Raw genomic sequence first — 54,187 nt, forward strand, 5'->3', positions numbered from 1 at the left:
CAGGATCAAACTCTCCATAAAAGGCTCGACCTTCGTCGAGCTGAACGTCCGAAAGGTATCAAGCTCGGCTGAGCCGATCCTTTCGGACGAACAAGTTCGTTTGACTTGCTCATAAGATGAATCTGACGAGATGTTATTCTCGATATTTCACTCACTCGATGTTCAGTTTTCAAAGAACCATCTTGTCTGCTTTGACTTATCAGTGCGTCGCAGCGACCTTTATAATATATCATACAGTTTATCATCTTGGCAAGTCTTTTTTTTGAAAAAGTTAATTTCAAAATTCCGATTTGCCTTGCGTCTCCATCCATACAAAAAGGAGCGCGAGATATAATTTATCACAGCGCCCCTTTGAAAGTCAACCCTATTTAAATAACTCATTTAGGTTAGTGCTTGAATTGCGATGATTTCCCGCCCCATGCATACTTGGACAGTTCCTTTTGAGGCGCAAATCGGGCGTACATCCGGAACACCGTCTTGTACCGGTTGGCTATCGCATGTCTAATATTCTGATCGAGCCGCTGATCGCTGAGATCCAGCAGCATTTCATCCAGCTCTTTGCGGAGCACATAATCGAGCTCCTTGCATTCTTTCTCGTTGAACAACATCCCCAGCATTGGTTTGACCTCCTTCATGTATAGAACGATTCAAGGCGAAGAGCTTCTGCCGTATGGGTCATGTATCGCTTACACTAGATTAACCGAAGTCGTTAATTTATAACCAAAATTATAAATTTTCCCTTTTGAAAACCGGTCCTCTATTACTTTATTACCCCGAAGGATTCTCTAGACGCCGCTCTTCCCTCAAATTGTCCGGATTTCTAGGAGAGGAGCGCAAAGGTCAGCGTGCTTTCGATAACTGCCGCAATCAGCAGAAGCAGAATAATCCATACCGAGGCTGTCAGTGTCTGCCGCATGAATACGGACCAACCTGCCGCTTCCCGGTTCTGCCGTCTTCCCAGGCTGTCAAACACTCTCCGTCCGAAATGGATTCCATAAGCGCAAGCAATCAGCAGCGCCGGGATCTCGATAACCCCGTGAGGAAGCAGTCCTTTTACTATCAGATCAAACAGATCCGCCCCCTGCAGGCTCGCGCGATGAACAAGATAGCCGATCACTCCGCCGTTAATGACCAGAAACAGAGCCGGAAGGATGCCAAACAACGCACCCAGGTAAAGAATGACCACGCTCTTAATGCTGTTGTTCAAGAAGATGAAAATAAAGAAGGACATTTGAGGCGAGGAAGATTCCCGCAAATTTTGGGCAGTCCTCCCCAGCCCCTCCATCTGGCTGTTCAGCAGCGACTCAAGCCCGCCCGTGCCGAACCATCCGGCTGCAATGCCGCCTGCAAAGAAGATGAGCGCTGTCCAAAGCGCCCCTTTTATTTGTCTCAAATCCCGAAGGAAGGTCAATGGCGATAACATCGTTCACCTCTCATGTTCGTATCGGTCCAAGTCATAACCCTCTCGTACGGGCATACATTTAGAACAAACAAGCCCGTTACTAGGAGAGGAGCCTGAACGAATGAATTCCTTTTATGTATTCAGCGGCCGAAAAATAAAGCGTTTCTTCTACGCCTTCGCCGCCGCGCTGCTGGCTGCCGGTATTGTGTATGTCGAGAGAGGCAATATCACGGTCTTCTCGGATTCCACCACTCCCTCCGCTATCTACAGTGTGCCCACAGAGAAGAAGCTTATTGCCCTCACCTTTGACATCAGTTGGGGAGAGAAGCGTCCGGGGCCGATCCTGCAGGTGCTGGAGGACAAAAAGGTCGATAAAGCCACCTTCTTCCTCTCTTCTCCCTGGAGCAAGACGCATCCCGACATTGTCGCTTCGATCAAGAACGCCGGCTATGAAATCGGCAGCCACGGGCATAAGCATGTCAATTACAGCACACTGAGCAATGAAGACATCCGCACGCAGATTCTAACCGCCCAGACCGTTCTTACGGATATGACCGGAAAGACGCCAAATCTGATCCGGATGCCCAACGGGGATTTCGACAAGCGGGTGCTTCAGGTGGCGACCGATCTCGGATATAAGGTCATTCAGTGGGATACGGATTCTCTCGACTGGAAAAACATCGGAGTGCAGAACATCGTTAACCGGGTAACGACCAAAGCTCATCCCGGCGATATTGTGCTGCTGCATGCCAGCGATTCCTGTAAACAAACCCATGAAGCCCTGCCGCTTATTATCGACGAGTTGCGCAGACAGGGCTATGAGTTCGTCACGGTATCTGAGCTGATCAATCAAGGAACTGCCGAAGGCAAAGAGGTCCGCGACTCCGCTTGGATGAACGACCGTCTGGAAGACGCAGCAGGCCTATAGGGCCCATCTTAAAGAACCGCTGCCTGGCCGTCAATGCCGGGGAGAAATCAGCTCGGAGATATCCGGTGTCGGCGAATTAAGCTTGGGATAGTGGAGATCAAAGCCTTCCAGCGTCTTCACTACGATGGATAAGGCGAGATAATTGCGGTACCAGCGCCGGTTCGCCGGAATCCAGTACCAAGGCGCCGTGTCCGTCGACGTTTCTCTGAAGACGTCCTCGTAAGCGTCCTGGTAATCATCCCAGAACTTGCGTTCCTCCAGATCGCTGACATCGAATTTCCAATGCTTGGTCGGGTCTTGAAGGCGCTCCTGGATCTTCTCCAGCTGCTTCTCCTTGGATATGTGAAGGAACAGCTTCAGGATCACGGTATTCTGATCGGTCAGCATCTCTTCAAAATGACGGATATGCTTGAACCGGCGCTTCAGCTCTTCCTTATCCAGACCGCCGTGCACGCGCGGCACCAGCACATCTTCGTAATGGGAGCGGTTAAACGCGGAAATGTAGCCTTTTGCCGGAGTCTTCATATGCACCCGCCATAGAAAATCATGAGCCGCCTCTTCCAGGGACGGCTTTTTGAAGCTGGTTACGGTAAATCCTTGAGGATTCACCCCCGAGAAAATGTGCTTCACGGTACCGTCCTTGCCGCTGGAATCCATGCCTTGAAGAACGACCAGCAGAGACTTCTCCTTCTGGGCGAACAAGATGTCCTGCAGCTCGGCCAGCCGCTCCTTCAAGGCTTCCATCTTCGCCTCGGCTTCTTCCTTATCGCGGAAAGAGCCGGTATCTTCCGGGTCCAGCTTGGACAAAATGCGGTCATTCGTATTGTTGATGAGATAGCGGTCTATATTCATCTTCCGTTTCGCCTCCTGCCTCTTTCTTTAATTTTTAACCGATGCTTGGCTGATCTAACCAGCCATCAGCGGCCGGCAACGAGTCAGCTACAGGAGAATTGCGGCAGCTCTGCCGGGAAAAATGCTGCGGCAATTCCTCATAAATGTCTTCCTCTCCGGCGCATACTAACCCCATTCAATCCGATAAGGGAGGCAGCGCGATGAAGCCGGGCACGACACGGAGGGCAGGAATGGGCGTCCTTCTTCTTCTGACGCTGACCGCCTGCGGCAGCGAGCAAAGCGGCTCCTCGTCCCAGCAGGTCAGCTACAAGGAAATGAAGACCATGGTCGTTGACATTCTCAAGAGCGAAGAAGGCAAAAAAGCAGTGGAGGAGGCCATGTCTTCTTCCAAAGCCGGGGGAAGCGGTTCGAGCGGCGGGCTTAGCATGCAGAGTCTGCCGCTTCAGAGCAACGAGCAAATCCGGCTGGCCGTGAAGGATACGATTACGGCTCCTGAGTACAAAAAGGAAATTGAAAAGATAATGACCGACCCGAAATTTGCCGGCGATTTTGCCAAGGCTATCAGTTCCCAGAGCAAGCAGCTTCATCTGCAGCTGATCAAGGACCCCACCTATCAAAAATCGGTGGAAGCCATCATGAAATCGCCGGAAGTGATGAAGATGTTCCTGGATCTGACGAAGACGTCGGATTACCGGAAGCAGACGATGACGATCATGCAGGAGACGATGCAGAATCCCCTGTTCCGCATGGAGGTGATGGATCTGCTGAAGACGGTCGTCAAGGAAGAACTGCAGCCCAAAGAGGAGAAGCAGGGCGGCGGTTCGGGCGGCGGCTCCGGCGGCGGACAGAAATCGGAAAGCGGCGGCGGGCAGGGATCGGGGCAGTAAAAAAATCCGGAGTCATCCCTAACGGGATGCTTCCGGATTTTTGCGCAGATTTCTTAGATTGTCATTGGCATTTCACTGCAATGCGATCCGCCATTTCTTCGAACAGCCGGGCTGTGTCGGTGCCTGCCTTGTAGACAGACGGAGAGAAGTCCGGTTCCGCGATATGATTGTCCGGCGCTCCGAGCGGAATCTGCGCCAGCAGATCGGTGTGAAGCGTCTCTGCCAGCTTGGCTCCGCCGCCGCGTCCGAAGACATACTCCCTCTTGCCGCAGCCGGGGCACACATAATAAGACATATTCTCGACGACCCCCAGGATTTCATGATCGGTCTGCTGGGCCATAGCCCCGGCTCTGGCCGCTACAAAAGCCGCTGTGGCATGAGGCGTAGTGACGATGATTTCTTTGCTGTGCGGAAGCATCTGGTGCACATCGAGAGCTACATCCCCCGTGCCCGGCGGCAAGTCAAGCAGCAGGTAATCCAAATCGCCCCAGGCTACGTCGGTGAAGAATTGGCGCAGCATTTTGCCGAGCATCGGTCCCCGCCAGATTACCGGGTTGTTCTCGCGGATGAAGAAGCCCATCGACATGACCTTGACGCCAAAGCGCTCCACCGGGTGGATGACTCCCTCTTCGACCTCCGGCCCTTCTTCAATCCCCATCATATCGGGAATGCTGAATCCGTAAATGTCGGCATCAATGAGCCCTACCCGGTAGCCTCTGCGGGCAAGCGCCGCCGCCAGGTTAACGGTCACGGTCGATTTGCCGACGCCGCCCTTGCCGCTCGCTACCGCAATGAAGTTAATGCCCGATTGCTCACTCAGCATCTGGTGGTCGTCCAGGCCGGCGGCATGTCCTTTCAAACGGTCTTCCTGCGGGTAGCCTGCGCCCTCTCCCGTCTTCTGGGCGATCTGGCCGCGCTCATGCTCGGTGGCATCGCGCAGCCGGATGTGGACGCTCTCGACGCCCGCTTCCTGGAGACGGTCCCTGACCGCCTGCTCCAGTTCCATCCGTCTGCCTTCATCGGAATCGAGACAGACCAGCGACAGTGAAATGCGGTCTTCCTTGACCATAATATCCCGTATGAGCTGCAGCTCGACCAGGCTGTGTCCGGTTGAGGAATCTTGAATCGGCAGCAGTATTTCCTGTATCTGTTCCCTGGAGAGCATGACAAGCACCTTCGCTTTCTATCGGTTGGATTTCAGTCTATTATATCATTACCCTTTTGGCGAAGAGTAGTCCCCCGCTTTCTCCCCCGCCTCATACCGAAGAATTCCCCGATAGATGGCAGTCGCCACTTTTCGCTGATACAAATCGTCCCCCAGCAGAACTGATTCCTGGGGATGAGACAGAAATCCCACCTCCACCAGCGCCGATGGCATCCGGAGCGCCCGCAGCAGATAGACCGTCTGGACGGTCTTGGCTACCCGGTCGGTATTCTCCAGCGTTCCGCGGATCTCCGACTGGATCAGGCGGGCCAGCTCGGCATTGTCCGGATGGTTCGGATAATAAAAGGTCTGGGCACCGCTCCACCGGGCCGACGGTATGCTGTTCATATGAATGCTGATGAACAGATCCGCCTTCTTCTCCTCAATCGTCCGCACTCTCTGCTTGAGATCTTCCGTCTTCCGCTTGGCATATCCGCGCGTACCTTCTCCTGCCAGGTCATTATCTCCCTCCCGGGTCATGACAACGATGGCGCCAGCCTGCTGGAGATAATCGCGCAGGTACAAAGAAACCGCAAGATTGACTTCTTTCTCGATCAGCCCTTGCCGGCTGACGGCTCCTCCGTCGGGACCGCCGTGACCGGCATCAATGGCAATGACCCGGCCCGACAGCGGCAGGCTCCAGTAATCCCATGTCCGGGCGGTGGGCATGTCATAAGCTACAATACCGATAAGCAGAGCCAGCAGCGCTGCGCCGGCGCAGCCTCTTTTGATGCGACTCCAAGAAATCCAGACCGAGACCTTACGCCGATGGCGGCCGGACATAACAAAGACCCCCTCGTCCCCATAGATTCTACTCATCTATATGGGACAAGAGGGCCATTTATGCCGGATCGTCAGGAACCGCTTGGGGCAGCCGACTCTTGCATGCCTTCAATCAGCACCTCGGCCACTTCCGGCCGGGTGAACTCGGGAGGCGGACATACCCCGTCCCGGAGCAGCGCGCGCACCTTGGTGCCGGACAACGTCATGTGCGATTCTTTGGGGTGCGGGCAGGTCTTGCTGGAAGCCATATTGCCGCACTTGGTGCAGAAGAAGCTGTGTTCGAAGAACAGCGGTGTAATGCCGAGTTCCTCCGCAGTAAAGTTCGAGAAGATCTCCTGCGCTTCATAAGTGCCGTAATAATCGCCGACGCCCGCATGGTCGCGGCCGACGATGAAGTGGGTGCAGCCGTAATTCTTGCGCACCATCGCATGGAAGATAGCCTCCCGGGGTCCCGCATAGCGCATAGCCGCCGGGAACACGCCCAGGAACGTACGATTCTCCGGGTAGTAATTCTTCAACAGCACCAGGTAGCTCTTCATCCGTACGTTGGCCGGCACATCATCCGATTTGGTCTCCCCTACAAGAGGATTGAGGAAGAGCGCGTCTACAATCTCCATAGCCGATTTCTGAATATATTCATGCGCCCGGTGGACCGGATTGCGGGTCTGGAAACCAACGACGGTTCTCCAACCCTTCTCTGCAAAAAGACGCCGCGTCTCGGCCGGGTCAAAATAGAACTCTCCGAATTTCTCGGGCTGCGGCCGATTCAGGACGGTTACTGTTCCTCCCACATAGGTAGAAGGTCGAGCCAGGAGCTTGGCTACGCCCGGATGCTCCGGATCAGTTGTCTTGAATACATGCTGGGCCTCTACGCTCTGGTCAACGGTGTAGACGCTCTCCACGTCAATCAGTCCATAAACGACGTCATCCTCTTGTCCTACCAGCGCCGCGCGCGTTCCCGCTGCCAGCTCGGAAGCCCGGGATTCGTCTACCGCCAAGGTCACCGGAATGCTCCAGACTGTTCCATTGGCCAGTCGCATGGTCTTAACGACGGACTCGTAGTCTTCTTTGTTCAAAAAGCCGGTCAGCGGCGAGAAAGCTCCCACTGCAATCAGATCCAGATCAGAGACTGTCCAAGTGCTAATCTCAATGCGCGGGAGTCCCGCCGCCTCTTCCAGCAGCTTCAGACGCTCTTCTCCCTCTGCCAGCCGGTTAATCAGCGTTCCCCCGTGAGGAAGTATCGACGTCATCGTTCATCTCTCTCCTTTTGTAAGGTTGACCGTTGCCTTGTTGCTTCGTCGTTTATTTGTGCAATCCGCACTCTGTCTTGTCCGACCCCGACCAGCGTCCGGCACGGGGGTCTTCGCCGGGCATGACGGCCCGGGTACAGTATTCACAGCCAATGCTCGGATAATTGCGGTCATGCAGCGGGTTATAGATCACGTTATTGGTCCGGATGTAATTCCAGACATCCTCTGTGGTCCAGTCGGCAATCGGGTTGAACTTGACGAGCCCAAATTTATAATCATATTCAATCTTCTTGGCATTGGCCCGGGTCGGAGCCTGGTCGCGGCGGATGCCGGTAATCCAAGCGTCGTACTGGGACAAAATGCGTGTCAGCGGCTCCACCTTACGGATATTGCAGCACTGATTGGCATCCACGCTCCATAGCGCCTCTCCATATTGCTGAGCTTGTTCTTCCGGTGTAAGCTGCGGAGCTACCCGCACAAATTCCAACCCGTATTTCGCTGCCATTTGATCGCGGGTCTCATAAGTCTCTTGGAAATGAAAGTCCGTATCCAGATAAAAAATATCCGTCACCGGGCTCACCTTCTGCATCATATCCACCAGCACCACATCTTCTGCACCGAAGCTGCAAGCGAATGTTATATTTGGAAAAGCATCGACTGCCCACCGAATAATCTCTTCCGGCGTTGCATGCTCCAATTCTTCCGCCTGAACACGAATCAGTTCTTCTTTCTCCAGCAAATTCATCTTCTCGGTTCCCCCATCCTAGAAATAAGGCCAATAAAACCAACTAAACTTATATGCAATAGTATAAATGATTTACATCCGTTGTCAATGAACGGAGCAAGAACTTTAGCTCCGGAAGACGCAAAAAACCCTTTCTGCGAGAGAAAGGGTTCGGTAATTGCAACGAATATTAACGCTTCGAGAACTGAGGAGCGCGACGAGCGGCCTTGAGGCCGTATTTCTTACGTTCCTTCATACGCGGATCGCGTGTCAGGAAGCCGGCTTTCTTCAGAGCGGAACGGTATTCCGGGTCTGCTTTCAGCAGAGCGCGGGAGATACCATGACGGATCGCACCGGCTTGACCGGAGATGCCGCCGCCATGAGCCAGTACGATTACATCGTAGCTGCCCAGGGTTTCAGTCAGAGTCAGAGGTTGCTTAACAATCAGCTTCAGTGTCTCCAGACCAAAATAATCGTTGATGTCGCGTTTGTTGATGACAATGCGTCCTTCACCCGGTACGAGGCGAACACGTGCTACCGAATGTTTACGACGACCTGTCCCATAGTATTGTACTTGTGCCATGAAACTGTCCTCCTTGAATTTTATCCGCGAAGTTCGTAAACTTCAGGTTTTTGTGCTGCGTGTGGATGCTCGGTGCCGGCATATACTTTCAGTCTCAGCTTCATTGCGTTGCCTTGGCGAGTCTTCGGAATCATGCCATGTACAGCGGATTCGATAACGCGCTCCGGCTTGCTGTTCAACATATCCTGTGCGGTCGTAACTTTCAGACCGCCCGGATGCATCGAGTGACGATAGTATTTCTTGTTCTGCAGTTTCTTGCCAGTCAGGTGAATCTTCTCGGCGTTGATTACGATAACGAAATCGCCAGTATCCACATGCGGGGTGAATTGTGGTTTATGCTTGCCGCGGATCAGGGCAGCGGCTTCGCTCGCCAAGCGACCGAGAGTTTTGCCTTCGGCATCAATGATATGCCAAGTGCGCTCAACTTCGTTCGGCTTCGCCATGTAAGTGGTACGCATCAATAGTTCCTCCTTGTTCTCGTACGAAAATCTCGTATATCTGAGTTCATTATTCGTTATTGTTGTAGGTTGGGTAATGCTGTTTAGCGGCATCTTCTTGATCGGGGCTGTGGGATAGCCATCAAGAAAACACAACTTTTATTTTACAGTATGTTCAAAGGCAAAGCAACACTTAATTCCCGTTCTGCTGAATTAAATTTTCGTTGGATTCCCTGCTCTCCGTCAGCATGCATGGATCATACTCTACGCTCCAGAGGGTAAGCCCATGAGCTACCGCCGTCGGTCCTGCCTTCATCCGATTGCAGGCCTCCAAGATTGCTCTCATGTCATCGGGCCGGCGCTTGCCCTCGCCTACTTCGATCAGCGTCCCCATAATGATCCGGACCATATATTGCAGAAATCCATTACCGGTTATATAGGTATACAGGATGCCCTGATCCTTGGACCCGGGTCTGCAGCTGCTCCGGTCAATCTCCAGCCTAGCCTCATAGATCGTGCGCACATGAGACTCCTTGGTCGATTTACGCGAAGCAAACGAGGTGAAGTCATGGGTTCCCACGACGTGGGCAAGGGCCTGCTGCATCCCCTCTGCATCCAGCGGTGTCGGGTGATGATATTGCAGACGGCGCTGAAAAGCGTCCGGGAAACGGTTGCCGTTAATCGCATAACGGTAAGTCTTCCGCTTGGCTGACCGGCGGGAATGGAAAGACAGCGGAACCTCTTTTGCCTCCGTAACGACTATGTCCAGCGGCAGCCGGGTATTCAGTGCCAGGCACCATCGTTCCAGCGGTATGCGGGATTCGGTAATGAAATTAAAAGGCTGCCCGTAGGCATGAACCCCGGCATCCGTCCTTCCCGAGCCGGTGATCTTCAGCTTCTCGCCGGTCAACTGACAGATGGCCTGTTCCAGATGATCCTGAACGGTCCGGCCGCTCGGCTGTGTCTGGAAGCCTTCGTAGTGGGTACCGTCATAGTCGACCTTCATCAGCAGGTTGCGCATGGTTGTTCTTCCTCTCCCCAATACAATGACGCCGACGCCACAAAAAAAGAAGCCCCACTCCGGAGCTCCTTCTATTGAACAAGCGGATTTCCGCGGTTTCCTGCACGACAGGCGGATACCTATGCAGATATCCGATAGATCAAGCCGCCCGAAGGAGCCGGAATGCCGCCGCCTCTCTCAGCTTGTGACGCCGTGCCCCGGCGGGGCCGTGAGCGGGCGTCATGCCTTGTAGGACAAGCCGAGCCGAGGATCGGGCACATTCCAATGAACCAATTCACAAGAAATCGTAAGCTTGCTTGATGCTTACGCGCGGTCTACCAGTTCCAGATACACCATAGGCGCAGAGTCGCCGCGGCGTGGTCCCAGCTTCAGGATACGTGTGTATCCGCCTGGACGCTCGCTGTAACGCGGAGCGATGTCTGCGAACAGCTTCTGGATTGCATCCTGCTCGCCATCCACCGTTTCGCGACGTACGAAAGCAGCTACCTGGCGGCGGGCATGCAGATCGCCCTTTTTCGCCTTCGTAATCAGTCTTTCAGCGATCGAACGAACTTCTTTCGCTTTGGCTTCCGTCGTTTGGATACGCTCGTATAAGAACAGGTCCGTTACCAGATCGCGGAACAATGCTTTACGCGCACTGGAATCACGGCCCAACTTTTGGTATGCCATGTTTGTCCCTCCTTCTTCGCAATCAATCGGTGACTGTTATTCTTCCGTACGGAGTCCCAGACCCAGCTCTTCCAGCTTCTCTTGAACTTCCTCCAAAGATTTGCGGCCCAGGTTGCGGACCTTCATCATATCTTCTTCGGTCTTCGTGGTCAGCTCTTGTACCGTGTTAATACCGGCACGCTTGAGGCAGTTGTAGGAACGTACGGAAAGATCCAGCTCTTCGATTGTCATTTCGAGAACTTTTTCTTTCTTGTCTTCTTCCTTTTCGACCATGATTTCGGCGTCCTTCGCTTCGTCCGTGAGACCCACGAACAGAAGGAGGTGCTCGTTCAAAATCTTGGCTCCAAGGCTAACAGCTTCTTCCGGCCGGATGCTGCCATCCGTCCAGATCTCCATCGTCAGTTTGTCGTAGTTGGTCACTTGACCTACACGAGTATTGTCGATGGAATAATTAACGCGGGAAATTGGCGTGTAGATGGAATCCACCGGGATCACACCAATCGGCTGGTCTTCGCGCTTGTTACGGTCCGCTTGGACGTAACCGCGGCCCCGGCCGGCAAAGATACGCATGTGCAATCTCGCGCCAGGTCCCAGCGTTGCAATATGAAGGTCCGGGTTCAGGATCTCAACGTCGCTGTCCGCGCGGATATCTCCGGCGGTAACCACGCCTTCCCCTTCCGCATCAATCTCGAACACTTTCTCTTCATCCGAATGGATCTTCAGTGAGAGAGCTTTCAGGTTCAGGATGATCTCGGTCACGTCTTCCATAACGCCGGGAACGGTGGAGAACTCATGCAGAACGCCGTCAATTTGGACCGAGGTCACTGCGGCTCCCGGGAGGGAGGACAGCAGAATCCGGCGAAGCGAGTTCCCCAGAGTCGTGCCGTATCCACGTTCCAGCGGTTCTACTACGAATTTTCCATAGGTTCCTTCTTCATTGGCTTCCACGGTCTCAATCTTCGGCTTTTCGATTTCTATCACGAGTGTACCCTCCTTCAACGTCGCTCCTAAATGAAACTTTCACCCCATCAGGTGGATCATGTAGTATGCCTAAACAACCATTATTAGCAGATGGCGCCAGTTTTATACCACATCCCCAACGCTGATGCACTATACGCGGCGACGTTTCGGCGGACGGCATCCGTTGTGCGGAACCGGAGTGACGTCTTTGATGAGGTTGACTTCGAGGCCTGCAGCCTGAAGGGAACGGATGGCTGCTTCGCGGCCCGCGCCCGGTCCTTTAACCATAACTTCTACGGATTTCATGCCGTGTTCCATTGCAGCTCTTGCAGCAACTTCTGCTGCCATCTGAGCGGCGAACGGAGTGGACTTACGGGAACCTCTGAATCCCTGACCGCCGGAGCTGGCCCAGGAAATCGCGTTGCCGTGAGGATCCGTAATCGTAACGATGGTGTTATTGAACGTGGAACGGATATGTGCCACGCCGGATTCGATATTCTTGCGATCGCGACGCTTTGTGCGCACGACTTTTTTCGGTTTAGCCATTGTCTCTTATCCCCCCTTGTTATTTCTTCTTGTTTGCTACCGTACGACGCGGGCCTTTCCGGGTACGGGCATTCGTCTTAGTACGCTGACCGCGAACCGGCAGACCACGACGGTGACGAACACCGCGATAGCATCCGATTTCGGTGAGACGCTTAATATTCAAGGAAATTTCACGACGCAGGTCGCCTTCTACCTTGACCGATTTGTCGATCGTTTCACGCAGTTTGCTGACTTCATCTTCCGTCAAATCACGGACACGTGTGTTAACGTCAATGCCTGTTTCCTTCAGAATTTTCTGAGAAGTTGTTCTACCGATTCCGAAAATGTAAGTCAAGGCGATCTCAACGCGTTTGTCACGTGGCAAATCCACACCAGCTATACGAGCCATTACGCTACACCCCCTTCTATTAACCTTGTTTTTGTTTGTGCTTCGGATTTTCGCAAATTACCATAACCGTACCCTTGCGGCGAATGACTTTGCATTTTTCGCAAATGGGCTTTACAGAAGGTCTTACCTTCATGTTGATTACCTCCTAATCGTTTTGCAGGGCAAAACTTGACTTCAAACGTCTACGCGCGGTTAAACGTCCGCATCTGAATGCTCATTACCGGACGGTTCAGCCTGTTATTTGCGGTACGTTATGCGGCCTTTCGACAAATCGTAAGGCGATAACTGTACAACTACTTTGTCCCCGGTCAAAATCCGGATGAAGTGCATCCGCAGCTTGCCGGAAACATGGGCAAGAATTTGATGGCCATTCTCAAGTTCGACCTTGAATGTTGCGTTCGGCAACGGTTCAATGACGGTACCTTCCACCTCAATGACGTCTTCTTTAGCCACAGTTATTCTCCTTTCTTCTCGGCGCTTGTTCCGGTCGTTCTGACGAAGTCGATCACTGCGAACCGCAGCTTGCCGTTCGTCACCCGTCCGTTCTCCTTCAAACTGTTCACAACCTCGCTGCTGACGCTCGGACAGAGCTCCAGATGAAGAATATTCTTCTTCTTCGGAGCGTCGAACTTCCGTTTGGCGCCATCTGCGATTTGCACGAACTTGCCGTCCACAACCGCGATAACCACGGCATACTCTCCGGCATCCTTGCCTTTGAGGATTTTCACCAATTGACCGACCTGCGGGCTGCTCTCAGCATTCAACAAAGATCACCTACGCATCCAGTTTCGTGAAAATTTCCATGCCTTCCGGCGTAACCGCAACCGTATGCTCGAAGTGAGCGCACAGCGAACCGTCCACCGTTACTACCGTCCAGTTGTCTTCCAGCGTACGGACATAACGTTTGCCTACGTTCACCATCGGTTCAATCGCGAGCACCATGCCCGGCTTCAGCCGCGGTCCACGATCAGCAACCCCGTAGTTCGGAATTTGCGGATCTTCATGCAGTTCTGCCCCGACGCCATGACCGACATACTCTCGTACCACCGAGAACCCGGCAGCCTCAATGTATTTCTGAATCGCGTGGGAGATTGTAAACAGGCGCACATCCGGCTTTATCAGCTCCAGACCTGCGTACAGGGAGCCTTCCGTGACATCCAGCAGACGCTGGGCTTCTTCGGAAATGCTGCCTACCCCGTAGGTCCAGGCGGAATCGCCATGATATCCCTTGTACTGGGCTCCGATGTCCAACGATACGATATCGCCTTCCACCAGCTTCCGCTTGTTCGGGAACCCGTGCACCAATTGTTCGTTGACTGAAGCGCAAATGCTGGCAGGAAAACCGTTGTAGCCTTTAAAAGACGGCACAGCCCCTTGACTGCGAATGTATTGATCGGCGATTCTGTCGAGCTCCCCGGTCGTAATCCCAGGCTCGATGGCCTGTGCCATGAGACGGTGAGTCTCGGCAACAATTCTTCCCGCTTCTCTCATTAACGCAAGTTCCTGTTCGGACTTACAGATGATCATTACACTAACCTCGCAGTAAGGACACAATTTCGGCGGAGACGGATTCGATCTCGTCTTCTCCGTTCACCTGACGCAGCAGCCCTTTATTTTCGTAGAAATGCAGCAGAGGCGCGGTCTTGTTGTCATATTCATCGAGACGCTTGCCGACGCTTTCTTCGTTGTCATCCGGACGCTGATACAATGCGCCGCCATCCAGATCGCAGATCCCAGGTTGCGCAGGCGGGTTGAAGATCAAGTGATAAGAGGCGCCGCACACCGTGCAGATACGCCGACCTGTCAGACGGGCCATCAGAAGACTGCGGTCCACATTCAGGTTAATCACATGATGAAGAGATGTGTTGTGGCGAGCCAGAATGCCTTCCAGCGCTTCAGCCTGCGACAAGGTTCTTGGAAAACCGTCCAAAAGAAATCCCTGCTGGCAATCCGGCTGTTGCAGCCGCTCTTCCACGATCCCGATCGTCACATCATCCGGCACCAGCAGGCCTTGATCCATATAAGATTTCGCCTGCAGCCCGATAGGAGTTCCCTGCTTGATCGCCAAACGGAAAGCATCTCCTGTCGAAATATGCGGAATGCCGAATTCCTTCACAATCACAGCCGCCTGCGTTCCTTTGCCTGCCCCAGGAGGGCCCATGAATAGAATGTTCACGATACGTCTCTCCCCTTTAGCAGTTCGCCACCAAGCAAGAAACAGCACAATAGGTGCCGGGAAGTGTTACTGCATGCAATCGCTTCGCCGGAACCTATCGCCTATTTATTAATGAACCCTTTGTAATGGCGTTTAATCAACTGGCTCTCGATCTGCTTCATCGTATCCAGCGCGACGCCGATCACGATAAGCAGCGAAGTGCCGCCAATCTTCACCGAACGAGGGAGGCCGGTTACGTTACCGAAGAATACCGGGAGAATGGAAATCAGAGCCAGGAAAATCGCACCCGACATCGTCAGGCGGGACATAACCCGAGTCAGATATTTTTCAGTCGCCTTACCCGGGCGGATACCTGGAATGTAGCCCCCGTTCTTCTTCATGTTATCAGCCATCTGCTGCGGATTCATCTGCACGAAGGTGTAGAAGAAGGTGAAACCGATGATCATGATCACATAGAGGACCATGCCGAGCGGTTTGTCGTACCACAGGTGGGTGGAGACCCACTTGGCCCACTGATGAGTCGACCAGAAGTTGGCGATAACAATCGGGAACTGGAGCAGCGACACGGCGAAAATGACCGGAATAACGCCAGCCGCATTAATTTTAAGCGGAATATGCGTATTCTGTCCACCGTACATCTTGTTTCCCACTACGCGTTTGGCGTATTGGACCGGGATTTTCCGAATGCCTTGCTGTACGAAGATAACCCCGACAATAACCGCGATAATCACGATTACAACGACCGCGACTTTAAGAATATTCAGGAAGGTCTGACCCGGTTCGACAAACGACGACTGGGACGTCTGTGTAATCATTCCTGGAATGCCTGCGACGATTCCCGCAAAAATCAGGATCGAAATCCCGTTCCCTACTCCTCTTTCCGTGATCTGCTCACCGAGCCACATCAGGAAAGAAGTACCGGCTGTCAAAATGATGGCAACCAACAGGTAATCTGCGATTGTCGCATTCGGCATCATATCCTGCGAATAGATGCGGTTGAATCCGATCGAAGTCGCAAAGCCCTGAATCAGCGCCAGTACAACCGTTCCATACCGGGTAATCTGGGCCAACTGCTTCTTGCCGTGCTCCCCTTGCTTCGCCCATTCGGCGAACTTAGGGATGACGTCCATCGACAAAAGCTGCACAATAATCGATGCCGTAATGTACGGGTAGATGCTGATGGCGAAGATAGAGAAGTTCTTGAGAGCTCCTCCCGAGAACGTATTGAACAAGCTCATCAAAGCATTACCTGCTTCGTTGCTCGTGTTGGTCAGCACCTCTTTATCAACCCCCGGAACCGGCACGAAAGAGCCGATCCGGTAGATAATAAAGACGAAGAGGGTGAACAGTATCTTTTTGCGCAAATCCTCGACATGCCATATATTCTTAAGCGTCTTGAACATTAGATCACCTCGGTTTTACCGCCGGCAGCCTCGATTTTCTCTACCGCAGATTGAGAGAACTTATTTGCTTGAACAGTCAGCTTCACGGTAAGTTCACCGTTGCCGAGGATCTTAATGCCGCTCTTCGTGTTCTTCACAACGCCGGTTTCAACCAGCAGAGCCGGAGTTACTTCCGTGCCTTCTGCAAAGCTGTTCAGATCGTCAAGGTTCACAATCGCGTACTCTTTACGGGTAGGATTGACAAAACCACGCTTAGGCAGACGACGATAGAGCGGGTTCTGGCCGCCTTCGAATCCAGGACGCACACCGCCGCCGGAACGGGCGTTTTGACCTTTGTTACCACGGCCGGATGTCTTACCGTTACCGCTGGAAGGACCGCGGCCTACACGGTTGCGTTCCTTGCGGGAGCCTGGGGCCGGAGCAAGTTCATGTAACTTCATCGTTTGCACCTCCTTATGTCTATGAATGGATGAAAGGCTGTTTAGCCTTCAATTTCTGTTACGGATACGAGATGGCTCACTTTGTTGATCATACCGCGAATTGCGGGACCATCGTTGTGCACCACAGTCGAGTTGATTTTGCGAAGACCCAGCGTCTTGACGGTGACACGCTGTGTCTCCGGACGTCCGATCAGACTGCGCACGAGGGTGATTTGCAATTTAGCCATTGACGTTCCCCTCCTTAACCGCGAAGCTCTTCGACAGATTTGCCGCGAAGTTTCGCGACTTCTTCAATGCGCTTCAGGCGGGACAAGCCCTCCAGAGTAGCATTGACCATATTCATGGAGTTCGAAGAACCCAGAGATTTTGTCAAAATATCGCCTACGCCTGCCAGTTCCAGTACGGCACGAACCGGGCCGCCGGCGATAACGCCTGTACCTTCGGATGCCGGCTTCAGCAGCACGCGTCCAGCGCCGAAGTGTCCGGTAACCAGGTGAGGAATGGTAGTTCCTACGAGAGGAATGTGGATCAGGTTTTTCTTGGCGTCTTCAATGCCTTTGCGGATGGCATCCGGCACTTCGCCGGCTTTACCGATACCCGCTCCGACCCAGCCTTTGCCGTCGCCGACGACAACCAGTGCGCTGAAGCTGAAACGGCGTCCGCCTTTTACAACTTTAGCTACGCGGTTGATGTGAACAACTCTTTCTGTCAGCTCTAAAGTGTTTGGATCTACACGCAAGTCGTTTACCTCCTTTTGAGAATAGTTCTAGAATTCCAGACCGGCTTCACGAGCTGCATCAGCCAGAGCCTGAATTCTGCCATGGTACAGGTAGCCCCCGCGGTCGAATACGATTACGGAATGGCCTTGAGCTTTGGCGCGCTCTGCAACCAGCTGGCCAACCTTAGCTGCTGCTTCAACGCTACCGCCGTTACCGATGTTGGCGCTCAGTTCTTTATCCAGTGTCGATGCCGACACGAGCGTCACTCCGTTCACATCGTCGATCAGTTGAGCGTAGATGTGCTTGGAAGAACGGAATACGTTCAGACGCGGACGAGCCGGAGTACCTTGGATTTTTTTACGAACACGCAGATGTCTTTTCAGACGTGCTTTGTTCTTGTCCTCTTTGGTAATCATGACTTCTTGTTCACTCCCTTCATTGTACCTTAGGCAGCAAGTCTGCCCAATACCCGAGATCTCTTAACGAGAAGAAGCGTCGGCTTATTTCTTCTTGCCGGCTTTACCTTCCTTGCGGATGATCCGCTCGCCTTCGTACTTGATACCTTTGCCTTTGTATGGTTCAGGTTCACGCACGGAACGAATCTTGGCGGCATAAGCGCCTACGCGTTCTTTATCGATGCCTCTAACGATGATCTTCGTGTTGGCAGGGACTTCGAATTCGATGCCTGCTTCCGGTGTAATTTCAACCGGGTGGGAGTAGCCCACGTTCAGGACGATCTTGTCTCCGGACTTGTTGGCGCGGTAGCCGACGCCTACGAGTTCCAGGGATTTCGAGAAGCCTTCTGTTACACCGCTGACCATGTTGTTGACAACGGAGCGGGTTGTGCCGTGAAGAGAACGATGCAGTTTGTTATCCGACGGGCGGACAACGGTGATTTCGTTATTTTCAACCGATACCTTCATGTCTTTATGAAGTTCACGGGTCAATGTACCTTTAGGACCTTTCACGGTGATGACCGAGTTCTCGATCTTAACGTCCACACCGCTAGGTACTGTAATTGGTTTGCGACCAATACGGGACATGTGTTGCACCTCCTTGTCTTGTGACGTTTATATTACCAAACGTAGGCGATAACTTCGCCGCCGGATTTTGCTTGACGGGCTTCCTTGTCAGTCATGACTCCCTTGGAAGTCGAGATGATCGCGATGCCCAGTCCGCCGAGTACGCGCGGAATTTCAGTGCTCTTCGTGTACACGCGAAGACCCGGTTTGCTGATTCTCTTCAGACCGGAGATAACGCGTTCCTGGTTCGGGCCGTATTTCAGGAAAATACGGATAATCCCTTGTTTGCTGTCTTCCACAAACTCCGCATCGCGGATGAAGCCTTCGCGCTTCAGGATGTCGGCGATTTGTTTTTTCAATGTCGATGCAGGCATTTCCACAGTCTCATGACGCACGATGTTGGCGTTACGGATCCGTGTCAGCATATCTGCAATTGGATCAGACATAGTCATTTGGTGTAACCTCCTTCCCGGTTATGAACTTCTTACCAGCTTGCTTTTTTCACGCCAGGAATCTGGCCTTTATAAGCTAATTCACGGAAACAAATTCTGCAAATTTTGAACTTTTGCAGGACCGAATGTGGACGACCGCAACGCTCGCAGCGTGTGTAAGCACGCACTTTGAATTTCGGCGCACGTTGTTGTTTAACTTTCATCGAAGTTTTAGCCACTTTAGCCTGACACCTCCTAAATAGTTTCGGAGAAAGAAGCGACTTGGTTATTTATTTCGCGAAAGGCATGCCCAGCTGAGCCAGCAGCTCGCGGGATTCCTCGTCCGTCTTTGCCGTCGTTACGATTACGATATCCATACCGCGGACTTTGTCCACTTTATCGTACTCGATTTCTGGGAAAATAAGTTGTTCTTTCAGTCCAAGTGTGTAGTTGCCGCGGCCGTCAAAAGCCTTGGTGGATACACCGTGGAAGTCACGAACGCGTGGGAGCGTTACGTTGAACAATTTGTCCAGGAAGTGGTACATGCGATCTCCGCGCAGGGTTACCTTAACCCCGATCGGCATGTTCTCGCGCAGTTTGAAACCGGCGATCGACTTCTTGGCACGAGTGATAACCGGCTTCTGACCGGAGATCAGCTGCATGTCATTGACTGCGGAATCCAGTACCTTCGAGTTCTGAACAGCGTCGCCAACGCCCATGTTGATGACTACTTTCTCGATCTTCGGCACTTGCATTACTGTCGAATAGTTGAATTTCTGAATCAAAGCAGGTGTGATTTCATTCAGAAAACGTTCTTTCATTCTTGCTGCCATGAAAAGTGTTCCTCCTTTCTTTCTAAGCTTCTATTAGTCGATGATCTCTCCGGATCTCTTCGCTACGCGAACTTTCTTGCCGTTGTCCAGCACTTTGTAACCGATACGGGTTACCTGTCCGCTCTTCGGATCAAGATGCATTACGTTGGAAACGTGGATCGCCGCTTCCTTCTCGATAATGCCGCCCTGCGGGTTCAGCTGGTTCGGCTTCTGGTGCTTCTTCACCATGTTCACGCCTTCGACCAGCACACGGTTCTGACGCGGATAAGCGGCGATGACGCGCCCCTTCTTACCTTTGTCCTTGCCGCTGATGACCATAACCACGTCGTCTTTCTTGACGTGCAGCTTGTTGTTATGGGATTCCAGAACTTTTTTCACTCTAGGCATTTGTTACACCTCCTATGACTGGCCTTTAGTGGAGCCTATTAGATAACTTCCGGTGCCAAGGAAACGATCTTCATGTAGTCCTTGTCGCGAAGTTCACGAGCTACCGGCCCGAAGATACGAGTTCCGCGCGGGCTTCTGTCTTCCTTGACGACTACCGCAGCATTCTCGTCGAATGCAATGTAGGAACCGTCCTTACGGCGTACCGAACGCTTGGTCCGTACTACAACCGCCTTGACTACATCACCTTTTTTGACAACGCCGCCTGGTGTTGCTTGTTTTACGGAGCAGACGATCAGATCGCCGATAGCAGCAGTACGGCGGCCAGTGCCACCCAGTACGCGGATGCACATCAGTTCCTTCGCACCAGAGTTGTCGGCTACAGCCAAACGTGTAAAGGGTTGAATCATTGAAATATCCTCCTTTCGGTCATACTATCTTGTCGCCATTAGATGATAACCGCTTTTTCCACGACTTCTACCAGTCTCCAGCGTTTGTCCTTGGAGAGCGGACGAGTTTCCATGATCTTGACGGTATCGCCGATCTGTGCGGTATTGTTCTCATCATGTGCCTTGAATTTCTTCGTGTACTTGATGCGCTTGTGGTACAGATCGTGCTTCTTGTACGTTTCAACGGCAACTACGATGGTTTTGTCCATTTTATCGCTGACCACTTTACCGATTTGAACTTTGCGCGCATTCCGTTCTTCGCTCATAATTAGCCTCCTTCCTGAATACGGTCCTGAACCGCTTCAATTAGCTGATCCCAAGTACTCTTTCATGGATTACGGTTTTAGCACGAGCTATTTCCCTGCGCACATCACGAATCCGAGTCGGGTTATCCAACTGACCGGTAGCCAGCTGAAAACGGAGATTAAAAAGCTCTTCTTTGAATCCGGCAATCTTTTGTTCAATCTCGGCAGTGGTTAAGTTGCGAAGTTCATTAGCTTTCATTTGCTTCACCACCCACTTCTTCACGTTTCACAAACTTAGTCTTGATTGGCAGCTTGTGAGCAGCAAGGCGCATCGCTTCGCGGGCGATTTCTTCCGAAACGCCTCCGAGTTCGAACATAATCTTGCCTGGCTTAACTACAGCTACCCATTTCTCAACGTTACCTTTACCGCTACCCATACGCACTTCGAGAGGCTTCTGTGTAATCGGCTTGTCAGGGAAAATCTTAATCCATACTTTACCGCCACGTTTGATGTAACGGGTCATCGCGATACGAGCCGCTTCGATCTGACGGTTCGTGATCCAGGATGGTTCCAGAGCCTGCAGACCGAATTCGCCGAAGTTCAGCTCGGTGCCGCCTTTTGCCATACCCTTCATGTGTCCGCGCTGTTGCTTGCGGTGCTTAACGCGCTTTGGTACCAACATGATTAGTTGCCTCCTTCCTGAGCAGCTGCTTGTTGCTTCTTAGCTGTGGGAAGAACCTCTCCACGATAGATCCATACTTTTACGCCGATGCGGCCGTATGTGGTATGAGCTTCAGCCGTTCCGTAATCGATGTCGGCACGAAGTGTATGAAGCGGAACTGTTCCTTCGCTATATCCTTCCGTACGAGCAATTTCGGCGCCGCCGAGACGACCGCTAACGGAAGTTTTGATGCCCTTGGCTCCCGAACGCATGGTTCTCTGGATCGACTGCTTCAGCGCGCGGCGGAACGATACGCGACGTTCCAGCTGCTGTGCGATGCTTTCGGCTACCAGGATAGCGTCCAGTTCAGGGTGCTTGATTTCGTTGATGTTGATGTGCACTTTCTTGCCGCCGGCAATTTTGGTTACCGCGCTGCGAAGAACTTCCACTTCAGCGCCGCCCTTACCGATAACCATACCCGGTTTGGCAGTGTGAATTGTAACATTGACGCGGCTAGCCGCTCTTTCGATTTCGATGCGGGAAACAGATGAATCTTTCAATTTACCCTTCAGGTATTCCCGAATTTTCACGTCTTCCAACAGAAGCGTTCCGAAATCTTTGCCTGCATACCATTTGGATTCCCAGTCACGGATGATCCCGATTCGGAGACCGACTGGATTTACCTTTTGACCCACACGTTTTCCCTCCTTATTTCTCGGATACCACCAAAGTGATGTGGCTGGTGCGTTTGTTGATCCGGCTGGCGCGACCCATGGCGCGCGGACGGAACCGTTTCATCGTAGGACCCTGGTTAACGAATACTTCGCTAACAACCAGTTTGTTCACGTCCATCGAATAGTTGTGCTCGGCGTTGGCAATGGCCGAGTTCAGCAGCTTCTCCACGACAGGGGAAGCGGACTTCGGCGTGTGACGCAGGATTGCGATAGCTTCGCCAACCTGCTTGCCGCGGATCAAGTCAACAACCAGTTTCGCTTTACGGGCGGAAATCCGCACGGATCTGGCATGTGCTTTTGCTTGCATGTCTTTCCCTCCTCTCAAACAAGAGCGTGATTATTATCTTCTCGTTTTCTTATCGTCACCCGCGTGGCCTTTGTAAGTACGGGTTGGTGCGAACTCGCCCAACTTGTGACCTACCATGTCTTCCGTTACGTATACCGGCACGTGCTTGCGGCCGTCATACACACCAAACGTATGTCCGATAAATTGAGGGAAAATCGTCGAGCGGCGCGACCAGGTTTTTACGACAACCTTTTTGTTGGCGGCGTTCAGCTCTTCAACCTTTTTCAGCAGGTAGCCGTCGATAAAAGGCCCCTTCTTCAAACTGCGACTCATAGTGAATCCTCCCTTCATGCGTAGTTCAAACCGCGGGCAAGGCGCCTTCCCAAGCTAAGCTCGGGAGAAGCGTCTTATTTCGTGCGGCGACGAACGATATATTTATCAGATGCCTTGTTCTTCTTGCGTGTCTTGTAGCCCAGGGTCGGTTTGCCCCAAGGAGACAGCGGGGATTTACGTCCGATCGGAGCGCGGCCTTCACCACCACCGTGCGGGTGATCGTTCGGGTTCATTACTACACCGCGTACTTCAGGACGTTGTCCCAGCCAGCGGCTGCGTCCGGCTTTACCGATCTTGATCAGTTCGTGGTCTTCATTGCCCACGGAACCAATTGTAGCGCGGCATACGCTCAGGATACGGCGAACCTCACCGGAAGAAAGGCGTACGGATACGTACTTTTCTTCTTTACCCAGCAGCTGAGCTTCGGTACCGGCAGCGCGAACCAATTGTCCGCCCTTGCCAGGCTTCAGTTCGATGTTGTGGATAACTGTACCAACAGGAATGTTGGCAAGCGGAAGCGCGTTACCGATTTTAATGTCGGCAGCAGGTCCGGATTCAATCTTATCCCCAACCTTGAGTCCTTTAGGAGCGATGATGTAACGCTTCTCGCCATCGGCATAGTGGATAAGAGCGATATTCGAGGTACGGTTCGGATCGTATTCGATCGTAGCAACGCTGCCTGGAATGCCATCTTTCGTCCGCTTAAAGTCGATGATGCGGTATTTGCGTTTGTGTCCGCCGCCATGATGGCGAACTGTGATTTTACCTTGGTTATTGCGGCCTGCCGTTTTGCTCAGCGGGGCCAGCAGCGATTTCTCCGGCTTGTCAGTAGTGATCTCCTCGAACGTGGAGACGGACATAGCACGTCTTGCCGGCGAAGTCGGTTTGTACTTTTTGATTGGCACTTGATTTCCCTCCTCGCTTCAGAGATTGATTATTCTACCGCTTCAAAGAATTCGAGCGGCTTGCTGTCCGGGCTCAGCTTCACAATGGCTTTCTTCCACTCCGGAGTGTAACCGGAGTATCTGCCATAGCGTTTCAGCTTCCCAGGCACGCGCATAGTGTTCACATTAACCACTTTAACTTTGAAAATAGCCTCAACGGCCTTCTTGATTTCGGTCTTGTTGGCACGGATGTCTACTTCAAAAGCATATTTCAGCTCGTTCATGTAGTCGGCAGTGCGTTCCGTAATCACCGGACGTTTAATGATATCACGAGGATCTTTCATTACGCGAACACCTCCTCTACCTTGGAAACAGCTTCCTTGGTGATAATCAGTTTGTCGTGCGTCAGCACGTCCAGAACATTGATGCCTTCAGCCGCTACAAACTTCACACCAGGGATGTTGCGTGCGGAAAGGGCTACATTGTCATCGTAGCTAGGAGCAACCACGAGAGCTTTGGAGCCTACTTTCAGGTTGTTCAGAATGGCTACGAACTCTTTCGTCTTCGGCGTGTTAAGCGTCAGAGCATCCAGTACGATGATATCATTCTCGAGCACTTTGGAAGACAGAGCCGATTTGATAGCCAGACGGCGAACCTTCTTAGGCAGTTTCCAGGAATAGCTGCGCGGTGTCGGTCCGAAAACTACGCCGCCGCCCTTCCACTGTGGAGCACGGATCGAACCCTGACGGGCACGGCCGGTTCCTTTTTGTTTCCAAGGTTTGCGGCCACCGCCGCGAACTTCCGAACGTCCTTTAACCTTGTGCGTTCCACGGCGCAGGGAAGCTCTCTGCAGAAGAACAGCTTCGTTCAGAACGTGGCTGTTAGGCTCTACGCCGAACACCGCATCGTTCAGTTCCACTTCGCCGACTTCATTGCCGCTCATGTTGAACAGTGTTACTTTTGGCATTTCATGTTCCTCCTTTCTTCAATAATTATTTCTTAACGGTTTCTTTAACCTTCACGAAGCTGTTCTTGGCGCCAGGTACAGAACCCTTAACCAGCAGCACATTGCGTTCTACATCAACCTTAACCACTTCAAGCTTCTGAACCGTTACCGTTTCATGACCCATATGTCCCGGAAGATGTTTGCCCTTCGGCACGCGGTTCGCCTGGATGGAACCCATCGAACCCGGTCTTCTGTGGTAACGGGAGCCGTGTGCCATTGGTCCGCGGCTTTGTCCCCAGCGCTTAATTACGCCCTGGAATCCTTTACCTTTGGAAATACCGGTTACGTCAACAAATTCGCCTTCGCTGAAAACGTCAGCTTTCAGTTCCTGTCCTACCTCGACGCTGCCGAGGTCAACACCGCGAATTTCGCGAACGTAGCGCTTAGGTGTTGCATTTGCCTTTTTGGCGTGACCTGCTTCCGGCTTGTTGGAGCGTTTCTCCTTCTTATCGGAGAAGCCCAGCTGCACGGCTTCGTAGCCATCCGTAGCGAGGTCTTTCTTTTGCAGTACCACACAAGGTCCAGCTTCGATAACCGTAACCGCGATTACGTTACCTTCCGGAGTGAACACTTGAGTCATACCGAGTTTTTTTCCCAAGATACCTTTCATGTTGACACCTCTTTTCTTTGTACGTTTCTAGGTTATTGATTACAACTTGATTTCGATATCTACACCGGACGGCAGGTCCAAGCGCATCAAGGCGTCCACCGTTTGCGGCGTCGGGTTCACAATGTCGATCAGACGCTTGTGAGTCCGCATTTCGAACTGCTCACGGGAATCCTTGTACTTGTGTACCGCACGGAGAATAGTAATTACTTGTTTTTCGGTTGGCAGCGGAATCGGCCCGGATACACCTGCACCGGAACGTTTTGCTGTTTCAACAATCTTCTCAGCGGATTGATCAAGAATTCTGTGGTCGTATGCCTTCAGACGGATACGAATTTTTTGCTTTGCCATTTTAGTCCCTCCTTCTATCGCCCAATTTATTATCGGACATACTCCGTGAAAATTTTCTGACCACAGGCTTCATGGCAAAGGAGCCGGGTGTGTCAGTAACCTCTCACATCATCGCAACGTCGCAGAACAACATTCATTATTATATAGAATACTCCCTTCTATTGCAAGCAAAAATCAAAAGAAATCATCAGATTTCATAATAAATTAAAAAGAACGGTCTCCGGAGAGACCGTTCTTCATAGCAGGTTTCTTCTTATATAGAAGAAAGCCGTTCTTATTTCTGGATGGAAGCTACAGAACCGGCACCAACCGTACGGCCGCCTTCACGAATGGAGAACTTTGTTCCTTCTTCGATAGCGATCGGGGAGATCAGCGAAACCGTTACTGTGATGTTGTCGCCAGGCATAACCATTTCAGTGCCTTCCGGCAGGTTGATGATGCCTGTTACGTCCGTTGTACGGAAGTAGAACTGCGGACGGTATCCTGTGAAGAAAGGCTTGTGACGGCCACCTTCTTCTTTAGTCAGGACGTAGATCTGAGCCGTGAACTCAGTGTGCGGGTTAACGGAGTTCGGCTTGGACAGTACTTGACCGCGTTCGATCTGGTTACGGTCAACACCGCGAAGCAGAGCGCCGATGTTGTCGCCGGCTTGAGCGGAATCCAGCAGTTTACGGAACATTTCAACGCCCGTAACAACGGATTTCTTCTTCTCTTCGCTGATACCAACGATTTCGATTTCATCGCCCACTTTAACTGTTCCGCGTTCTACACGGCCAGTTGCCACGGTACCGCGGCCAGTGATCGAGAATACGTCTTCGACCGGCATAAGGAAAGGCTTGTCAGTGTCGCGTTCCGGCAGCGGGATGTAAGTGTCGATCGTTTCGAACATTTCAACGATCTTCTGTGCCCATTCGCCTTCCGGATTCTGCAGTGCTTCACGAGCGGAACCGCGAGTGATCGGAGTGTCATCGCCCGGGAACTCGTACTCGTTGAGCAGGTCGCGAACTTCCATTTCAACCAGTTCCAGCAGCTCTTCGTCTTCAACCATGTCGCACTTGTTCAGGAATACGACGATGTAAGGAACGCCTACCTGACGGGACAGCAGGATGTGCTCGCGAGTCTGCGGCATAGGGCCGTCAGCAGCGGATACAACCAGGATGGCGCCGTCCATCTGAGCTGCGCCAGTGATCATGTTCTTAACATAGTCGGCGTGTCCAGGGCAGTCAACGTGTGCGTAGTGACGATTAGGAGTTTCATATTCAACGTGAGCTGTGGAGATCGTGATACCGCGCTCGCGCTCTTCTGGAGCCTTATCGATTTGGTCGAATGCTACAGCCGCACCGCCGTACTTCTTGGACAGTACAGTTGTGATTGCAGCAGTCAGAGTGGTTTTGCCATGGTCGACGTGACCGATGGTACCAATGTTAACGTGCGGTTTAGTACGTTCAAACTTAGCCTTTGCCATTTGAACAGTTCCTCCTTAATATGTGTTCTTATATTGGAGCCGTCCGCACAGAGGGTTCTGTGATGACTGATTGGAAGGGTACGGACGGCAAGTCACAACGCTGATTAATCGGTTCCCTTGTTCTTGGTTACGATTTCGTCCGCGATCGACTTCGGAACTTCCTCATAGTGAGAGAGCTCCATCGAGAATACACCACGGCCTTGCGTACCGGAACGCAGGGTTGTCGAGTAACCGAACATTTCGGAGAGCGGCACCTTCGCACGGATAATCTGAGCGCCTGCGCGGGAATCCATACCTTCGATACGGCCGCGGCGGGAGTTCAGCATACCCATAACGTCGCCCATGTACTCCTCGGGAACGGTAACTTCAACCTTCATGATTGGCTCCAGCAGAACAGGTTTACACTTGTCCTTGGCAGCCTTCAGTGCCATCGAACCGGCGATCTTGAACGCCATTTCGTTGGAGTCAACGTCATGGTACGAACCGTCAACAACGGTAGCCTTAACGTCAACAACCGGGAAGCCGGCGAGAACACCGTTCTTCATCTGCTCTTCAATACCATTGAGGGCAGGCTGAACGTATTCTCTCGGTACGGAACCGCCGACAATCTTGCTGTCGAACTGGTTACCCGAACCCGCTTCCAGCGGTTCGAACTCGACCCATACGTGACCGTACTGGCCGCGTCCGCCGGACTGGCGAACAAACTTACCTTCGACACGTGCTGGCGCTCTGAAAGTCTCACGGTAAGCAACCTGCGGTTTACCCACATTGGTCTCTACCTTAAACTCACGGCGCATCCGGTCGATGATAATATCAAGGTGAAGCTCACCCATACCGGCAAGGATGGTCTGACCTGTCTCTTCGTCTGTATGAGCACGCAGCGTCGGGTCTTCTTCAGTCAGCTTGCCAAGGGCAACGCCCATCTTGTCCTGGTCGGCTTTCGTCTTCGGTTCAACCGCAATTTCGATAACCGGATCCGGGAAGTTCATCGATTCAAGAATAACCGGGTTCTTCTCATCACACAGTGTATCACCTGTGCCGGTGTCTTTCAAACCGACAGCAGCGGCGATGTCGCCGGAATACACTACGGAGATTTCCTGACGGCTGTTGGCGTGCATCTGCAGGATACGGCCGATACGTTCACGCTTGCCTTTAGTGGCATTCAGAACATAAGAACCGGATTCCAGGATACCGGAGTACACGCGGAAGAACGTCAGTTTACCAACATAAGGGTCGGTCATGATCTTGAAGGCGAGTGCGGAGAACGGCTCTTCGTCAGAAGAGTGGCGTTCGGTTTCCGTACCGTCTTCCAGGTGCCCCTTGATCGACGGAATGTCGACCGGCGATGGCAGGTAGTCCACAACCGCGTCCAGCATAAGCTGAACCCCTTTGTTGCGATAGGAAGATCCGCAGATTACCGGGAAGATCTTAACTTCAACTACGCCTTTGCGCAGAGCAGCTTTGATCTCATCGATCGTAATCTCTTCCCCTTCCAGGTATTTCATGGTCAGGTCTTCGTCAAGCTCAGCGACCTTCTCGATCAGTTCGTTGCGCAGTTCTTCCACTTGATCTTTGAACTCGGACGGAACGTCCACAACTTCAATGTCGCGGCCCAGATCGTCTTTGTACATGTGCGCTTTTTGTTCGACAAGGTCGATGATACCGACAAAATCGTTCTCAGCGCCGATCGGCAGTTGAATCGCAACCGCGTTCGCTTGCAGACGCTCACGCATATCCTTAACAACGTTAAGGAAGTCGGCTCCGATAATATCCATCTTGTTTACATATGCGATCCGGGGAACGCCGTAACGGTCAGCCTGTCTCCATACAGTTTCAGACTGAGGTTCCACGCCCTCTTTCGCACTGAAAACACCTACTGCCCCGTCCAATACACGCAGGGAACGTTCAACTTCAACCGTGAAGTCAACGTGCCCCGGGGTATCAATGATATTGACGCGGTGGCCTTTCCAAGCAGCCGTTGTAGCAGCGGAAGTAATCGTGATCCCGCGCTCCTGTTCCTGTTCCATCCAGTCCATTGTCGCAGCGCCTTCGTGAACTTCACCGATCTTGTGCGTACGGCCTGTGTAGAAGAGAATACGTTCGGTCGTCGTGGTTTTGCCGGCGTCAATATGCGCCATGATACCGATGTTGCGTGTATTTTTCAAGGAGAACTCTCTTGCCATGAAATAGATCTCCCTTCAAAATTGAGGTGATTGTTTCGTGCTTAATCCTACCAGCGATAGTGAGCAAACGCTTTGTTCGCTTCAGCCATCTTGTGCGTGTCTTCGCGCTTCTTCACGGATGCGCCCGTATTGTTGGAAGCATCGATGATTTCAGCAGCCAGACGCTCTTCCATCGTCTTCTCTCCGCGGTTGCGGGAGTAGTTAACGAGCCAACGTAATCCCAGGGATGTACGTCTTTCCGGTTTTACTTCGATCGGCACTTGGTAGTTGGCGCCGCCTACACGGCGAGCCTTAACTTCCAGAACCGGCATGATGTTCTTGATGGCGGCCTCGAACACTTCCATAGGATCTTTACCCGTACGCTCTTCAATAAGCTTGAATGCGTTGTACAGAATGCTCTGAGCGACACCTCTCTTACCATCCAGCATAACACGGTTGATCAACCGAGTAACCAGCTTGCTGTTATACACCGGATCAGGCAGCACGTCTCTTTTCGTAACTGGACCTTTGCGTGGCATGGATATCCCCCTTTCTTGATTGTTTACTTATATCGATTCTTATTTCTTAGCTTTAGGACGCTTGGCGCCGTATTTGGAACGGGCCTGCATACGGTTGTTCACGCCTGCTGTATCCAGCGCGCCGCGAACGATGTGATAACGAACACCCGGCAAGTCTTTTACGCGGCCACCGCGAATCAGTACTACGCTGTGCTCCTGCAGGTTGTGTCCGATACCAGGAATGTAAGCCGTCACCTCTACGCGGTTCGTCAGACGAACACGGGCATATTTACGAAGTGCGGAGTTTGGCTTCTTAGGAGTCATAGTGCCTACACGAGTGCAGACGCCACGCTTCTGAGGAGCGCTCAAGTCGGTAGCCTCACGCTTCAGGGCATTGTAACCTCTCTGCAGTGCTGGCGACTTCGATTTGTAAACCTTGGCTTGACGGCCTTTACGGACCAGTTGGTTAATAGTTGGCATTGTTGTGCCACCCCCTTCCTTGAATGATGATCCATTACAAACCAGATTGTTAAGTCCACAGACCCAGGCGGTTCATAAAAGAACAAATGAAAAGTCTTTGATCCAAGGGTTCACCCTTCTCACAAAAACAGTTCCTTACACTATGGTTTTAAGACGGCTGCCATGGCAGCGCCCACTTGAATCCCGCATGCCTTGCCCAGATGCTGCATCGTATCCACGTAAGTCAACTTGACCCCGTGTTTGCTGCAAAGGCTGACAATTCGCGATGTAATCCGTGGATCTCCGTCTTCCGCCACAAATACTTCTGCGGCCTGGCCCAGTTCGACTGCCTTGACGGTCTGCTTGGTGCCAATCTTGATCTGAGCGTTCTGTAATCCGCTATCATCCGTCATCATAAAGGTTCCTCCATTATGAATAAATAATAAGGGATACTCACGCACCTTGGATATATTATCATTACCTCATATCCGATGTCAAGAAGTTCTCCAAAAAACTTAGGCTATCAGTTCATCATGCCGGATGAGAGGCATCCGGCATGATTCTTCTGATAGTGTCAACAATCCGCTTATTCAGCCGGTACGGTCTCCAGAGCTTCGGAATCGCTCTCTTCGCCATCCGGTGTCGTAAGCTTGACGTTGCGGTAGCGATTCATGCCGGTACCGGCCGGAATCAGCTTGCCGATGATAACATTTTCTTTCAGGCCAAGCAGTTGGTCGACTTTGCCCTTGATCGCGGCATCGGTCAGGACACGCGTTGTCTCCTGGAACGATGCTGCCGACAGGAAGGAGTCGGTCTCCAGCGAAGCCTTGGTAATACCGAGCAGAACCGGTTTGGCCACTGCCGGCTCTTTGCCGGCGAGAATAGCCTCCTTGTTGGCTGCTTCATATTCATGAATATCGGCAAATGCGCCCGGCAGCAGGTTGGTGTCGCCGGCGTCGATAATCCGGATCTTGCGCAGCATCTGCTTGATCATAACCTCGACGTGCTTGTCGTTGATTTCTACGCCTTGGTTCCGGTATACGCGCTGAACTTCCTGAAGGATATAGTTCTGCACGCCGCGGATGCCCTTGATGCGCAGCATTTCCTTCGGATCGATCGAACCGTCTGTCAGTTCGTCGCCCGCTTCGATCTCCTGGCCTTCGCTTACGCGCAGACGGGAGCCGTACGTAATGGAGTAGACCTTGCTCTCCGCTTCGCCCTGAACCTCGATCTCGCGGCGATCCTTGGCTTCACGGATTTCCTTGACTACGCCGTCAATCTCACTGATGGTAGCCTGACCTTTCGGATTCCGGGCTTCAAAGAGCTCCTGAATACGCGGCAGACCTTGTGTGATGTCATCTCCGGCAACGCCCCCGGTATGGAACGTACGCATGGTAAGCTGGGTTCCCGGTTCCCCGATGGACTGGGCGGCGATAATGCCGACCGCTTCCCCGATCTCTACATGCTTGCCGGTCGCCAGATTGCGGCCATAGCACTTCTTGCAGACGCCATGACGGGCGCGGCAGCTCAGAACCGAACGGATCTGCAGCTTGGCAACTCCCGCATTGACGATTTCTTCCGCCTTGTCAGAGTCGATGAGATCATTGCGATGAACAATAATCTCTCCCGTCTCCGGATGACGGACTGTTTCGAAGGAGTAACGCCCTTCGATACGGTCGTACAGATCCTCGATAACTTCCTTGCCGTCTTGAATGCGGCTGACCGTGAAGCCCTTATCGGTTCCGCAGTCTTCCTCGCGCACGATAACGTCCTGCGCAACGTCAACGAGACGGCGGGTCAAGTAACCCGAGTCCGCTGTACGAAGCGCTGTATCCGCCAGACCTTTACGGGCACCGTGCGTCGAAATGAAGTATTCCAGGACGGTAAGGCCTTCACGGAAGTTCGCCTTGATCGGCAGCTCGAAGATTCGGCCCGACGGCGTCGCCATCAGTCCGCGCATACCGCCCAGCTGGGTAATCTGCGATTTGTTACCGCGAGCCTTGGAGTCGACCATCAGCATGATGGAGTTGAACCGGTCCATGGATTTCATCAGGACGTTCGTAAGATCGTCCTTGGTCTTCGACCAGATTTCGATAACGCGGTCATACCGTTCTTCGTTCGTAATCAGACCACGGCGGTACTGATTGGCGACGACTTCGACCTTCTTCTCGGATTCATGCAGGATTTCCTTCTTCTCTTCCGGTACAATAACGTCCGATACCGCGATCGTAACGCCTGCACGGGTGGAGTAAGTGAACCCAAGCTGCTTGATTTTGTCGAGAATAATCGACGTCTGGGTCGTATGGTAGATCTCGAAGCAACGGGCGATAATGGTGCCCAGGTACTCCTTGCCGACCGCACCCGGAACCGGAAGCTCATTCATGCGTTCCAGCACGTTGGCTCCCTTGTCATAGATGAAGTATTTATCCGGCGTACCCTGCAGCAGGTTCTCTTTGGTTGCTTCGTTGATGTAAGGGAACGATTCCGGGAAGATTTCGTTGAAGATAATCTTGCCCACCGTCGTAACGAGCAGAGCTTTCTGCTGTGCTTCCGTGAAATTCGTCTTCCCGAGCGCCTTGACCGGAATGGCCACGCGTGCATGAAGACCGGCAGTTCCGCGCTGGTAAGCGGAGACGGCTTCATTGACGGAGCCGAGAATCATGCCGCTGCCCTTTTCTTCCTTGTTGTCCATGGTCAGATAGAATGAACCAAGCACCATGTCCTGGGAAGGGGTAACGACCGGCTTGCCGTCTTTCGGGTTCAAAATGTTGCCGGATGCCAGCATCAGAATGCGGGCTTCCGCCTGCGCTTCCGCCGAGAGCGGAACGTGAACGGCCATCTGGTCACCGTCGAAGTCAGCGTTATACGCTGTACATACGAGCGGGTGAAGACGAATGGCGTGTCCTTCTACCAGGATCGGCTCAAACGCCTGGATGCCCAGACGGTGCAGCGTGGGGGCACGGTTCAGGAGAACCGGATGTTCCTTGATCACTTCTTCCAGAACGTCCCACACTTCCGGACTTACCCGTTCCACTTTGCGCTTGGCGCTCTTGATGTTGTGGGCCAGACCCTTGTTGACCAGTTCCTTCATGACGAACGGCTTGAACAGCTCAAGCGCCATTTTCTTCGGCAGACCGCACTGGTACATCTTCAGATAAGGTCCGACAACGATAACGGAACGTCCCGAGTAGTCGACGCGCTTGCCGAGCAGGTTCTGACGGAAACGACCCTGTTTGCCCTTCAGCATATGGCTGAGGGATTTCAGCGGACGGTTGCCCGGACCTGTTACCGGACGGCCGCGGCGGCCGTTGTCGATCAGTGCGTCGACAGCTTCCTGAAGCATGCGTTTCTCGTTCTGAACGATAATGTCCGGAGCGCCGAGATCCAGCAGTCTCTTCAGACGGTTGTTGCGGTTGATAACGCGGCGGTACAGATCGTTCAGGTCGGAGGTGGCAAAACGTCCGCCGTCCAGCTGCACCATCGGACGGAGTTCCGGCGGAATAACCGGCAGCACGTCCATGATCATCCACTCCGGCTTGTTGCCGGAATTGCGGAAAGCCTCAATGACTTCCAGACGCTTGATCGCACGGTTGCGGCGCTGGCCTTGTGCCGTGCGCAGCTCTTCCTTCAAGAACTCCAGTTCCTTGTCGATATCCAGATCCTGAAGCAGCTTCTTGACCGCTTCCGCGCCCATGCTTGCCTGGAAGGCATAGCCGTATTTCTCGCGGTAGCTGCGGTATTCCTTCTCGGAGAGCAGCTGTTTCTTCTCCAGAGGCGTATCACCCGGATCGGTTACCACATAGGAAGCGAAGTAAATGATCTCTTCCAGGGAACGCGGAGACATATCCAGCGCCAGACCCATGCGGCTCGGGATGCCTTTGAAATACCAGATATGCGATACCGGAGCTGCCAGCTCGATGTGGCCCATGCGCTCGCGGCGAACCTTTGCCCGGGTAACTTCAACGCCGCAGCGGTCGCAGACGACCCCTTTATAACGGACACGCTTGTACTTGCCGCAATGACATTCCCAGTCCTTTTGAGGTCCGAAAATGCGTTCGCAGAACAGGCCTTCCTTCTCCGGCTTAAGCGTCCGGTAGTTGATCGTTTCCGGTTTCTTCACTTCTCCGCGGGACCAAGAACGAATCTTCTCCGGGGAGGCTAGGCCGATTTTCATGAATTCAAAGTTGTTGACGTCCAACAAGGAGCAACCCTCCTTAACCTCATCCTGATTTGGTGCCGCGACAGCCCCCCGCCGTATGCCGAATCAGCTACAGCGAGGGGCCTCACGGACCATGTGATATTAAAAGATATGCTTATTCGATTCCGACTTCCGCGCCTTCCAGATTGAGACTCAGCTTGTCATTCGTTGCTTCATCTTCATCGTCAAGTTCCTTCATCTCGATCTCCTGCTCGTCGCCGCTGAGGATTTTGACATCCATGCCGAGCGATTGCAGTTCCTTGATGAGTACCTTGAACGATTCCGGAACGCCCGGTTCAGGCACATTCTCGCCTTTGACGATCGACTCATAGGTCTTCACGCGGCCCACCACATCGTCAGATTTGACGGTGAGGATTTCTTGCAGCGTGTAGGCGGCGCCGTAGGCTTCGAGCGCCCACACTTCCATTTCCCCGAAGCGCTGTCCGCCGAACTGCGCCTTACCACCCAGCGGCTGCTGGGTAACGAGCGAGTACGGGCCGGTAGAACGGGCATGGATTTTATCGTCGACCATGTGCGCCAGCTTGATCATGTGCATGACGCCGACCGTTACTTCGCGTTCAAAACGTTCTCCGGTCCGGCCGTCATACAGGATGGTCTTGCCGTTGCGCTGCATGCCGGCTTCTTCCATCGTATCGAAGACGTCATACTCACGCGCGCCGTCAAAGACCGGCGTTGCGACATGAATGCCGAGCTGCAGGGCAGCCATACCGATATGAACTTCAAGCACCTGTCCGATGTTCATACGCGATGGTACGCCCAGCGGGTTGAGCACAACCTGTACCGGCGTGCCGTCCGGAAGGAACGGCATATCTTCTTCAGGCAGAATACGGGCAACGACACCCTTGTTGCCGTGTCGTCCGGCCATCTTGTCGCCTTCGGAAATTTTACGTTTCTGGGCAATGTATACACGCACCAGCTGGTTAACGCCCGGAGGCAGCTCATCGCCGTTCTCACGGGTGAATACCTTGACGTCTACAATGATGCCGTCACTGCCGTGCGGTACGCGCAGGGACGTATCGCGCACTTCGCGAGCCTTCTCGCCGAAGATGGCATGCAGCAGGCGCTCTTCCGCCGTCAGCTCAGTTACGCCCTTAGGCGTCACTTTACCGACCAGGATGTCGCCAGCGCTGATCTCGGCGCCGATGCGGATAATACCGCGCTCATCGAGATTGCGGAGCGCTTCTTCGCCCACGTTAGGAATATCGCGGGTAATTTCTTCCGGTCCAAGCTTCGTATCACGGGCTTCGGATTCATACTCCTCGATGTGAATCGAAGTGTAGACATCTTCCTTCACCAGCTTCTCGCTCAGCAGGATCGCATCTTCATAGTTGTAGCCTTCCCATGTCATGAACGCAACGACTACGTTGCGGCCAAGCGCCAATTCGCCCATTTCTGTGGAAGGACCGTCCGCCAGGATATCCCCCTTCTTAACCACTTCTCCGCGCTTGACGATCGGACGCTGGTTAATGCAGGTACCTTGGTTAGAACGCATGAATTTGTGTAATTTATACTTAACAATATCGCCTTTAACTTCTTTACCGTCGACGGTTTCGACGCGGCGCAGCCAAATTTCATTAGCCGACGAGCGCTCGATAATCCCGTCGTATTTGGATACAATACATACGCCGGAATCCTTGGCCGATTTATGCTCCATACCGGTGCCGACAAGCGGCGCCTTCGGAATCAGCAGCGGAACTGCCTGGCGCTGCATGTTGGAACCCATAAGCGCGCGGTTGGAGTCATCGTTCTCCAGGAACGGAATCAGCGCCGTAGCGACCGACACGACCTGTTTCGGAGAAACGTCCATGTAATCCACCCGGTTGCTCGGCATCGTCGTGATGTTGTCGGACAGCTTGTTGTAACGAACGATAACCATTTCGTCTACAAAGTTGCCTTCTTCCGTCAGTTCGGCGTTTGCCTGGGCGATCACATAGTTATCCTCTTCATCAGCGGTCATATAATGAATCTGATCCGTTACTTTGCCCGTCTTCGGATCCACCCAGCGATACGGAGCTTCAATAAATCCGTATTCGTTGATCCGGGCAAACGTCGACAGGGAGTTGATCAGACCGATGTTCGGGCCTTCAGGCGTTTCAATTGGACACATACGGCCGTAATGACTGTGATGGACGTCGCGCACTTCAAAGCCCGCGCGTTCGCGAGTCAGACCGCCCGGACCCAGTGCGGAGAGACGCCGTTTGTGGGTCAGCTCGGCAAGCGGGTTCGTCTGGTCCATGAACTGGGACAGCTGCGAGCTGCCGAAGAACTCTTTGATCGAAGCGATAACCGGACGAATGTTGATCAGCGCCTGCGGCGTGATGGCATTCGCGTCCTGAATCGACATTCTCTCGCGGACGACACGCTCCATGCGGGACAGACCGATGCGGAATTGATTCTGCAGCAGTTCGCCCACCGAACGGAGACGCCGGTTGCCGAGGTGGTCAATATCATCCGTATTGCCGATGCCGTGCAGCAGATTGATGAAATAACTGATCGACGAAATGATGTCGGCCGGAGTAATATGCTTGATCGCCTTGTCGATATTGCCGTTGGCTATCAGTTTGACCACACGGCCTTCCTCGATTGGAGAGAAGACTTCAATCGTCTGAAGCGGAATGTCTTCGCTGTCCAGAACCCCGCCGGTAACGCGGTAAGTCTTGGCGGCCAATTCCTTCTCGAAATAAGGAATGAGCTCATCCAGCAGACGGCGGTCCACCATCTGGCCGGTCTCGGCGACAATCTCGCCTGTAGCCGTGTCCACAAGCGGCTGAGCCAGGCGCTGGTTGAACAGACGGTTCTTGATGTGGAGCTTCTTGTTGATCTTGTACCGGCCTACATTGGCCAGATCATAACGCTTAGGATCAAAGAAACGGGCCACGAGCAAGCTCTTGGCGTTATCCAGAGTCGGCGGCTCGCCCGGGCGAAGACGTTCATAAATCTCGATCAGTGCCTTCTCCGTGGAATCCGTATTGTCTTTGTCCAGCGTGTTGCGGATATATTCATCATTGCCAAGGAGATCCAGAATCTCGGCATCGCTGCCGAATCCGAGTGCGCGCAGCAGCACCGTTACCGGGATTTTGCGCGTGCGGTCGATGCGGACATACATAATGTCTTTGGCATCGGTCTCCAGCTCGAGCCAGGCTCCGCGGTTCGGGATAACCGTAGCGGTGTAAGTCTTCTTGGCATTCTTGTCGACCTTTGTGCTGAAATAGACGCTGGGAGAGCGAACCAACTGGCTGACAATAACCCGTTCCGCACCGTTGATAATGAACGTGCCGGTCTCCGTCATCAGCGGGAAATCCCCCATGAACACTTCCTGTTCCTTGACCTCGCCGGTCTCCTTGTTGATGAGCCGCACCTTTACCCGAAGCGGCGCCGCATACGTAACATCCCGCTCTTTGGCGTCGTCAACCGTATACTTCGGTTCACCCAGGCTGTAATCAATGAACTCCAGCACCAGATTCCCGGTGAAATCCTGGATCGGCGAGATGTCCTGGAACATTTCACGCAATCCTTCCTCCAAAAACCAATCGTACGATTTTTGTTGGATTTCAATCAGGTTCGGGACTTCGAGCACCTCGTTAATTCTTGCATAGCTTCGCCGAGTGCGTCGACCATACTGAACAAGATGTCCTGCCAACTTTACTCACCCCTCATGTCTACTCACTTAAAAATTGATTGCGAACCCTTGTTTGGAACCGTATAATGGAACCATACCTGCAGGATTCATCCATAAATAAAGAAAAGCCCTTATCGAATACTTTCGAAAAAAGAGCGCATTTATCCATGGTCGCTAGAACTCCCTACCAGTAGATTTGCCCAAAACGTACATATTATACGTCCACAAGCCCCGGTTTATACCTGCCGCACGCCTCCTCCCTCGTCAAATGCTTTCCAGAGAGCCGCGATCCGCCTGCATAATTTCACCGCCGGCATGCGCTTTGCCGGTCGATTTTCGACACTTGACATTTCAGCAAACTAAAGACAAAGAGCCTATCTTAATACTGACATTTTATAATAATATCATTCTCTCTTCGCGCTGTCAACACATCATTCCGATTTCCGTACCGCTTTCAGAATCCGGTAGCCCTTGTCCTTGCCGATCTCTTCCACTTCTCCGAACAGACTCTCGATCTTCGCGGCCGCCGATGGCGCCCCTTGTTTCTTCTGAATGACTACCCATAGCGAACCATTCGGGCGCAGCTGATGATAGGCCTCTTCGAAGATCCGGTGCACCACCGCTTTGCCTGCCCGAATCGGCGGGTTGGTCAGGATACAATCAAAGGTACGGTCCATAACCGCAGCGAGTCCATCGCTCTCCTCGACCTGCACATTCCGGATCCCGTTCGCCGCGGCATTCTCCCGCGCCAGTTCCACAGCCCGGCTGTTGATGTCAATCATCGTTACTTTGCCTTGCGGAGCCAGATGGGCGGCTGTTAATCCAATAGGGCCATAGCCGCATCCGACATCCAGAATATCGCCGTCCGCCGGAATTTCCATAGCCTCGATAAGTGCCCGGCTTCCGTAATCGATATCCCCTTTGGAGAATACGCCGGCATCGCTCGTGAACCGAAACCGCCTGCCTCTCAGCGTCGCTTCAAGGGTACGACGATTATGGGCGACATCCGGCTTTTGCGAGTAATAATGCTGGGACAATGCTGATCCCCCTTCCCGTTATAAAACAAACCCCTTGAACAGGTTCAAGGGGTTTGCAGGAGTCCGGGGAGTTCCCCCGGTGCCGGAAAATTATTACTTCACTTCTACAGTAGCGCCGGCTTCTTCCAGCTTGGCCTTCGTAGCGTCGGCGTCTTCTTTGCCTACCTTTTCCTTGATCGGCTTCGGAGCGTTGTCTACCAGATCCTTAGCTTCTTTCAGGCCCAGACCTGTGATTTCGCGAACTACCTTGATAACGTTGATCTTCGAAGCGCCAGCGTTAGTCAGGATTACGTCGAATTCAGTCTGTTCTTCTTCAACAGCGGCAGCAGCGCCTCCGCCCATTACAACCGGAGCTGCGGCAGTTACGCCGAATTCTTCTTCGATTGCCTTAACCAGGTCGTTCAGTTCAAGGACGCTCATGCCCTTGATTTCTTCCAAAATTGTTTCTTTGCTCATGAGTTAAACCTCCATTTTATAATAAAATTTTAGTGGGTTGTGCTGGAATCAAACGGCAAGCGGCTGATTAAGCACTTTGCTCGTTCTTGTCGGCGACAGCCTTGACGGCCAGCGCGAAGTTGCGCATTGGAGCCTGAAGAACGCTAAGCAGCATGGAGAGCAGACCTTCGCGGGAAGGAAGCTCGGCCAGTGCCTTGATCTGTTCGGGACCAACTACACGCCCTTCTACAACGCCGCCTTTCAGCTTGAGCGCGTCGTTCTTCTTGGCGAAATCATTCAAAATCTTGGCCGGAGCCACGGCATCCGTCGTGCTGAATGCTACAGCGGTCGGACCGCTCAGGACTTCGTCCAGTTCGCTCAGTTCCGCCGCAGCCGTCGCGCGGCGCAGCAGCGTGTTCTTCAGCACTTGGAATTCCACGCCGGCTTCGCGAAGCTGCTTGCGCAGCTCGGTAACCTGCGCTACGTTCAATCCGCGGTAGTCCGCAACCACTGTTGTCAGGCTGTTCTGCAGCTTGCCAACAACGACATCAACCGCTTCTTGCTTAGCTTGGATCACTTTTGCATTTGCCAATGTATACACCTCCTGAAAATTGTTGAGACGGCCGATTCCGCTGCCGGAATCTCTGGCCGAACCTACGCAGGCATTAGAAAAGCCTCCGCAGAATCACGAAGGCTTGATAAAATCGAAGGCTGCCGTACGGCGGCAGCGCCTCTCATTTCTATCACAACACCTCGGTAGGAAATTAAGCTTCGCAGCACCTACTGTCTACGGTAAGCATATTCGAATTTTAAGAAAATCCGTGGTTCGCACAACTGTTATAGATTAGCAGAGTTCCTCCGAAGAGTCAACCCCTGATTATCTGTAAGAAGCTGTGTTCACGCGGGCGCTTGGTCCCATAGTCGAGGAGACAGCGATGCCCTTCAGGTATACACCCTTGGCAGCAGCCGGCTTCGCCCGGTTCAGAGCGTCAATCAGCGCCTTCAGATTCTCGTTCAGTTGAGCAGCTTCAAAAGACACTTTGCCGATTGGCGCGTGAATTTGGCCTGCTTTGTCCAGACGGTATTCGATCTTACCGGCCTTGATTTCTTGAACGGCCTTGGCAACATCAAATGTAACCGTGCCGGCTTTAGGGTTAGGCATGAGGCCCTTACCGCCGAGCAGACGGCCCAGTTTACCGACTTCGCTCATCATATCAGGTGTCGCTACGCAGACATCGAACTCGAACCAGCCCTGCTGGATCTTCGTGATCATGTCCTGATCGCCTACATAGTCAGCGCCGGCAGCTTCCGCTTCCTTCGCCTTATCACCTTTTGCAAATACCAGCACGCGCTGCGTTTTGCCTGTGCCGTGAGGCAGGACAACGACGCCGCGAACGGCCTGGTCTTGTTTACGAGGGTCTACACCAAGACGAACTGCAACTTCAACGGTCTCGTCGAACTTGGCAGTTGCGGCTTTCTTCACAAGCTCTACAGCTTCTGAAGGCTCGTAAGTCGCTTCGCTGTCAATCAGCTTGGCGGCTTCAACGTACTTCTTGCCGTGTTTAGCCATTATAATGTTCCTCCTTTGTGGTATTAGCGGAATGTCCTCCCACATATTGCGGCCGGATGGCCGGTTGAACAAGGACGGATTAGTCCTCGATCGTGATGCCCATGCTGCGGGCAGTACCTTCGACCATACGCATAGCAGCTTCAACGGAAGCAGCGTTCAGGTCAGGCATTTTTTGCTCAGCGATTTCACGCACTGCGGCGCGGTTCAGCTTGGCAACTTTCTTCTTGTTCGGTTCGCCGGAGCCCTTTTCTACCTTCGCAGCGATGCGGAGCAGAACGGCAGCCGGAGGAGTTTTGGTGATGAACGTGAACGAACGGTCTTCAAATACCGTAATTTCAACCGGGATGATCAGGCCAGCCTGGTCAGCGGTACGGGCGTTGAATTCCTTACAGAATGCCATGATGTTGACACCTGCTTGTCCAAGCGCCGGACCTACTGGAGGCGCAGGATTCGCTTTCCCTGCAGGAATCTGCAGTTTCACCATTTTAATAACTTTCTTAGCCATGAGTGACACCTCCTTGCGTAAGTAGTGGTATTCGGACGCTTAACGCATCCTCCCACAAGAAACCCTTGCGTGGGCTATATTTTCTCCACTTGAGTGAAATCCAACTCCAGCGGGGTTTCCCGACCAAACATATTCACATGAACCTTGATCTTGCTCTTGTCAGCCAAAATTTCTTCCACGGAGCCCACGAAATTCGCGAAAGGACCAACCATGATGCGTACGGATTCCTTGATCTCAAAGTCGATCTTCGGTTTCGGTTCCGACATACCCATATGCTTCAGGATCTGATCAACCTCTTCCGGAAGCAGCGCGGTCGGTTTCGAACCGGAGCCCGTTGAACCCACGAAGCCCGTAACGCCCGGCGTGTTGCGCACTACATACCAGGAATCATCCGTCTGGATCATCTCCACCAGGACATATCCGGGGTAAACCTTGCGCATGACCGTCTTTTTCTTGCCATCCTTGTTCACCAGTTCTTCTTCCATCGGAACAAGAACCCGGAAGATTTTGTCTTCCATGCCCATGGACTCAACGCGTTTTTCCAAATTGGCTTTGACTTTGTTCTCATACCCGGAATAGGTATGAACGACGTACCATCTTTTTTCCATATCAAGCCACCTGGGACCTCTCTAAATAATCCATTCGATCACAGCGGAAATACCGATGTCCAGAACCCAGAAGTAAATGGCGACCACCGTGATAGTACCCAGTACGATCAGCGAATAGTTGGTCAGCTCTTTACGGTTGGGCCATCGAACCTTCTTAAGTTCAGTCCAGCTCTCAGTGAAAAAGGAAAACAAAGACTTAAAACTGCGTTTCACGCCGACTACACCTCCAACAGACTATCTGGTTTCACGATGAGGAGTTTGCGCGTTGCAAAACTTGCAAAACTTCTTCAACTCCATGCGGTCGGGATGATTACGCTTGTTCTTGGTCGTCGCGTAGTTTCTTTGCTTGCAGCTTGTGCAAGCCAGAGTGATAATTACCCGCATGATTACACCTCCCGATTCGTTCCTCCGGCATGCCGAAGAACGCAAATATTGATCCTTGCCTGCAAACTGCGGTTCGGCTTCTCTCCAGCACCGCTAGAAGGCTGTCATAGACGGCTTTCTGTACAATGCTGAAAAAGGCCTCTGCCGTCTTTCGTGGATGGCATCCGAAAATTTAGGCCTACCCAAAACACTTTATCACAGTGCGAAGCTCCATGTCAACGCAAGAGTTGCCTGTTTCCTGGAGATTCCGCACCTTTCTCCGGCGCCGCCCAAGTCTTCGTCTCTTCCTTCTTCGATCCGCTGTGTACGAGTGATAGTATGGACCGAATCCATCAAAAAAAGACCCGTGAACCGAGTCTTCTTCCCGTTCATTATATCATTAATTGTCCCGAACTTCCAGATAGCGTTCCAATTTCCGCTTCACCCGCTGAAGCGCGTTGTCAATCGACTTCACATGCCGCTTCAGATCCTCGGCGATTTCCTGATAGGAGCGCCCGTCGAGATACAGCATAAGCACCTTGCGTTCCAGATCGCTGAGAATCTCCGCCATCTTGTCTTCGAGCCCGATGAACTCTTCCTGATTGATAATCAGCTCCTCGGGGTCCAGCACCTGCGAGCCGCAGATCACGTCCATGAGCGTCCGGTCTGAATCCTCGTCATAGATCGGTTTGTCGAGCGATACATAGGAGTTCAGCGGAATATGCTTCTGTCGGGTCGCGGTCTTGATGGCCGTGATAATCTGGCGGGTAATGCACAGCTCCGCAAAAGCCTTGAAGGAAGAAAGCTTGTCTCCCTTGAAATCGCGAATGGCCTTATAAAGACCGATCATGCCTTCCTGTACAATGTCTTCGCGGTCCGCGCCAATCAGGAAATAAGAACGGGCTTTGGCACGCACGAAATTACGGTACTTGTTGATCAAGTGTTCCAATGCGCCGCCGTCGCCGTCCCGGACGGCATCGACAAGGTCCTCATCGCTTATGAAATCATACTCGGACAGCATTAATTCCTTGAGGTCGACACTCACCAAGAATCCCCCCGGCTGCAACGCAAGACACATCGTCACTTCGCGAAATATACGAACAGTATATATTATGTTACCTTACACCGTCAACAAGACTTTGCCCAAAAACAATCATCAATAGCATAATATGACAATTGTTGCTTTTTGGTGAATTTTATCTACTGCCGTCTCCACTTCTCCAGCTTGCGGCGGATGTCGGCCGGCAGCTTTTGTTCCAGAGAGTGCCGGGAGAAATTTGTCCGGTCGGGGTCGATCGCCTGCTGAATTTCGCGCTGGTTCTCCTCGACCTCCACTTTAAGCTCGCGCGCCGACAGGCGCAGCGCCCCTTGGGCGAAGACTACATGCTGTTCGGTAAGATCGCTGGTCGCCACATAGATCTGGCGGCGCCGGTGGCTGAGTTCCCCCACCAGCCGCTCAATGCACTCGTCGGCCGTCTCCTTCTCCTTGGTGAAATACACTTCTACCTTGCCTTGGACAAAAGAGCGCCCCAGGCCGGGGACCCGGTAAGCGTCAAATACGGCAATCACCCGCCGGCCGGAGTAAGCCTGGTAATCGGCCAGCAGATCCAGCAGCCGGTCGCGCGCTTCCTGCATGCCTTCCTGGGCCAGGGCCGTCAGCTCCGGCCAGCCGCCGATCATATTGTAGCCGTCCACCAGCAGCACATCGCGCCAGTCCGCCATCGCGCTAGCCGCGCCGGCGACGAAACACTTCGTACATGACGACGCCTGCGGCCACGGAAGCGTTCAGCGAGTTGATCCGGCCGCTCATGGGGAGCTTCAGCAGAACGTCGCACTTCTCGCGGATCAGCCGGCCCATTCCCTTCTGCTCATTGCCGATGACGACTGCCACGGGTCCGGTGAAGATATCCGAACCGAACAAGTCCTGCTCGGTATCCACATCAGTGCCGACAATCCACACGCCCAGCTCCTTCAGCCGGTCAATGGTCTGTCCCAGGTTGGTAACCCGGGCCACCGGCACATATTCCACCGCGCCCGCCGAAGTACGGGAGACCGTCGCCGTAATCTGGGCCGAACGGCGCTTGGGTACGATAACCCCGTGAACGCCCGTGCAGTCGGCTGTCCGCAGAATCGAACCCAGGTTGTGCGGGTCTTCGATCTCGTCCAGCAGCAGCAGAAACGGCGGCTCGTCCTTGGCCTCAGCGGCGGCGAGCATCTCCTCGACTGTCGAGTAGGCGAACGGAGCCGCCTGCGCGACTACGCCCTGATGCTGCAGCCCGGGCGCAAGCTGATCCAGCTTCCGCTTGTCGACATGCTGAACGATGACCCCGGCTTGGCGGGCTTCCGCCAGAATCGGCGCGGTCAGGTGCTTCTGGGCCGTCTCCGCGATCCAGATTTTGTTGAGGGTCCGGCCTGCGCGCAGCGCTTCCAGCACGGAGTGCTTGCCGGCCAGAATCTCCTCTTCGCTCTTGAATTCTTCTGTCATCTTGTTATTCCCTCCGGTTCTGTTGTTCCATATACGCAATGCCTCTATGAATTAATTCTTCCAGCCGCTCCTGTCTTCCCATGTAATACAAGTAGCCGATCAATGTCTCAAAAGCCGTGGCATGCCGGTATTCCAGCACATCCGCATTCTTCGGAATGGTGCCTGATTTGGCATTGCGTCCCTGCCGCACTTTGTCGCGCTCTTCTTCGGTAAGCTCCGGCTCCAGGAGAGTCAGCATTCGGGACTGCGCCTTGGCGGATACGTATCCGGTCGAGCTGCGGTGCAGATGATGCGGCTTCAGGTTCGGCTGCGAGACCATATACTGCCGAATCGCCACCTCGTACACCGCATCTCCGACATAGGCCAGCACGATAGGCGGGATCAGGTTCACCGGCTTGGATGGAGGATAGGGGAACCAGCCCGGACCGCTCATTTGCGCTTCCACCGCACGCCCTGCGGCGTGTCTTCCAGAACGATGCCCATCGCCGCAAGCTGGTCGCGGATCTCATCGGAGCGCGCCCAGTTCTTCGTCTTCCGGGCTTCCGTCCGCTCCTCGATCAACCGCTCGATCTCCTCGTCCGCGCCTTCCTCGGCGGCCGGCTCCGCCACGATGCGCAGTACGCGGTTCATCGTATCAAAGGCATCCGCCAGCGCTTTCAGATCGGCGGCGCTCACTTCCGTCTCCGCCAGAATGCGGTTGACGAGCGCTACCCAATCGAACATCGCGGTAACGGCGTCCGGCGTATTGAAGTCATCCTGCATCTTCTCATGGTATCGGCCGACAATAGCCGTGAGCGAAGCCGTCAGCTCATCGCTGGCCGTTCCGGCGGCTGCGGCCTCCGGTCCTCCGGCCAGTTCCAGACGGTGGCGGAGGTTGCCGGCAGCCGTAGCGATGCGTTCGGCGCTCTTCTCGGCCGAGCTCAGCGCCTCTTCGGTGAAGTTCAGCGGATTGCGGTAGTGCGAGGAGAGCATGAAGTAGCGGATCGCGCCCGCCTTGTACCGCTCCCGGATGTCCTTGACGAGCAGCCCGTTGCCGAGCGACTTCGACATTTTCTCATCGCCGATGTTCAGAAAAGCGTTGTGCATCCAGTAATTCGACAAAGGCTTGCCGGTCAGCGCCTCGCTCTGCGCGCACTCGCACTCATGATGCGGGAACTGGAGATCGACTCCGCCTCCGTGAATATCAATCGTGTCTCCCAGGAACTCCCGCGCCATGGCGGAGCATTCGATGTGCCAGCCGGGCCGGCCCTTGCCCCAAGGGCTGTCCCAGGCAATCTCGCCGGGCTTCGCAGCCTTCCAGAGCACGAAGTCCTCCGGATTCTCCTTGCGCGCGTCCACTTCGATCCGGATGCCGAATTGCAGCTTGTCGAGCTGCTGGCCGGACAGCTTGCCGTAATCGGCAAACTTGGCGGTGCGGTAGAAGACATCGCCGCCTTTTTCGTAGGCATATCCCCGCTCTTCCAGCTCCCGGATGAAATCAATGATCAGCGGCATGCTCTGGGTCACCCGCGGATTCTGCGTCGCCGGGCGAACGCCGAGACCCTCCGCATCCTCCAGGTAAGCCTGGATGAACCGTTCGGCCACTTCCGGCACCGTCAGCTCCATCTCCTCGGCCTTGCGGATCAGCTTGTCGTCCACATCCGTGAAGTTCGTAATATACACCACTTCATAGCCGATCTGTTCCAGATAGCCTCGCACCACATCGAATACAATCATGGGTCTGGCGTTGCCGATATGAATATAGCCGTATACCGTCGGGCCGCACACATACATTTTGACCTTGCCTTCCGTCTGCGGAATGAAGGGTTCCTTGTGCCTCGACATCGTGTTGTAGATTTGCATGACCATTCTATTCAATCCTTTCTAAATCTCGTAATCCCCCTGATGATCGCCAAAAACCTGCTCGCTCTCCAGCCGCCGTTGCTCCCGCTGCCGGTCATCCGTTCCGAGCTGCTCCCGCAGCTCCTCGATCTCTCTCTGCAGAAAACGCAGCGAGTCGATGAACGGATCGGGCAGCTTCGTGTGGTCCAGCCGGTCGCTCACCCGCTCGCCGTTGCGCTTGACAATCCGTCCCGGGTTGCCGACTACGGTGCTGTTCGGAGGAACCTCGCGCAGCACGACGGCATTGGACCCGACATTGCTGTTGTCGCCGATCCGGAACGAACCGAGCACCTTCGCGCCCGATCCGATGACGACATTATTGCCGACGGTAGGATGGCGCTTGCCCTTCTCCTTGCCCGTGCCTCCCAGCGTGACGCCTTGGTAGATCACGACATCGTCGCCAATCTCGCAGGTCTCGCCGATGACAATCCCCATTCCGTGGTCGATGAACAGGCGCTTTCCGATGACGGCGCCGGGATGTATCTCGATGCCGGTCATGAACCGGCTGAACTGGGAGACCATCCGGGCCAGCGTGTAGCGCCGTTTCCGGTACAGAACATGTGCAATCCGGTGACACCAGATCGCATGGAGGCCGGCATAGGTGAAGATCACCTCGAACCGGCTGCGCGCCGCCGGATCATTGTCCAGCACCGCCCGGATATCGCTCTTCATCTCCTTCAACATCACGAATCCCCTCTTCATGACTATTCAGGTTATCTGGCGGTACGGCCGCCGGGCCCATTGGTTAACAAAAAACGCCCCTGCAGCCTCGGCTGCAGAGACGTCGGTACGCGGTTCCACTCTGCTTGGAGACCCGGATCGCCTGCGGCGTCGGTAGGTCTCCCTCTTGGGCCGCCCGGTAACGGGGGCGGATTCCGGTCCGGCCTAGCGTTCTCACCCGAAGGCCGGGGAGCGCGGTCAGCCGGACGGCTCACGGGTGCATTTCTGCGGCGGGCAGACGAATAACTCTCAGCCTGGACCCTCCGGGCCCGCGGTTACTCTCTCTGGTTGCTGCCCCGTCCGGCATACTTCTCCCGATCACAGCCGTTCATATGTCTTCATCTTATCCAAAAGCTCCCGCACTGACAAGGGGAGCGGGCCGCCCAAAAATCTTAAGCTCCCTTGATCTGCGCCTTCAAGCGGTCGACCGTAACGTCTCTGCCGAGCAGCGCAATCGTTGCGTTCAAATCCCGGCCGTGTATCTGGCCGGTCAGGGCGACGCGGATCGGCATGAACAGCGCCTTGCCCTTGTGACCGGTCTCCTTCTGGACTTCTTTGATCCAGGCGGCAATCCCCTGCGGCGTGAACTCGCTTCCCGCCTCGATCTTCGCCAGGAAGGCGGACAGCACTTCCGGAACCTGCGGTTCCGCCAGGATCTGCGCGGCTTCCGTGTCCAGCTCCAGATGCCGGCGGAAGAACAGCGCCGACAGCTCTACAATATCGGAGGCGGCCACCATCTGCTCCTGATAGAGCGCTACCAGGCTCTCCGCCCACGCCTGCTGCTCGGAAGACAGCTCGGCCGGAAGGCGCGCAGCCTTCTGGAGATGAGGAATCGCCAGCGCCGCAATCCGCTTCGGATCGGCATTCTTGATATAGTGATTGTTCAGATGAGCCAGCTTATTCGTATCGAACACCGCCGGACTCTTGGACAGGCGGTCGGCATTGAAGATCGAGATCAGCTGCTCTCGGCTGAAAATCTCCTCTTCGCCTTCCGGCGACCAGCCCAGCAGCGCGATGTAGTTGAACAGCGCTTCCGGCAGATAGCCGAGCTCGTCATACTGCTCGATGAACTGGATAATCGATTCATTCCGCTTGCTGAGCTTCTTGTGGTCTTCGCCGACAATCAGCGTCATATGGCCGAAGACCGGCGCTTCCCAGCCCAGGGCTTCATAGATCATGAGCTGGCGCGGCGTATTGGAGATATGATCTTCGCCCCGAAGCACATGCGTAATCTTCATCAGGTAGTCGTCGACTACTACCGCATAGTTATACGTAGGAATGCCGTCGCGCTTGACGATGACAAAATCGCCCATTTCGTCCGTCTGGAACGAAATCGTGCCTTTTACCATATCGTTGAACGTATAGGTCCGGTTCTCCGGTACCCGGAAGCGGATGCTCGCCGTGCGTCCTTCGGCCTCGTAAGCCGCACGCTGCTCCTCCGTCAGATTGCGGTGCTTGCCGGAATAGCGGGGCGTCTCGCCCCGGGCCAGCTGCTCTTCCCGTTCCGCTTCCAGCTCCTCTTCCGTACAGTAGCAGCGGTAAGCCAGACCTTGGTCCAGCAGCTGCTGGGTATAGGTACGGTAAATATCGAGCCGTTCCGTCTGCCGGTACGGACCGTATTCCCCGCCGATATCCACGCTCTCGTCCCAATCCATGCCCAGCCATTTCAAATATTTCAGCTGGCTCTCTTCGCCGCCGGCAATATTGCGCTTCAGGTCCGTATCTTCAATGCGGATAATGAACTTGCCGCCCTGCGATCTGGCATACAGATAATTGAACAAGGCCGTTCTGGCATTGCCAATATGTAAATGTCCCGTCGGGCTCGGCGCATAACGCACCCGGACTTCGCTTCCCATAATTATCTCCGCCTTCCCTTATGAACTCTAACTTAAGATGATAGCATATCCTGAACCAGGCAGACAATAGACTGGGCGGCGATTCCCTCGCCGCGTCCGGTGAAGCCAAGCTGTTCGGTCGTCGTTGCCTTGACGTTCACCCGGGAGACGTCCGCTTCCAGTGTCTTGGCGATCATCTCCGCCATAGCCGGAATGTACGGCGCCATCTTCGGACGCTGGGCGATAATGGTTGAGTCGATATTGCCGAGCCGGTAACCCTTCTCCCGGGCCATACGCCAGACCCGTTCCAGCAGCTTCACACTGTCTGCATCCTTGAAGGCCGGGTCGGTATCCGGGAAGTGCCGGCCGATATCCCCGAGTCCCAGGGCGCCCAGAATGGCATCGGTAACGGCATGCAGCAGCACGTCGGCGTCGGAGTGGCCGAGCAGCCCTTTCTCATAGGGGATCGTTACCCCTCCGATGATGCACGGGCGTCCTTCCACCAGCTGGTGTACGTCGAATCCTTGTCCTACAGCGATCATGATGTTCTCTCCCCTGACGGTTTACTTGTAAATTCTGCGAAATCCAGATCTTCGGGCGTAGTAATCTTGATATTGGCGTAGCTGCCTTCCACGACGGCGACCCGGATGCCGGACCGTTCGGCGACGCTGGAGTCGTCCGTACCGACGAAGCCTTCCCGCTCCGCCGATTCATACGCCGCTAGCAGCTCGGACAGACGAAAAGTCTGCGGGGTCTGAATCGCCCACAGACTGCTCCGGTCGGGCGTCGATACGACAACCCCGCCGTCTACCTGCTTAATCGTGTCCTTGACCGGAACGGCCAGCACGGAGGCTCCGGTCCGCTGCGCTTCGAGGAAGCAGGCGTCGATCTGCGCCGCCTCCACGAACGGCCGGACCCCGTCGTGCACCATGACCCATTCCGTGCCAAGCGCCTTCAGGCCCCGGTGTACGGAATGCTGGCGTTCCGAGCCTCCCGGAAGGACAGCCGCTACCTTGGTCAGCCCATAGGCCTGTACCCATTCCTTGCAGCGTTCGACCTCTCCTTCTCCGGTTACGAGGATGATCTCGGAGATCCGTTCATGCCGCTGAAAGGCCTCCAGCGTATGAACCACGATCGGCTTCCCCCGAAGCAGCAAATACTGCTTGCTCTCCGCCGTGCCCATGCGCGTGCCTCTTCCCGCCGCTACAATGACGGCGCCTACTGCGTTTGACATCCCTGATGGCTCCTGTTCTTCACGTATATGCTCCATCATAACGCGTTTGGCTGCCGTTTCCAAGCCCGGCGCAGCTGACAGGCAGCGGCCCTCCCGGCGCTCCGTATCTTTACTGCGCCTTCTCCAGCAGCTTCGGCTTGGCAAAGATCATCCGTCCGGCCGAAGTCTGCAGCACACTTGTCACCAGTACTTCCATCGTGCTGCCGATGAAATCCCGGCCGCCTTCCACCACAATCATCGTCCCGTCATCAAGATAGGCGACGCCCTGACCGTGCTCCTTGCCGTCCTTGATAACCTGCACGACAATTTCTTCGCCCGGCAGCACCACCGGCTTGACGGCATTGGCCAGATCGTTGATGTTCAGCACGGAGACTCCCTGCAGCTCGCACACCTTGTTCAGATTGAAGTCATTCGTAACCACCTTGCCGCGCAGCACTTTCGCAAGCTTGACCAGCTTGCTGTCCACCTCGGAAATTTCATCGAAGTCTCCTTCGTAGATCAACACTTTAACATCGAGTTCCTTCTGGATTTTATTCAAAATGTCGAGTCCGCGGCGTCCCCGGTTGCGCTTGAGCAGGTCAGAAGAATCGGCGATATGCTGCAGCTCCTCCAGCACAAATTCGGGGATGACAATCGTTCCTTCAATAAAACCGGTCTTGCAGATATCGGCAATCCGCCCGTCGATAATTACACTGGTATCGAGAATCTTGTGCTCTTCCGGCCCCCGGCCTTCCGGCTGCTCCGCGCGTCCCCAGTTCCCGGTCGCCCACAGCGCCGCCAGCTCCTGCTTCTTGGCAAGCCCGACGCGCAGGCCCGTATACCCGAGTGCGACTGCCGAAACGGCCTGCAGCACATCCCCCGTCCGTCCGAGCCAAGACAAGCCCGGCACGGCAAGCAGAGACAGAAGCAAGCCTCCCGTCAGCCCTGCCGCTCCCGCGGCCAGCTCATCCATCGGTATCCGGCTGCACCACTGCACCCATTCCTTCAGTCTGCCTCCGCCCCAACGAACGGAGACGGTTCCCGCCAACAGAAAAATAAGAGCTCCCACTACCGTAAACAACCATCCGCCGCCGACCGGCAGATGTTCCTTCAACCCGCGCATGCCAGCCGGGAAGTCTTCCGCCGCGGCCGCATACAGCGAATAACCGGCCCAGCCTCCCAGCAGCGCGGCTCCGCCTGCTGTCCATCTTTTCCACATTGCTTAAGGCGCACCTCCTGTAAAATACCTTTCTATCCCCAGTATGTTCCAATTTATCCTGCGGTAATCGTTCCGGTTCTCTATATTTTTACGGACTTCCGCCGCTTGAAAGGGCCGCAGGCACTGGCATATAATGAATGCAATTACATAATACCGGGGAGGAATTGGAATGAGCTCGCCAACTTTGCAGGATTTTCAGGATCAGGTAGCCGAGCTGCTGCTTCGCCACCGCAGTCTTTTGGACGTGCTGTCCAAGAACGGGCAGAGCAGCGCTTCGGTGAACCGGGCCGTCGTCAAGGCCATTACGGAGTGCGGGTGCATTCAGCTTCATGCCACGAAGCAGGTGTTCGAGCCCGGAGACAGCCTGGAGCAGGCCAAGGAGCATGCCGGTACCCATGTCGAAGGCGAATTATGCGAGAACTGCCGGGAAGTCGTTGGCTCCGAGCTGGGTCGCGAGCTGTTCTATATGTCCGCCTTATGCAATCTGCTCGGTATTCGCATGGACGAGGTGGTCGCCAAGGAGTCGCAGAAATGCGCCACGCTTGGACTGTTCAATATGTCGTAGCTTTCTTTCCCGTCCGGGAACCTTATCTTATATACACAGACAAAAAAGCCGGCCATGCCTTTACCGCATGACCGGCTCTTTCTCTCTCTTCTAATTCTCCGGATTGTCCAGAATCAGACTCTCGCTGTTCCCGAACAAATCATCAACCCAGTAATTCCGGCTGGAAGAGCGGATCCACCACTGCTGCTCCTGGCCGGGCTTGGGAGTAATGACGTACGTATTGCTCGATGTGCTGTTGGACTCCTCGGTTCCGGGATACGCATACTCTTCCTCTGCCGTGATCCGGACTCCATCCTCATAGAATTCAATGTTATCCGGCGCTACCGCTACCCGCACGAGGCGGACTTGACGGCCGGGCGTCTCCGGCACCTCACTGAAGGTCTGGTAAGCATCTCCGTCGGGGTCCAGTCCCGTAAGCAGCGAGGAATCGGCGGCATTATAAGCCTTGGTCCAGGAGACGTTGGCTTCCAGCAGCAGCTTCGCCGCCTGCGCCGCTACCGAATCCTTTAGCAGGGTCTCCAACTCAATGTCATCCGTCTCCGACGCTTCCCAAGTCCGGCTCTGCTCAACCGGCATCCCCAGATAAGCACCTTTGGCCTCCACCTTAAGTTCGGCGGGCTTGGGCACTACGGAGAGGGTGTTGTAGTCGCCGTCTTCGGCCTGAGGCAGCTCCTTGCCGTTCAGCGTATAGGTGATGTCGGCAAAAGTTGGAATCTCAACCCGCAGACCGCTCTCCAGCCGGTCATACAGGTAGATCTCCTCTGACGATGTATTCAGCAGGTCCACGGTTCCTTCCAGCGTTTCACTGCCGCCGTAAGGATTGGTTACCTTCGCCTGATAGGAATAGACGGCAGGCCACAGCGAGTCGAAGGTCCCCTGCGCGCTCTCCAGCGTCTCCAGCGATCCGCCTGCCGTCCAGTCTTCTCCCTGCTCCATGGTCACCTCGGCCGGAGTCACATTAAAGACCCAGCGGGTCCCCCGCCAGCTGCTTTCTTTGACAAAATAGACAGGAGCTCCGTCGCCATCTCCGTCCGTCCCGTAATCGGAGTCATTCTCCGCCTCCTGCTCGGCGGCATAGAGCGCATCCTTGAGGTAGGACTCATATCCGTAAGCCGTTTCGTCATTAAACGCCTTACGGAACGCCTCCACGCGGTCCTCCGCTCTCATCGCGGTATTGGAGTCATCCAGATAGGTCAGCAATTGGTCCACGTCCCGGGCTGTAACCGCCGCCTGCAGCTTCTCCTCCAGCTTGGCCGGGGTGGAGGGTCCATATGTAAAATGAAAGATGCTGTAGGTTACTGCCGCCGCCCCTACGATGCCGACGGATACAGCGGTAATCACCTTAGTCTTCCGGCTCCAAGGCCGGCGTGCAGCTTTGGCGGGCGGAGCCGGCCGGAAGCCGCTCTGCTGCACCGGCGCTTGGGAGACGGGCTGTCCGCATTCTCCGCAGAACCGGGCATTCTCCTCGATTTTGGCACCACAATTTCCACAAAACACAATGAATGACCCCCGATTAAATGACAATAGCAGTTACCAGCATAAACAGCAGGAAATAGACCGCAATGCTCAGCGTGATGAAAGAGAAGCGCCGTTCCCGGGATACCCGGAAGATATCCGACGAAGATATAACGGTCGTGGTCAGGGCTGCAATCAGATTCACCAGCAGCACCAGCGTCGCCAGACGCAGATTGATCAGGGTGCAGAGCGCCG

At 54.0% G+C, this 54,187-nt stretch carries 71 protein-coding genes and 1 other annotated feature (1 of these 72 cut by a window edge); of the genes, 3 read left to right on the plus strand and 68 right to left on the minus strand.

Annotated features, from left to right (window positions below):
* Nucleotides 1-386: 386 nt before the first annotated feature.
* Together F4V43_RS18790 and F4V43_RS18795 are read right to left on the minus strand one after the other, a co-directional pair.
* Complete coding sequence (locus tag F4V43_RS18790; RefSeq protein ID WP_066367494.1) at nt 387-617, minus strand: hypothetical protein; 231 nt, start codon at nt 615-617, stop codon at nt 387-389.
* Nucleotides 618-820: 203 nt separating this feature from the next.
* Nucleotides 821-1,423, minus strand: coding sequence for a stage II sporulation protein M (locus F4V43_RS18795; protein WP_150459808.1), 603 nt, complete (start codon nt 1,421-1,423; stop codon nt 821-823).
* A 100-nt stretch (nt 1,424-1,523) separates the two neighbouring features.
* Here F4V43_RS18795 and pdaB point away from each other — a divergent pair, with 100 nt between their 5' ends.
* The gene (gene pdaB / locus F4V43_RS18800) at nt 1,524-2,330 is read left to right on the plus strand and encodes a polysaccharide deacetylase family sporulation protein PdaB (RefSeq protein WP_150459809.1); all 807 of its coding nucleotides are present in this window, start codon (nt 1,524-1,526) and stop codon (nt 2,328-2,330) included.
* Nucleotides 2,331-2,360: 30 nt separating this feature from the next.
* Here pdaB and F4V43_RS18805 read toward each other — a convergent pair whose 3' ends face one another.
* Nucleotides 2,361-3,182: a PPK2 family polyphosphate kinase gene (locus F4V43_RS18805; protein ID WP_150459810.1), complete on the minus strand. Its 822-nt coding sequence runs from the start codon at nt 3,180-3,182 to the stop codon at nt 2,361-2,363.
* Nucleotides 3,183-3,382: 200 nt separating this feature from the next.
* Between F4V43_RS18805 and gerD the strand changes: the two genes are divergently transcribed.
* Nucleotides 3,383-4,069, plus strand: coding sequence for a spore germination lipoprotein GerD (gene gerD / locus F4V43_RS18810; RefSeq protein ID WP_150459811.1), 687 nt, complete (start codon nt 3,383-3,385; stop codon nt 4,067-4,069).
* Between the two features lie 61 nt (nt 4,070-4,130).
* Here the strand turns inward: gerD and F4V43_RS18815 are convergent, their stop codons facing one another.
* The 63 genes from F4V43_RS18815 to F4V43_RS19125 form a co-directional block, all read right to left on the minus strand.
* Nucleotides 4,131-5,234, minus strand: coding sequence for an Mrp/NBP35 family ATP-binding protein (locus tag F4V43_RS18815; protein WP_150459812.1), 1,104 nt, complete (start codon nt 5,232-5,234; stop codon nt 4,131-4,133).
* 48 nt (nt 5,235-5,282) lie between these two features.
* Nucleotides 5,283-6,056 (minus strand): N-acetylmuramoyl-L-alanine amidase CwlD, encoded by a 774-nt coding sequence (gene cwlD, locus F4V43_RS18820; RefSeq protein ID WP_150459813.1) that lies wholly within the window; start codon nt 6,054-6,056, stop codon nt 5,283-5,285.
* A 71-nt stretch (nt 6,057-6,127) separates the two neighbouring features.
* Nucleotides 6,128-7,306, minus strand: coding sequence for a sulfate adenylyltransferase (sat, locus tag F4V43_RS18825; protein WP_150459814.1), 1,179 nt, complete (start codon nt 7,304-7,306; stop codon nt 6,128-6,130).
* 52 nt (nt 7,307-7,358) lie between these two features.
* Nucleotides 7,359-8,051: a phosphoadenylyl-sulfate reductase gene (locus tag F4V43_RS18830; RefSeq protein ID WP_150459815.1), complete on the minus strand. Its 693-nt coding sequence runs from the start codon at nt 8,049-8,051 to the stop codon at nt 7,359-7,361.
* A gap of 169 nt (nt 8,052-8,220) precedes the next feature.
* A complete protein-coding gene (gene rpsI, locus F4V43_RS18835; RefSeq protein WP_150459816.1) occupies nt 8,221-8,613 on the minus strand; it encodes a 30S ribosomal protein S9 in 393 nt (130 codons plus the stop codon).
* Between the two features lie 20 nt (nt 8,614-8,633).
* Nucleotides 8,634-9,071 (minus strand): 50S ribosomal protein L13, encoded by a 438-nt coding sequence (gene rplM, locus F4V43_RS18840; protein ID WP_150459817.1) that lies wholly within the window; start codon nt 9,069-9,071, stop codon nt 8,634-8,636.
* Nucleotides 9,072-9,243: 172 nt separating this feature from the next.
* A complete protein-coding gene (gene truA / locus F4V43_RS18845; RefSeq protein WP_150459818.1) occupies nt 9,244-10,071 on the minus strand; it encodes a tRNA pseudouridine(38-40) synthase TruA in 828 nt (275 codons plus the stop codon).
* A gap of 303 nt (nt 10,072-10,374) precedes the next feature.
* A complete protein-coding gene (gene rplQ / locus F4V43_RS18850) occupies nt 10,375-10,740 on the minus strand; it encodes a 50S ribosomal protein L17 (protein ID WP_150459819.1) in 366 nt (121 codons plus the stop codon).
* Between the two features lie 36 nt (nt 10,741-10,776).
* Nucleotides 10,777-11,721: a DNA-directed RNA polymerase subunit alpha gene (locus F4V43_RS18855; protein WP_150459820.1), complete on the minus strand. Its 945-nt coding sequence runs from the start codon at nt 11,719-11,721 to the stop codon at nt 10,777-10,779.
* Nucleotides 11,722-11,850: 129 nt separating this feature from the next.
* The gene (gene rpsK / locus F4V43_RS18860) at nt 11,851-12,246 is read right to left on the minus strand and encodes a 30S ribosomal protein S11 (RefSeq protein ID WP_150459821.1); all 396 of its coding nucleotides are present in this window, start codon (nt 12,244-12,246) and stop codon (nt 11,851-11,853) included.
* A gap of 19 nt (nt 12,247-12,265) precedes the next feature.
* The gene (rpsM, locus tag F4V43_RS18865) at nt 12,266-12,634 is read right to left on the minus strand and encodes a 30S ribosomal protein S13 (RefSeq protein ID WP_025693041.1); all 369 of its coding nucleotides are present in this window, start codon (nt 12,632-12,634) and stop codon (nt 12,266-12,268) included.
* Nucleotides 12,635-12,653: 19 nt separating this feature from the next.
* Complete coding sequence (gene rpmJ / locus F4V43_RS18870) at nt 12,654-12,767, minus strand: 50S ribosomal protein L36 (protein ID WP_003322638.1); 114 nt, start codon at nt 12,765-12,767, stop codon at nt 12,654-12,656.
* 104 nt (nt 12,768-12,871) lie between these two features.
* Complete coding sequence (infA, locus tag F4V43_RS18875; RefSeq protein ID WP_018753971.1) at nt 12,872-13,087, minus strand: translation initiation factor IF-1; 216 nt, start codon at nt 13,085-13,087, stop codon at nt 12,872-12,874.
* Nucleotides 13,088-13,089: 2 nt separating this feature from the next.
* Nucleotides 13,090-13,398, minus strand: a complete 309-nt coding sequence (locus tag F4V43_RS18880) for a KOW domain-containing RNA-binding protein (RefSeq protein WP_150459822.1) — start codon at nt 13,396-13,398, stop codon at nt 13,090-13,092.
* A 10-nt stretch (nt 13,399-13,408) separates the two neighbouring features.
* Nucleotides 13,409-14,161, minus strand: a complete 753-nt coding sequence (gene map / locus F4V43_RS18885) for a type I methionyl aminopeptidase (RefSeq protein WP_150459823.1) — start codon at nt 14,159-14,161, stop codon at nt 13,409-13,411.
* A gap of 4 nt (nt 14,162-14,165) precedes the next feature.
* The gene (locus F4V43_RS18890) at nt 14,166-14,810 is read right to left on the minus strand and encodes an adenylate kinase (protein ID WP_150459824.1); all 645 of its coding nucleotides are present in this window, start codon (nt 14,808-14,810) and stop codon (nt 14,166-14,168) included.
* A 101-nt stretch (nt 14,811-14,911) separates the two neighbouring features.
* Nucleotides 14,912-16,213 (minus strand): preprotein translocase subunit SecY, encoded by a 1,302-nt coding sequence (gene secY / locus F4V43_RS18895; protein WP_150459825.1) that lies wholly within the window; start codon nt 16,211-16,213, stop codon nt 14,912-14,914.
* Complete coding sequence (gene rplO, locus F4V43_RS18900; protein WP_150459826.1) at nt 16,213-16,653, minus strand: 50S ribosomal protein L15; 441 nt, start codon at nt 16,651-16,653, stop codon at nt 16,213-16,215. Before rplO ends, secY begins: the two co-directional genes overlap by 1 nt.
* 41 nt (nt 16,654-16,694) lie before the next feature.
* The gene (rpmD, locus tag F4V43_RS18905) at nt 16,695-16,880 is read right to left on the minus strand and encodes a 50S ribosomal protein L30 (protein ID WP_150459827.1); all 186 of its coding nucleotides are present in this window, start codon (nt 16,878-16,880) and stop codon (nt 16,695-16,697) included.
* A 14-nt stretch (nt 16,881-16,894) separates the two neighbouring features.
* A complete protein-coding gene (gene rpsE / locus F4V43_RS18910) occupies nt 16,895-17,392 on the minus strand; it encodes a 30S ribosomal protein S5 (protein WP_150459828.1) in 498 nt (165 codons plus the stop codon).
* Between the two features lie 27 nt (nt 17,393-17,419).
* On the minus strand, nt 17,420-17,788 hold the full coding sequence (rplR, locus tag F4V43_RS18915; protein WP_150459829.1) for a 50S ribosomal protein L18: 369 nt from the start codon (nt 17,786-17,788) through the stop codon (nt 17,420-17,422).
* An 84-nt stretch (nt 17,789-17,872) separates the two neighbouring features.
* Complete coding sequence (gene rplF, locus F4V43_RS18920) at nt 17,873-18,415, minus strand: 50S ribosomal protein L6 (protein WP_150459830.1); 543 nt, start codon at nt 18,413-18,415, stop codon at nt 17,873-17,875.
* Between the two features lie 32 nt (nt 18,416-18,447).
* A complete protein-coding gene (gene rpsH, locus F4V43_RS18925; RefSeq protein WP_150459831.1) occupies nt 18,448-18,846 on the minus strand; it encodes a 30S ribosomal protein S8 in 399 nt (132 codons plus the stop codon).
* Nucleotides 18,847-18,878: 32 nt separating this feature from the next.
* Complete coding sequence (locus F4V43_RS18930; protein ID WP_010348808.1) at nt 18,879-19,064, minus strand: type Z 30S ribosomal protein S14; 186 nt, start codon at nt 19,062-19,064, stop codon at nt 18,879-18,881.
* 51 nt (nt 19,065-19,115) lie between these two features.
* A complete protein-coding gene (gene rplE / locus F4V43_RS18935; RefSeq protein WP_150459832.1) occupies nt 19,116-19,658 on the minus strand; it encodes a 50S ribosomal protein L5 in 543 nt (180 codons plus the stop codon).
* Between the two features lie 33 nt (nt 19,659-19,691).
* Nucleotides 19,692-20,045 carry a 50S ribosomal protein L24 gene (gene rplX, locus F4V43_RS18940; protein ID WP_223879969.1) on the minus strand — a complete coding sequence of 118 codons (354 nt, stop codon included), beginning with the start codon at nt 20,043-20,045 and terminating at the stop codon, nt 19,692-19,694.
* A gap of 38 nt (nt 20,046-20,083) precedes the next feature.
* A complete protein-coding gene (rplN, locus tag F4V43_RS18945) occupies nt 20,084-20,452 on the minus strand; it encodes a 50S ribosomal protein L14 (protein ID WP_038698997.1) in 369 nt (122 codons plus the stop codon).
* A gap of 38 nt (nt 20,453-20,490) precedes the next feature.
* The gene (gene rpsQ / locus F4V43_RS18950) at nt 20,491-20,757 is read right to left on the minus strand and encodes a 30S ribosomal protein S17 (RefSeq protein ID WP_025336666.1); all 267 of its coding nucleotides are present in this window, start codon (nt 20,755-20,757) and stop codon (nt 20,491-20,493) included.
* Between the two features lie 40 nt (nt 20,758-20,797).
* On the minus strand, nt 20,798-20,995 hold the full coding sequence (gene rpmC, locus F4V43_RS18955) for a 50S ribosomal protein L29 (RefSeq protein WP_025693031.1): 198 nt from the start codon (nt 20,993-20,995) through the stop codon (nt 20,798-20,800).
* Nucleotides 20,985-21,419: a 50S ribosomal protein L16 gene (gene rplP / locus F4V43_RS18960; protein ID WP_150459833.1), complete on the minus strand. Its 435-nt coding sequence runs from the start codon at nt 21,417-21,419 to the stop codon at nt 20,985-20,987. The genes rpmC and rplP overlap by 11 nt, the downstream gene beginning before the upstream one ends.
* A gap of 2 nt (nt 21,420-21,421) precedes the next feature.
* Complete coding sequence (gene rpsC / locus F4V43_RS18965; protein ID WP_150459834.1) at nt 21,422-22,093, minus strand: 30S ribosomal protein S3; 672 nt, start codon at nt 22,091-22,093, stop codon at nt 21,422-21,424.
* Between the two features lie 13 nt (nt 22,094-22,106).
* Nucleotides 22,107-22,439, minus strand: coding sequence for a 50S ribosomal protein L22 (rplV, locus tag F4V43_RS18970; protein WP_150459835.1), 333 nt, complete (start codon nt 22,437-22,439; stop codon nt 22,107-22,109).
* 33 nt (nt 22,440-22,472) lie between these two features.
* On the minus strand, nt 22,473-22,751 hold the full coding sequence (gene rpsS, locus F4V43_RS18975; RefSeq protein ID WP_150459836.1) for a 30S ribosomal protein S19: 279 nt from the start codon (nt 22,749-22,751) through the stop codon (nt 22,473-22,475).
* A gap of 74 nt (nt 22,752-22,825) precedes the next feature.
* Nucleotides 22,826-23,656, minus strand: coding sequence for a 50S ribosomal protein L2 (rplB, locus tag F4V43_RS18980; protein ID WP_150459837.1), 831 nt, complete (start codon nt 23,654-23,656; stop codon nt 22,826-22,828).
* Nucleotides 23,657-23,685: 29 nt separating this feature from the next.
* The gene (rplW, locus tag F4V43_RS18985; RefSeq protein WP_150459838.1) at nt 23,686-23,979 is read right to left on the minus strand and encodes a 50S ribosomal protein L23; all 294 of its coding nucleotides are present in this window, start codon (nt 23,977-23,979) and stop codon (nt 23,686-23,688) included.
* On the minus strand, nt 23,979-24,602 hold the full coding sequence (gene rplD, locus F4V43_RS18990) for a 50S ribosomal protein L4 (RefSeq protein ID WP_150459839.1): 624 nt from the start codon (nt 24,600-24,602) through the stop codon (nt 23,979-23,981). Before rplD ends, rplW begins: the two co-directional genes overlap by 1 nt.
* 25 nt (nt 24,603-24,627) lie before the next feature.
* A complete protein-coding gene (gene rplC, locus F4V43_RS18995) occupies nt 24,628-25,251 on the minus strand; it encodes a 50S ribosomal protein L3 (RefSeq protein ID WP_150459840.1) in 624 nt (207 codons plus the stop codon).
* Between the two features lie 39 nt (nt 25,252-25,290).
* Entirely contained in the window at nt 25,291-25,599 is a 309-nt protein-coding gene (gene rpsJ, locus F4V43_RS19000) for a 30S ribosomal protein S10 (protein WP_006676490.1), read from the minus strand.
* A 274-nt stretch (nt 25,600-25,873) separates the two neighbouring features.
* Nucleotides 25,874-27,064 carry an elongation factor Tu gene (gene tuf / locus F4V43_RS19005; RefSeq protein ID WP_150459841.1) on the minus strand — a complete coding sequence of 397 codons (1,191 nt, stop codon included), beginning with the start codon at nt 27,062-27,064 and terminating at the stop codon, nt 25,874-25,876.
* A 104-nt stretch (nt 27,065-27,168) separates the two neighbouring features.
* The gene (fusA, locus tag F4V43_RS19010; RefSeq protein ID WP_150459842.1) at nt 27,169-29,247 is read right to left on the minus strand and encodes an elongation factor G; all 2,079 of its coding nucleotides are present in this window, start codon (nt 29,245-29,247) and stop codon (nt 27,169-27,171) included.
* Nucleotides 29,248-29,294: 47 nt separating this feature from the next.
* Entirely contained in the window at nt 29,295-29,765 is a 471-nt protein-coding gene (gene rpsG, locus F4V43_RS19015; RefSeq protein ID WP_150459843.1) for a 30S ribosomal protein S7, read from the minus strand.
* A gap of 39 nt (nt 29,766-29,804) precedes the next feature.
* Nucleotides 29,805-30,224, minus strand: a complete 420-nt coding sequence (gene rpsL / locus F4V43_RS19020) for a 30S ribosomal protein S12 (RefSeq protein WP_150459844.1) — start codon at nt 30,222-30,224, stop codon at nt 29,805-29,807.
* 140 nt (nt 30,225-30,364) lie between these two features.
* A complete protein-coding gene (locus F4V43_RS19025; RefSeq protein WP_150459873.1) occupies nt 30,365-30,616 on the minus strand; it encodes a ribosomal L7Ae/L30e/S12e/Gadd45 family protein in 252 nt (83 codons plus the stop codon).
* A 173-nt stretch (nt 30,617-30,789) separates the two neighbouring features.
* On the minus strand, nt 30,790-34,404 hold the full coding sequence (rpoC, locus tag F4V43_RS19030) for a DNA-directed RNA polymerase subunit beta' (protein ID WP_150459845.1): 3,615 nt from the start codon (nt 34,402-34,404) through the stop codon (nt 30,790-30,792).
* Nucleotides 34,405-34,516: 112 nt separating this feature from the next.
* Nucleotides 34,517-38,062 carry a DNA-directed RNA polymerase subunit beta gene (gene rpoB, locus F4V43_RS19035; RefSeq protein WP_150459846.1) on the minus strand — a complete coding sequence of 1,182 codons (3,546 nt, stop codon included), beginning with the start codon at nt 38,060-38,062 and terminating at the stop codon, nt 34,517-34,519.
* Nucleotides 38,063-38,472: 410 nt separating this feature from the next.
* Nucleotides 38,473-39,078 (minus strand): class I SAM-dependent methyltransferase, encoded by a 606-nt coding sequence (locus F4V43_RS19040; RefSeq protein ID WP_150459847.1) that lies wholly within the window; start codon nt 39,076-39,078, stop codon nt 38,473-38,475.
* 93 nt (nt 39,079-39,171) lie between these two features.
* On the minus strand, nt 39,172-39,534 hold the full coding sequence (gene rplL, locus F4V43_RS19045) for a 50S ribosomal protein L7/L12 (RefSeq protein ID WP_150459848.1): 363 nt from the start codon (nt 39,532-39,534) through the stop codon (nt 39,172-39,174).
* Between the two features lie 67 nt (nt 39,535-39,601).
* Nucleotides 39,602-40,105: a 50S ribosomal protein L10 gene (rplJ, locus tag F4V43_RS19050; RefSeq protein WP_150459849.1), complete on the minus strand. Its 504-nt coding sequence runs from the start codon at nt 40,103-40,105 to the stop codon at nt 39,602-39,604.
* A 66-nt stretch (nt 40,106-40,171) separates the two neighbouring features.
* Nucleotides 40,172-40,324: a sequence feature (ribosomal protein L10 leader region), on the minus strand.
* Nucleotides 40,325-40,390: 66 nt separating this feature from the next.
* Nucleotides 40,391-41,083 (minus strand): 50S ribosomal protein L1, encoded by a 693-nt coding sequence (gene rplA, locus F4V43_RS19055; RefSeq protein WP_150459850.1) that lies wholly within the window; start codon nt 41,081-41,083, stop codon nt 40,391-40,393.
* Nucleotides 41,084-41,162: 79 nt separating this feature from the next.
* Nucleotides 41,163-41,588, minus strand: a complete 426-nt coding sequence (gene rplK, locus F4V43_RS19060; RefSeq protein ID WP_025691673.1) for a 50S ribosomal protein L11 — start codon at nt 41,586-41,588, stop codon at nt 41,163-41,165.
* 74 nt (nt 41,589-41,662) lie between these two features.
* On the minus strand, nt 41,663-42,196 hold the full coding sequence (nusG, locus tag F4V43_RS19065; protein ID WP_150459851.1) for a transcription termination/antitermination protein NusG: 534 nt from the start codon (nt 42,194-42,196) through the stop codon (nt 41,663-41,665).
* A gap of 21 nt (nt 42,197-42,217) precedes the next feature.
* Nucleotides 42,218-42,409, minus strand: a complete 192-nt coding sequence (gene secE, locus F4V43_RS19070) for a preprotein translocase subunit SecE (RefSeq protein WP_150459852.1) — start codon at nt 42,407-42,409, stop codon at nt 42,218-42,220.
* 21 nt (nt 42,410-42,430) lie between these two features.
* The gene (rpmG, locus tag F4V43_RS19075; RefSeq protein ID WP_081755001.1) at nt 42,431-42,580 is read right to left on the minus strand and encodes a 50S ribosomal protein L33; all 150 of its coding nucleotides are present in this window, start codon (nt 42,578-42,580) and stop codon (nt 42,431-42,433) included.
* A 379-nt stretch (nt 42,581-42,959) separates the two neighbouring features.
* Nucleotides 42,960-43,604: an RNA polymerase sporulation sigma factor SigH gene (gene sigH, locus F4V43_RS19080; RefSeq protein WP_150459853.1), complete on the minus strand. Its 645-nt coding sequence runs from the start codon at nt 43,602-43,604 to the stop codon at nt 42,960-42,962.
* A 155-nt stretch (nt 43,605-43,759) separates the two neighbouring features.
* Nucleotides 43,760-44,281 (minus strand): NYN domain-containing protein, encoded by a 522-nt coding sequence (locus F4V43_RS19085; protein WP_150459854.1) that lies wholly within the window; start codon nt 44,279-44,281, stop codon nt 43,760-43,762.
* A gap of 4 nt (nt 44,282-44,285) precedes the next feature.
* Complete coding sequence (gene rlmB, locus F4V43_RS19090; RefSeq protein ID WP_150459855.1) at nt 44,286-45,044, minus strand: 23S rRNA (guanosine(2251)-2'-O)-methyltransferase RlmB; 759 nt, start codon at nt 45,042-45,044, stop codon at nt 44,286-44,288.
* Nucleotides 45,045-45,048: 4 nt separating this feature from the next.
* Entirely contained in the window at nt 45,049-45,477 is a 429-nt protein-coding gene (locus tag F4V43_RS19095) for a Mini-ribonuclease 3 (protein ID WP_150459856.1), read from the minus strand.
* Nucleotides 45,474-46,892 carry a cysteine--tRNA ligase gene (cysS, locus tag F4V43_RS19100; protein ID WP_150459857.1) on the minus strand — a complete coding sequence of 473 codons (1,419 nt, stop codon included), beginning with the start codon at nt 46,890-46,892 and terminating at the stop codon, nt 45,474-45,476. Before cysS ends, F4V43_RS19095 begins: the two co-directional genes overlap by 4 nt.
* A gap of 15 nt (nt 46,893-46,907) precedes the next feature.
* Complete coding sequence (gene cysE / locus F4V43_RS19105) at nt 46,908-47,609, minus strand: serine O-acetyltransferase (protein ID WP_150459858.1); 702 nt, start codon at nt 47,607-47,609, stop codon at nt 46,908-46,910.
* Between the two features lie 428 nt (nt 47,610-48,037).
* On the minus strand, nt 48,038-49,501 hold the full coding sequence (gene gltX / locus F4V43_RS19110; RefSeq protein ID WP_150459859.1) for a glutamate--tRNA ligase: 1,464 nt from the start codon (nt 49,499-49,501) through the stop codon (nt 48,038-48,040).
* Nucleotides 49,502-49,533: 32 nt separating this feature from the next.
* Nucleotides 49,534-50,022, minus strand: coding sequence for a 2-C-methyl-D-erythritol 2,4-cyclodiphosphate synthase (ispF, locus tag F4V43_RS19115; protein ID WP_150459860.1), 489 nt, complete (start codon nt 50,020-50,022; stop codon nt 49,534-49,536).
* Nucleotides 50,019-50,714, minus strand: a complete 696-nt coding sequence (gene ispD, locus F4V43_RS19120; RefSeq protein ID WP_150459861.1) for a 2-C-methyl-D-erythritol 4-phosphate cytidylyltransferase — start codon at nt 50,712-50,714, stop codon at nt 50,019-50,021. Before ispD ends, ispF begins: the two co-directional genes overlap by 4 nt.
* Nucleotides 50,715-50,823: 109 nt before the next feature.
* Nucleotides 50,824-51,912: a PIN/TRAM domain-containing protein gene (locus F4V43_RS19125; protein ID WP_150459862.1), complete on the minus strand. Its 1,089-nt coding sequence runs from the start codon at nt 51,910-51,912 to the stop codon at nt 50,824-50,826.
* A 169-nt stretch (nt 51,913-52,081) separates the two neighbouring features.
* On the opposite strand from F4V43_RS19125, the gene F4V43_RS19130 reads away from it, so the two are divergent.
* On the plus strand, nt 52,082-52,477 hold the full coding sequence (locus F4V43_RS19130; protein ID WP_150459863.1) for a DUF1573 domain-containing protein: 396 nt from the start codon (nt 52,082-52,084) through the stop codon (nt 52,475-52,477).
* 90 nt (nt 52,478-52,567) lie between these two features.
* Here F4V43_RS19130 and F4V43_RS19135 read toward each other — a convergent pair whose 3' ends face one another.
* Together F4V43_RS19135 and F4V43_RS19140 are read right to left on the minus strand one after the other, a co-directional pair.
* Nucleotides 52,568-53,974 carry a zinc-ribbon domain-containing protein gene (locus tag F4V43_RS19135; RefSeq protein WP_191089653.1) on the minus strand — a complete coding sequence of 469 codons (1,407 nt, stop codon included), beginning with the start codon at nt 53,972-53,974 and terminating at the stop codon, nt 52,568-52,570.
* Nucleotides 53,975-53,990: 16 nt separating this feature from the next.
* Nucleotides 53,991-54,187, minus strand: the end of a protein-coding gene (locus F4V43_RS19140; protein WP_223879970.1) for a hypothetical protein. Its footprint extends 430 nt past the window's final position; the window shows 197 of its 627 coding nt (coding positions 431-627); the start codon falls outside the window, past its right edge; it ends in the stop codon at nt 53,991-53,993.

The organism is Paenibacillus spiritus (assembly GCF_008710135.1).
GTDB classification, from domain to species: Bacteria; Bacillota; Bacilli; order Paenibacillales; family Paenibacillaceae; genus Paenibacillus_AQ; species Paenibacillus_AQ glufosinatiresistens.

Bases quoted from the DNA above. Each gene is read 5' to 3' on its own strand.
- F4V43_RS18790 (WP_066367494.1), bottom strand. From the start codon at position 617: ATGCTGGGGATGTTGTTCAACGAGAAAGAATGCAAGGAGCTCGATTAT.
- F4V43_RS18795 (WP_150459808.1), bottom strand. From the start codon at position 1,423: ATGTTATCGCCATTGACCTTCCTTCGGGATTTGAGACAAATAAAAGGG.
- pdaB (WP_150459809.1), top strand. From the start codon at position 1,524: ATGAATTCCTTTTATGTATTCAGCGGCCGAAAAATAAAGCGTTTCTTC.
- F4V43_RS18805 (WP_150459810.1), bottom strand. From the start codon at position 3,182: ATGAATATAGACCGCTATCTCATCAACAATACGAATGACCGCATTTTG.
- gerD (WP_150459811.1), top strand. From the start codon at position 3,383: ATGAAGCCGGGCACGACACGGAGGGCAGGAATGGGCGTCCTTCTTCTT.
- F4V43_RS18815 (WP_150459812.1), bottom strand. From the start codon at position 5,234: ATGCTCTCCAGGGAACAGATACAGGAAATACTGCTGCCGATTCAAGAT.
- cwlD (WP_150459813.1), bottom strand. From the start codon at position 6,056: ATGTCCGGCCGCCATCGGCGTAAGGTCTCGGTCTGGATTTCTTGGAGT.
- sat (WP_150459814.1), bottom strand. From the start codon at position 7,306: ATGACGTCGATACTTCCTCACGGGGGAACGCTGATTAACCGGCTGGCA.
- F4V43_RS18830 (WP_150459815.1), bottom strand. From the start codon at position 8,051: ATGAATTTGCTGGAGAAAGAAGAACTGATTCGTGTTCAGGCGGAAGAA.
- rpsI (WP_150459816.1), bottom strand. From the start codon at position 8,613: ATGGCACAAGTACAATACTATGGGACAGGTCGTCGTAAACATTCGGTA.
- rplM (WP_150459817.1), bottom strand. From the start codon at position 9,071: ATGCGTACCACTTACATGGCGAAGCCGAACGAAGTTGAGCGCACTTGG.
- truA (WP_150459818.1), bottom strand. From the start codon at position 10,071: ATGCGCAACCTGCTGATGAAGGTCGACTATGACGGTACCCACTACGAA.
- rplQ (WP_150459819.1), bottom strand. From the start codon at position 10,740: ATGGCATACCAAAAGTTGGGCCGTGATTCCAGTGCGCGTAAAGCATTG.
- rpsK (WP_150459821.1), bottom strand. From the start codon at position 12,246: ATGGCTAAACCGAAAAAAGTCGTGCGCACAAAGCGTCGCGATCGCAAG.
- rpsM (WP_025693041.1), bottom strand. From the start codon at position 12,634: ATGGCTCGTATAGCTGGTGTGGATTTGCCACGTGACAAACGCGTTGAG.
- rpmJ (WP_003322638.1), bottom strand. From the start codon at position 12,767: ATGAAGGTAAGACCTTCTGTAAAGCCCATTTGCGAAAAATGCAAAGTC.
- map (WP_150459823.1), bottom strand. From the start codon at position 14,161: ATGATCATCTGTAAGTCCGAACAGGAACTTGCGTTAATGAGAGAAGCG.
- secY (WP_150459825.1), bottom strand. From the start codon at position 16,213: ATGTTCAAGACGCTTAAGAATATATGGCATGTCGAGGATTTGCGCAAA.
- rplO (WP_150459826.1), bottom strand. From the start codon at position 16,653: ATGAAGTTACATGAACTTGCTCCGGCCCCAGGCTCCCGCAAGGAACGC.
- rpmD (WP_150459827.1), bottom strand. From the start codon at position 16,880: ATGGCTAAATTGCAAATCACCCTCGTGCGCAGTCTGATCGGACGTCCG.
- rplR (WP_150459829.1), bottom strand. From the start codon at position 17,788: ATGATTACCAAAGAGGACAAGAACAAAGCACGTCTGAAAAGACATCTG.
- rplF (WP_150459830.1), bottom strand. From the start codon at position 18,415: ATGTCCCGTATTGGTCGCAAACCAATTACAGTACCTAGCGGTGTGGAC.
- rpsH (WP_150459831.1), bottom strand. From the start codon at position 18,846: ATGACTATGTCTGATCCAATTGCAGATATGCTGACACGGATCCGTAAC.
- rplE (WP_150459832.1), bottom strand. From the start codon at position 19,658: ATGGCAGCAAGAATGAAAGAACGTTTTCTGAATGAAATCACACCTGCT.
- rplX (WP_223879969.1), bottom strand. From the start codon at position 20,045: ATGCCTAGAGTGAAAAAAGTTCTGGAATCCCATAACAACAAGCTGCAC.
- rplN (WP_038698997.1), bottom strand. From the start codon at position 20,452: ATGATTCAACCCTTTACACGTTTGGCTGTAGCCGACAACTCTGGTGCG.
- rpsQ (WP_025336666.1), bottom strand. From the start codon at position 20,757: ATGAGCGAAGAACGGAATGCGCGCAAAGTTCAAATCGGTAAAGTGGTC.
- rpmC (WP_025693031.1), bottom strand. From the start codon at position 20,995: ATGAAAGCTAATGAACTTCGCAACTTAACCACTGCCGAGATTGAACAA.
- rplP (WP_150459833.1), bottom strand. From the start codon at position 21,419: ATGTTGGTACCAAAGCGCGTTAAGCACCGCAAGCAACAGCGCGGACAC.
- rplV (WP_150459835.1), bottom strand. From the start codon at position 22,439: ATGCAAGCAAAAGCACATGCCAGATCCGTGCGGATTTCCGCCCGTAAA.
- rpsS (WP_150459836.1), bottom strand. From the start codon at position 22,751: ATGAGTCGCAGTTTGAAGAAGGGGCCTTTTATCGACGGCTACCTGCTG.
- rplW (WP_150459838.1), bottom strand. From the start codon at position 23,979: ATGAAAGATCCTCGTGATATCATTAAACGTCCGGTGATTACGGAACGC.
- rplD (WP_150459839.1), bottom strand. From the start codon at position 24,602: ATGCCAAAAGTAACACTGTTCAACATGAGCGGCAATGAAGTCGGCGAA.
- rplC (WP_150459840.1), bottom strand. From the start codon at position 25,251: ATGAAAGGTATCTTGGGAAAAAAACTCGGTATGACTCAAGTGTTCACT.
- rpsJ (WP_006676490.1), bottom strand. From the start codon at position 25,599: ATGGCAAAGCAAAAAATTCGTATCCGTCTGAAGGCATACGACCACAGA.
- tuf (WP_150459841.1), bottom strand. From the start codon at position 27,064: ATGGCAAAGGCTAAGTTTGAACGTACTAAACCGCACGTTAACATTGGT.
- fusA (WP_150459842.1), bottom strand. From the start codon at position 29,247: ATGGCAAGAGAGTTCTCCTTGAAAAATACACGCAACATCGGTATCATG.
- rpsG (WP_150459843.1), bottom strand. From the start codon at position 29,765: ATGCCACGCAAAGGTCCAGTTACGAAAAGAGACGTGCTGCCTGATCCG.
- rpsL (WP_150459844.1), bottom strand. From the start codon at position 30,224: ATGCCAACTATTAACCAACTGGTCCGTAAAGGCCGTCAAGCCAAGGTT.
- F4V43_RS19025 (WP_150459873.1), bottom strand. From the start codon at position 30,616: ATGACGGATGATAGCGGATTACAGAACGCTCAGATCAAGATTGGCACC.
- rplL (WP_150459848.1), bottom strand. From the start codon at position 39,534: ATGAGCAAAGAAACAATTTTGGAAGAAATCAAGGGCATGAGCGTCCTT.
- rplA (WP_150459850.1), bottom strand. From the start codon at position 41,083: ATGGCTAAACACGGCAAGAAGTACGTTGAAGCCGCCAAGCTGATTGAC.
- rplK (WP_025691673.1), bottom strand. From the start codon at position 41,588: ATGGCTAAGAAAGTTATTAAAATGGTGAAACTGCAGATTCCTGCAGGG.
- nusG (WP_150459851.1), bottom strand. From the start codon at position 42,196: ATGGAAAAAAGATGGTACGTCGTTCATACCTATTCCGGGTATGAGAAC.
- rpmG (WP_081755001.1), bottom strand. From the start codon at position 42,580: ATGCGGGTAATTATCACTCTGGCTTGCACAAGCTGCAAGCAAAGAAAC.
- F4V43_RS19085 (WP_150459854.1), bottom strand. From the start codon at position 44,281: ATGGCGGACTGGCGCGATGTGCTGCTGGTGGACGGCTACAATATGATC.
- rlmB (WP_150459855.1), bottom strand. From the start codon at position 45,044: ATGACAGAAGAATTCAAGAGCGAAGAGGAGATTCTGGCCGGCAAGCAC.
- F4V43_RS19095 (WP_150459856.1), bottom strand. From the start codon at position 45,477: ATGAGCGGTCCGGGCTGGTTCCCCTATCCTCCATCCAAGCCGGTGAAC.
- cysS (WP_150459857.1), bottom strand. From the start codon at position 46,892: ATGGTCATGCAAATCTACAACACGATGTCGAGGCACAAGGAACCCTTC.
- cysE (WP_150459858.1), bottom strand. From the start codon at position 47,609: ATGTTGAAGGAGATGAAGAGCGATATCCGGGCGGTGCTGGACAATGAT.
- gltX (WP_150459859.1), bottom strand. From the start codon at position 49,501: ATGGGAAGCGAAGTCCGGGTGCGTTATGCGCCGAGCCCGACGGGACAT.
- ispF (WP_150459860.1), bottom strand. From the start codon at position 50,022: ATGATCGCTGTAGGACAAGGATTCGACGTACACCAGCTGGTGGAAGGA.
- ispD (WP_150459861.1), bottom strand. From the start codon at position 50,714: ATGTCAAACGCAGTAGGCGCCGTCATTGTAGCGGCGGGAAGAGGCACG.
- F4V43_RS19125 (WP_150459862.1), bottom strand. From the start codon at position 51,912: ATGTGGAAAAGATGGACAGCAGGCGGAGCCGCGCTGCTGGGAGGCTGG.
- F4V43_RS19130 (WP_150459863.1), top strand. From the start codon at position 52,082: ATGAGCTCGCCAACTTTGCAGGATTTTCAGGATCAGGTAGCCGAGCTG.